This window comes from Deinococcus hopiensis KR-140, assembly GCF_900176165.1.
Lineage (GTDB): Bacteria > Deinococcota > Deinococci > Deinococcales > Deinococcaceae > Deinococcus > Deinococcus hopiensis.
Map to the genome: position 1 here is coordinate 837,784 of NZ_FWWU01000009.1, position 55,230 is coordinate 893,013.

Genomic DNA, 55,230 nt, shown 5'->3' on the forward strand with positions numbered 1-55,230 from the left:
AGTCTTGCTCGGAACGGACGCCCGCGCCGCGCTGCGAACGCTGGCCGAGGGCCTCAAGGTGGCCGAACTCACCGGGCAGGAGGCTGACGCACACCTGATGGCCGTTCTCGCCCACGCTCAGGGCCTGGTGGGCAGCGGCCAGAAGGCCGCGCGAACCGCCGAGAAAGCCCTTTGGCGCAGCCTGCCGCGCAGTCCAGCCCGGGTGGTGGCCCTCCTCGCCCTGGGGAGAGGCGACGAGGCCTGCGCCGAGGCGGAAGCGGGCGAACTGGGGCGCGCGTGGCTGGAGCCGTTTGCTGAGCTTCAGTCCAGGTCCAACCCGGCCCACACCACCCCGAAGGGCACGTAGGGCGGCGGCCGGATAAAAGCGCGCGGCCCGGGGTCGCCCTCCAGGGACACGCCCTCGTAGGTCCAGACATTGTGGGCCTGGGTGGCGGCGTACAAGGCGGCTCCATCTGCCAGCTCCTCCGCTGCAAGGGAAAGGCGGGCGCGGCAGCCGCCGCAGGAGGGCCGCGCACAGCCCCTGGTCCAGCCGCAGGCTGAGGGCCAGGCGGCGCACGGTTTCCCGCGCCCGGGGGGCGAGGCGGGTTTGTTCCCAGTCGATCAGGGCGGCGGGTCGTCCATCCTGAAAAAACACGTTTCCGTCGTGGTGGTCGCCGTGCAGAAAGCGGTCGGGAAAGGCCGGGGTGTGCGGGGCGGGCGGCGAGGCGCGCAAATACGTCAGCCTCCGCCGTGTTCGTGTGAGGGCCTCGCCGTCCACGGCGTTTGCCGTGGCCAGGACGGCGGCCTCGATACGCTCCAACCGCTTTACCGCCCGTTCCGGCGGGCAGGCGGTCATGCACCTCGGCCAGAGAGTGACCCAGCTCCTCCGCGCATTCGGGCGTGAGGCTGTTGCGGGGCGGGGGAGCACCCGGCGCGGTGGGAAACAGGGCGGCTGGGGCAATCGCTCCGTGTTCGCGCTTCACCCGCGCCTGAACGGGGCTGCGGACCCGCAGGCAAAGCTCTCTCCCCGCTCTGCCCTCACCCGGTAGGCCCCGTTGATGCTGCCGCCCTTCAGGGGCCGAAGGGTCCGCACCTGCCCCACCTCCCACACGGCTGCGAGGTCCTCCGGCTTCACCCCGGAACCACGTCCAGCCGTCGCAGGCCCCGGATCACGAAACCACCCATGTATTCGGCCTCCGCATCCGGCTCTTGGAGGCGCAGGCCCGGAAAGGCGCGCACGAGGGCCCGCAGGCTCAGCGCCAGTTCCAGCCGCGCCAGGGGTGCGCCCAGGCAGTAGTGGACGCCCAGCCCGAAGGTGAGGTGCGGGCCCTCGTCGCGGGTGAGGTCCAGTTCGTCGGGCCGTGAAAAGCGCCGCACGTCGCGGTTGCCGCTGGCGTACAGCAGGCCGACGTTCTCGCCGGGGCGCAGCTCTTCGCCCTCCAGGGTCAGGTCTTCAAGCACATAGCGCTCGAACAGGGGCAGCGGCGTGTCGTAGCGCAGCAGCTCCTCCACCGCCGTGCGGAAGGTGGGCAGACTGCCTTCCCAAGGAGCAGCCCGCACGAGCGTGTCCCAGTGTCTGCGCTCCCGCATAAGGGCCAGCACGCCCGCCGCCAGCCCGTTCACCGACGCCTCGTGCCCGGCGTTGAGCAGCAGGATGCAGGTGTCGATCAGCTCCTGCTCGGTCAGGCGGTCCCCGGCGTCTTCCGCCTGCACGAGTGCGGTAATCAGGTCATCTCGCGGTTCGCTCCGCCGGGAGAGCGCCAGACCGCGCAGCAAGGCGCTGAACTCCAGCACGGCGCGTTCGGCCTCGGCCTGTTCCTGGGGCGTGTACGTTGGCTCATACAGCCGCACGATGGCGGCGGACCAGGGGCGCAGCTGATGGCGCTCTTCCGGCGGCACGCCCAGCAGTTCGGCAATGACGGTGACGGGCAGCGGCTCCGCATAGTCGGCCACCAGGTCAAAGCCCCCCTCGCGGCTCAACCCCTGAAGCTGCGCGGCCAGAATCCCCTCGATCCGCTTCGAGAGGCCCTCCACGCGCCGGGGGGTAAAGGCCAGGCCCACCAGCGACCGCAGCCGGGTGTGCTTGGGCGGCTCGGAGTCGAGGAGGTGGTTGCCGTTGAAGGCGTCGAATTGGGCCTGGCGGGGGTCGGGCAGCGGCCAGCCCAGCTCGTCGCGCGAGTAGCGGTGCAGCACGCTGCGCCCAAAGCGGCGGTCCCGCAGCACGGCCGAGATGTCCGCATGCCGGGTCAGAAAGACGCGGTCCAGCGCCGGGTCGCGGAAGGCGGCCGTTTCCTCGCGCAGCTCGGCCAGCAGGGGGTAGGGATCGCGCACGAAGGCCGGGTCATGCAGCGGCAGCGTGAAGGTGGGCAACCCGGAAGAGGAGCGGGCGGAGGGCGGCATAAGCCCAGGCTACGGCAAGATTGCCGTTGCCCGGCGTGGTGCTGGCCTTCTGGGTGCTGGCCAATCTGCCCGTCCGCTCCATGCAGTGGGGCGAGGGCCGCTTCTCGCTGCTGCTCCACCGTCCGCTGTACGCCGCCTCCGGCGACCGGGCGGCGGGCGCTCGCCTGGTCCGGGGCCATCCTGATGGTCAGGACCCTGTGCGCCTGGGTCCTGTTGGCGTGGCTGGGCTGGACGCTGGTGTTCTGGTCCGGGAGCCACTGTGGGCGCGTCGAGGAAGACCGCCGCCGATCCTGGGGACGTGGTGTTGGTGGGCTACACCACCGGCGCCCTGGGCGGTCTCAAGCCCACCGGCAACGGCTGGCCTTGACTTTTTTCTCACTGGCTTCACCATCTCGTCCGTGGTGCCGGTGGCGCAGGCGGGGCGGCACGTCCTCGCTGCAGCGCTGCCGCCAGGACCTGACCGTGACGGGCTGGCACGGCCACCCGGGCGGGTGACAAGGGCGGCTGAACGACGTGGTGAGAGACCTGAACGTCCTCGGCGCCCAGCACAAGAACCCCTCCTCCCTGCACCGCTTTCATGACCGCCACCCCGAGGAACCAGTCCCTTGAACTCGCCCTCTCGCCGAGCGCCTGCTGCGCGCGGACGGCTGACGTGACCGGAGGTGGGGCAGGCGCAGAGGGCGCGCTTCGTCACTCCCTACGCGAAGCTCTGTTCCTCCAGCCGCAGCCCTTCACCCAGCGCGTTATCGAGCGCCTCGTTCAGCACCAGCGCGTCGGGCAGGGGAGAGGCGGGCAGGGGAGAGGCGGGCAGGGGCAGGTCGTCTCCCAGCGGCAGGTGGCGGGCACTGAGTTCGGCGAAGGACTGCACGAGGGCGCGGTACTGACTGACAAACTGGGTGTACTCGGTCCGCACGGCGCTGAGGCGGCTGCTGAGTTCGGTGTGGCGCTCGTTGAAGGTTCGCTCCAGATACACCGTCCGCTCGGCGTGGGCGCGGTCGCGCTCCAGCGTCAACTGGTGGTGGTCGCGCTCCAGGTCCGCGAAGCGGCCCCGGAAGGCGGCTTCCAGCTCAGCCATGCGCGACTGCTGGGTGTGCTCCAGTTCCTGCAGTCGCAGCTGGTAGGTGCTCTCCAGCTCGCCCATCCGCACCTGGTGGGTGCTTTCCAGCTCCTGGGAGCGCACCTGGTAGGCCGCTTCCAGTTCGGCGGCGCGGGCGTCGGTCTCGCGCTCCACCGCGTCGCGCCGGGCCTGCGCCTGCTCCAGCATCAGTTCGCACTGCCGCGTGGAGTTCTCGCGCAGGTCGTGGCCGATGCGCTCGGCGGCCACCACGGCGCGGCGAATCTCGTCTTCCGCCTGGCGGCGCTCTTCCAGCTCGCGCTCCAGGTTGTTGAGGCGGCCGCGCAGGGCCTGGCGTTCATGCAGCAGGCCTTCGAGCTGGTCCGCGATCTGTCCCAGAAAGGCGCGCACGCTGGCGCGGTCGTAGCCGCCGGGCCGCCCTGGAAACTGCCGGTGCCCGATGTCGAGGGGGGTCAGCGCCCCCTGCGCGTGGGTGCGGTTGGGGTGCGGGTTCACGTCCTGGTTCAGGTCTCGGTCCGTAAGGTCTTGGCTTATGTGGTGCTGGCTCATAGAAAGAGGCTCCTTCCGACGCGCACCAGGGTCGCGCCCGCTTCCACGGCCACTTCATAGTCGCCGCTCATGCCCATGCTGATTTCAGGCAGGCCGAGGTCGTGCGCCCGCCGCGCCGTATCGGTAAAGACGCGCCGCGACGCTTCGGCGTCGCCCTCGGGGGCCATCACCATCAGCCCGCGCACGTTCAGTCCGGTCTGCACCACCTCAGCGTAGACCCTGGCGAGCTCTGGCGGGTGAACGCCGTGCTTCTGCGCCTCACCGTTGTGCAGTTGCAGCAGCACGTCCGGCGCGTGCCCCCACTTGCGCCCCGCCTCGGCCAGGGCCTGCGCCTGACGCACGTCCTCCAGCGCGTGGATGAGCGAGACGGGCCGCATGTACTTCACCTTGTTCAGCTGCAGCGGCCCGATGTAGTGCCACTCCAGGGAAGAGCCCTCCGGGCTAGACAGCTCGGCGGTTCCCATCTCGGTGGCCTTGTCCCGCAGTTCCTGGGCCCGGCCCTCGCCCAGCGGGAAGCCACCAGGTTGCAGGGCCGTGTGGGCCAGGACAGAGGCGCGGATGGCCTCCGGGGTCTGCCCCTTGGTCACGGCCACCAGGCGGGCGCTGCCGGGTGGCCGGCCCACGCGCGCCTCGGCGGCGCGGATTCGCCCGAGCACTTCGGGCAGGCTCAAGGGCCGCGCCCCGGCCTTGACTGCAGTCTCATCTCACTCGGCTGCCGCAGGAAAGTCACGTCCGGCATTGTGGCGGCTTTGGAAGTCCGGCTCAAGTCGGGACCGGCGAAAAGGAAACCGAACGCCGCAGCTACAGGCTCCGTCAACATTCCTTCACCCTTCTCAGGAGCACAGCGGGAAAGGTGACACAGAAACAGGTTGCGGTGTGGCTTCAAAAAAGGTTTCTGCCCGCCTGTGCCAGACTAGGAGACGAATGCGACACCCCCATACCCTCGCCCTCACCGTGCTTCTCGCCGCTCCGGCTGCCCTTGCGCAGCAGGTCGGAACGGTTCAGGACGTCGTTGTCAACGGCACGAGCGATCTGCTCGCCAACTACGTCAAGGCGACCCTCAACGTTCAGGAAGGCGCGGCCCTCTCGGCCGTCAACCCGCGTCAGGTCGAGCAAGACGTGCTGGCCACCGGCTACTTCAAGACGGCCACGGCGGCCCTGCAGACCGTCGGGGGACGCGACACGCTGGTCATTAACGTGACGCCCAACCCCACCATCTCGGCGGTGAACGCCACCGGCCTGACCTTCCTGCCGAGCGACGCCTTTAAGGCGAGCATCGCCGAGCGGCTCAACGTCGCGCCCGGAGCCACGCTGAATACCCAGCGCCTCGACCAGGCCAAGGAGGCCCTGGCGCAGAACTACCGCTCGGAAGGCTTTCCCTTCACCCCCAGCATCAGCGCGACCGCCAGCACCAACAAGGACGGCACCGTCAACGTGAGCTTTGTGGTCGACGAGACCGCCAAGCTCAGCCGGGTGGAGGTCGAGGGCGTGACCCTGCTGTCCGCCAAGACGGTCACGGACATCTTTAAGCCCTTGTACGACGCCAAGAAGTTCACGGTGGAGGGGTACTACGGTGCGGTGCAGCAGCTGCAGGCGGCCTACGACGCCGCCGGGTACGCCCAGAGCGGCGTGAACCTGCAGGCCAGCACCCTGGAAAACGGCGTGCTGAAGGTGCGCGTCGTCGAAGGCCGCGTGGCCAGCGTCACGCTCGACGGCATCGAGGCGGGGAGCGCTGCCCTGCAGACCCGCGAGGGCCAACCCCTCAACCTGGAGCGGCTGCGCGCCGACGTGCGCACCCTGTCGAACCTGACGGGCAAGCCGGTGGGCTTCGCGCTGCAGCCCGACGAGCAAAACCCTGGTCAGGTGGCGGTGTTTTTCGGTACGGCGGACGTGGCGAGCGGACCGGTCAAGCAGATTGCCTTTGTGGGCAACACCCAGGTGCCCAGCGCCACCCTGGCGGCGGTCATCAAGACCAAGGCCGGCGACGTCTATTCCCCGCAGCTCGCGCAGGAAGACTTCCTGGCGGTGCGCGACGCCTACCGCAAGGCGGGGTATGAAATCAGCACCCGCGACGCCATCAAGTTCGAGAACGGCACGCTGACCTTCAACGTCCGGGAAGTGCGACTGGCCGACTACCAGCTGCAGTGGCAGGGCAAGCACACCACCAAAGACCACGTCGTGCTGCGCGAACTGCCCGAAACCGGCAGGCTGTTCAACGCCAACGACGTGCGCGGTGGGCTCGCGCGGGTCAGCCGCCTGGGCTTCGTCCAGATCGTGGGCGCCGAGACCCGCAGCGATCCGAAAAATCCCGAGGACATCACCTACGTCCTGACGTTGGCGGAAGCCAACCAGGGCATTCCGATCAGCCTGGGCCTGGAGTACAGCAGCCTGACCGGCTTTCTGGGCGACGCGAAATACACCAATTCCAACGTGTTTGGGCTGGGGCACAACCTGGACGTCAGCGTGGGCGCGCAGCAAAACGACGTGGGGCAGAACTTTGTCGGCAACGTGTCCTACACCGTCCCCTGGCTGGATCTGAACTTCCTGGACTTCCAGAAGACGCGCACGAGCCTGACGGCCAACGTCGGCACCAACGTGGCGGGGAACCTCTCCCTGGTGGACAAGAGTGGCGGCACCACCGTGGACACCGGGCGGCAATACACGGCGCGGACCACCGGCTTCGGCGTGCAGGCCGGACGCCAGATCCTCCCCAACCTGACGGGCTCGGTGGGCGTGGGATACAGCTACCGCACCTACTTCCTCGAACCCGTCAAGGGCGATGAGAAGAGCACCTATACCGACGAGAAGGCGCTGGGGCTCGTTTCAGCCACCAGCCGCACGACCAGCGTGACCGGGGCCCTTGCCTACGACACCACCGACAACCCTGATTTTCCCAGCCGCGGTGTGCGCGCCAACACCAACGTCTCGTACAACTTCGGAGCGGCCGGGGCCACGCCGGTCGCCTGGACCAGCGCCGAGGCGGGGGCCAGCACGTACTTCGGCCTGGGCCGCACCCTGGACAAGGGCGCGGGCATCCAGACCCGGCAGCAGGCCTTCGCGGGGCGTGCCAACGCCGGCACCACCCTGGGCAACCCGCCTGCCGGAACGGTCTTCAGCGTGGGCGGCGGCAACTCGCCCGCCGCGCAGTATCAGTTGCGCGGCATCGACAACAACGCGCTGTCCGGCACCAACTACGTGACCGCCAGCGCCGAGTACCGCTATGACCTCAACCTCACGACTTCCTTTACCCAGGGGGTGTACGGGGTGCTGTTCGCGGATGCGGGGGACGCCTGGAACAGCGGCGAGTCGGTCGACCTGAAGTACGGCGTCGGCGCGGGCGTGCAGGTCAACCTGGGGCTGGGGGGCTCTCGCCTCGCCAACCTGCGCTTCGACTACGGCTACAGCCCGCAGACGAACAGCGGCAAGTTCTATTTCCGCATCGGCAACTTCTTCTAACCCGGTTTCATGCCGTGAGGCAGGCCCCGCGTTGGGCCTGCCCTTTTTTTGCTGGGAGGGGTAGGCCAAGCGGCCAGGGTCTGGCCCAACCCGCTACCATGCCCCGATGAACGCGTCTTCCCGTCCCATCCCGGAGGCCCCCACATGGAAGGGCTGATGCTCGCGCGGGTGCTGCGTGACCTCGGACCGCGCCTCCCCGCCCGCAACCTGGGCTGGGTCTTTCCCGACGAGACGACGGCGGCGCTGTTGCTCGACGGCGTGGGCAACCTGGTGCTCTCGTACCGTCCGCCGCAGCCTGTGGTCTTCGCGTCGCGCGAGCGGCTGCGGGGCGAGGCGCGTAGTCCGTTCCAGCGCTTTTTGTCGAACCGGGTACGCGGTGACCTGCTGCGTGCCGAACAGCTCAAGCTCGACCGGGTGTTCGCCCTGCACTTCGCGGGCGAAACGGGCTTTGTGGATCAGCCCCCCGCCCGGCTGGTGTTCGAGGTCACGGGCCGCAACGCCAACCTGCTCGTGCTGGAAGCGGGCGAGGGCTTTTCCGGGCGCATCCTGCAAGCGGCGCGCGAGATCACCGGCAGCCGCAACCGCTTCCGCACCGTGCGCACGGGCGGCACCTACACGCCCCCACCTCCCTATGAAAAGCTCGATCCCCGCACGCTGACCGGGGGCGACGCCCGTTCCCTGGCCGACCTGCCACTGGGGAAATGGCGCGAGCGGCTCGACGGGCTGGGACCGCTGCTGAGCGCCGAACTGGTGCGCCGCTCGGGTCTGGCGGCTTCGGACGTGCCTGGCGAACGTTGGCCGCAGGTGCTGTCGGCCCTGCAGTCTCTGGTGGCCGATCCCTCGGTCAGCGAGGGCGTGATGCATGGGGGCGCGCGGGAGGCGGCGCGGACCGAGAAGGCGGCGGGGCTGCGCAAGGCCCTGCGTGAGCCGCTGGAAAAGCGGCTGACCCTGCTGCAAAACCAGCTCGCAGACGTGACCCGCGCCGAGGAGGGCGTGGAGGTGGCGGCGCGCGACCGTGCCGAGGCAGACCTGCTGATGGCCTATGCCCAGACTGCCGAGCCCGGCCTGGCCTCCATCACCCTGCCCGCCTTCGACGGCAGCGGGGAGGTGGAGGTCAGCCTCGATCCGCAACTCAGCGCCGTGCAGAACGCCGAGAAGCGCTATGCCCGCGCCCGCCGCCGCGAGGACGTGTACGAACGCCTGGCCGAACGTGAGCCGGCCCTGCGGGAGGAGTGGCGCGGGGCGCAGGGCCGGCTGGCCGAACTCGACGCTGCTGAACTCGAAGCCCTCGAAGCCCTGGCGGCCACCCTGCAGGCCGAGCGGCCCGAGAAGAGTCCCTACGGGATGCGCTTTACCACCCCTGGCGGCTTCGAGGTGATCGTGGGGCGCAACAACAAGGAAAACGCCACCCTGACGCACCGACTTGGGCGCAGCATGGATCACTGGTTTCACGCCCAGGGATATCCAGGCAGCCACGTCCTCGTGCGCTCGGGAGGAAAAGACCTCGACCTGCCCGATATCCTGTACGCCGCGCGCCTCGCGGCCGCCCACTCCAAGGCGCGCGGCAGCAGTGGCGTGCCTGTGGACTACACCCGCATCAAGCACGTCTGGCGGCCCCGGGGGGCCTCGGCCGGGCAGGTGCATTACACGGACCAGAAGACAGTGTTCGTGGACGGAACGCTGCCGGAGAGCTAGGCGCCGGCAACCAGTCGCCAGCAACTTCCGCTTTTGCCGCCGCCCGTTCTCGCTGGCAACTGTTGCTGGCGGCCCCCACTCAATCCCACCCCCCTCACCTCCCGCCGCGTCCGGCAGGCGTACAATCCCGGGTTGTGGAACGCATCATGTTCAGGGCCAAAATTCACCGCGCGACCGTGACGCAGGCGGACCTCGATTATGTTGGGAGCGTGACCATCGACCAGGACCTGCTGGACGCGGCGGACATCCTGGCCCACGAGCGGGTGGACATCTACAACATTACCAACGGCAACCGGCTGAGCACCTACGCCCTCTCGGGGCCGCGGGGCAGCGGCGTGATCGGCATCAACGGGGCAGCCGCGCACCTGATGCGCCCCGGCGACATGGTGATTATCGCCGCCTATGGCAACTTCACCGAGGAAGAGGCCCGTACACTGGAGCCGCGCGTGGTGCTCGTGGACGCCCGCAACCGCCGGCTGGAGCTGCAGCCGGCCTGAGCTCCTCTGCCTGGGGCAGCCCCGCCCGGGTCGGTGCCGGAATGCAGTGTGGCTCGCGGCCTGCGCCTCTCCGCGCCGCGAGCATTAAGGCGTCTGGCCGGGGCAGGCTTTTGTTTGATGCTAGGCTTTCCTCCGTGAGTCGCCACCGTCCCCTGGTTGCCATGCTGATCGTGCTGGGGCTAGGCGCACTGGGATACGCCGCCCGCACCGATCAGCAGGCGCTGCTGGTGGGCGCGGCGCTGCTGCTGGCCCTCGTCACCGCCCCGCTGTCCGGACTGCCGCGCTGGACGGCGCTCGTCGCCTATCCGGTCGCCTTTATCGTCTCCATGCTGCCGCCCGGCCTTCCGCTGCGGCCCATCGACTTGGCGGTGGCCCTGCTGGTGCTGACCGGACTGGGCATCTTGGTGCTGCGCGAGGGAGAGCTGAATGAGGAGCTGCGCTGGCGGCGCAAGACGGTACAGGCGCTGCAGACGGCCAGCCTGGGCCTGGTGGGGGCGAGCGACGCGTTTGGCATCAGCCGCGCCGCCGTGGATATTCTGGACGACCTGCACGTCGCGCCGAACGTCGCCTTCGTGGCCTACCGGCAGGGCACCCCCTACATCCTGACGGCGCGCGGCGCGTTCTCGCGCTATGTGGGCCAACCCATCCACCCCAGCAACAACGACAGCGCCAGCGTGCAGGCCGACAACTGGGTGGCCGAGGAAGTGCTGGCGCTGCTGCTGCGCGAGGAGCGGCGCTTTTTTACGGTGCTGCCGGTGGAAGACCGTCTGGAACAGCACCTGGGCCTGCTGGTGCTGACGAGTCCCCTCCAGCCCCTGACGGGCGAGGAGCGGGCCGTGGTGTCGTCCTTCGCGCAGCTGCTGGCCTCGCAGCTGGGGCAGTTGCAGGTGATCGACGAGCTGAACGAGGCCAATGACCTGACCCTGCGCTCCCTGAGTTCAGCGCTGGAATACCGCGACGATGACACCGGCGGGCACACCACCCGCGTCGTCAGCCTGAGCGTTCGCCTCGGCCACACCCTGGGCTGGGCCGAGGAGCGGGTGCGGGCGCTGCGCTGGGGTGCGTACCTGCACGATCTGGGCAAGCTCGCCATCCCCGACCGCATTCTGCACAAACGCGGTGGCCTGGACTCCGAGGAGCGGCAGATCATCCAGGGCCACGCCCTGCTGGGATACGACCTGCTGCAAGACCTGCACTTCCTGCCCGCTGAGACGCTGGACCTGGTGCGCTACCACCACGAGCGCTGGGACGGCACGGGCTATCCCACCGGGCTGCGCGGCCACAATATCCCCGAGCCCGCCCGCCTGTTTGCCATCGTGGACGTGTATGACGCGCTCACCAATGCCCGTCCCTACAAGGGCGCCTGGACCCAGGAAAGGGCCCTGGAAGAGATCCGCCTGCAGGCGGGCCGCCACTTCGATCCCCATTACGTGGAGGTGTTCGTCCGGATGATGTCGGAACAGGACGACGCGAGCCTGGTGCAGTAGACTCCACAGCCACCGGAAGGTGTCCGCGCCTGCGGCCCTACCGAGCACAGACGCGCGAGACTGCGCGGGTGAGCGCTTCCGCTGCGGTCCTCTCCTCTCTGGCGTCCCACCCCTTCCGCGCCTATACGCCCGCTGCCTACACCTTTGAGCTGCCCGAAGGCCACCGCTTTCCGGCCTACAAGTACGCCGGGGTGGCTGAGCGGCTGCGTGGGTTGCTGCCCGTACTCGACACCCCGGCCCTGCGCTGGGCCGACGCGGCGCGCGTTCACGACGCCCTGTGGCTGCGGCGCTGGCGGCGCGGTGAGGTGACGGCCAGTGAGGAACGTGCCTTCGGCCTGCCCTGGAGCCCGGGGGTGGTAGAGCGGGCCCGCCGTGCGGCCGGGGGCAGCCTGGCCGCCCTGCACGACGCCCTGGGCGTGGGCTGGGGCGCGAACCTGGCGGGCGGCACCCACCACGCCTTCCGAGACCGTGCCGAGGGTTTTTGCCTGGTCAACGACGCGGCGATCCTCACGCACGTCGCGCTGGACGACGGCCTGGCGCGGCGGGTGGCCGTGCTGGACCTGGACGTCCATCAGGGCAACGGCACGGCGGCGCTGCTGGCAGGGGAGGAGCGGGCTTTTACGCTGTCCATTCACGGCGAGCGCAACTACCCCTTTCGCAAGGAGCGCAGCAGTCTGGACCTCGGCCTGGGTGATGGGGTGACGGACGCCGAATACTTGGAGGTGCTGCGTGGGACGGCCCTCCCGGCGCTTGACGCCTTTCGCCCCGATCTGCTGCTGTACCTCGCCGGGGCGGATGTGCTCGCCGGGGACCGCTTCGGCCGCTTCGCCCTGACGCTCGAAGGGGTGCGCGAGCGCAACCGTACCGTGCTCACCTGGGCGCGCAACGCCGACCTCCCCGTCGTGACCATGATGGCGGGCGGCTACAACCGGGACCATGCCCTCACTGTCGAGGCCCATGCCAGCGTCGTGCTGGACGGACTCGACGTGTTCGGTTGAGTGTGGCGATTGATGTGACCTTCACAAAGTACCTCCCGAACGCTTTAATCTTAAAAGGAGTTTGTAGATTGACGGGGTAGTCCTGTGCCTTTCCGTCCTCTTGCCCCAGGAGCATCCCATGACCCTGCACACCGCCACGCCTGCCCTGAACGATCCGCACCGCCGTCCCCTGCGCCGGGGGGACACACTGTACTACGCGGGTGATACCGCGCCGAGCCTCTACCGACTGGAAAGTGGTCTCCTGCGCGCGGTGCGCCTGACGCCGCAGGGCCGCACCCTGACGGTGCGCCACATTCATCCGGGGGACGTGTTTGGCGAGGAGAGCCTGCACGGCACCGCACGTGGGCACCAGGTGGTGGCGCTCACCGACGCGGCCGTGACGGCCCTGCACCCGCAGCACCTCAGTGGCAATGAGCTGTGGGAGGTCACGCGCAGCCTCAGCACCCAGCTGCAGCGCGTGATGACCGACGGCGTGCATATCCAGGACGGCGAACTGCGCGAACGCATCGCCCGCTACCTCCTGCACCTGGCGGACAGCAGTCTGGGTGGACGGCACGGTGACGGCACCCGCTTTGTGCGCGCGACCCACGAGTTGATCGCCGAGGGTACCGGGGCCACCCGCGAGAGCGTCAGTAAACTGATCGGCGAGATGCGCGACGACGGCCTGCTGACCCCCGCCTACCGCTGCCTGACCCTGACGGATGAGGCCAGCCTGCGGGTGCTGAGCGGCTACCACGGGGAATAGAGGCGGTCGCCCGTCGGGCGTGGGGTGCGGGAAAAGTCCTTCCCGCACCCCACGCCGCTTGCCGCGCCCCCTAGAATGCCTCCCATGCGGATTCGTCTGGACCCCTGGCCCGTGGATATCGAGGGCGGGCAACTCAGCTTGCAGAGGTTCGACGGTGAACTGATCGATCTGGAAACGCCGCGCTGGGCGGCCATTCCACCCCGGCCTCTGCCCCCGCGGCTGCACACGGTGCATGTGGTGGACGGCAAGCGGCGCATGGAGTCGCGGGTGTTTGTGGAGGACGAGCGGGGTGGCTCGGGCATCGGCGGCTTCGGGGCTTACGTGGTGGGCGCGGTAAACCTCTGCCCGCACGGCTCGCGCCCGGCAACGCTGACGGACGTGAAGGCGCGGCGCCTGCTTGCGCACGCGCCGGACCTGCGCGTTGACCCCTACCGCCTCTCCCCGCGTGATCCGCATACGGGACGGCTGGAGTATCAACCCATCCGTGCCGACAGCGCCGATCCGCTCGCGCCGCTGCACAAGTTGCAGAGCGTGATGCTGCAAGAGGAGCAGGAACTCTCGCATGGGCTCGCCTCCGCTGTGCCGTTCGACGAGATGGACACCCGCGAAGCGCTGACGGCGCTGACGCTTCAAGACGGCCCCCTGCGGCGCAGAAGCAATCTGGGCGGTGCAGTCGTGGGTTACGTGAAGACGATGCAGACCCAGTACCTGCCGCCCGACCGCGTGGGCCTGCTCTCGGAGCTGAAGCCCGGCGAGCGGACGCCGATCATGCACCTGACCTCCCAGACGGGCAAGACCACGCGCTTTATCTGGTACGTGCGGCTGTGCGAGGCCGCCTTTTATCAGCACCCCATGTCCGGCGTGATGCGGCTGGAGATGTACGCGCCCGAGGAGCCCGACTTTCTGCCGCCTATCGTGCGCGAGGTGGCGGGCTTGAGTGGCACGCTGCTCTGCCGCCTGGCGAGCCAGGCCCACAAGGACCCCCGCGCTCCCCAGAACCTGATTCCCACCGCTGCGCTGGAGCAGGCCATGACCCGCGCGATGGGCAGCGCGGACCTGGTAAGTCGCCGCCTGCGCGCCCACATCGCCCGCGAACTGGGCGTGGCCTCTTGAGCGGGAATTTACGGCTGGGTGGGCCGGAGCAACCCGAACAGGCGGAGCGCATCGGCATGGTGCTGGGCACAGAGGACGCCACGCCCGTCACCTTCTGGTTCGCCGTTTCGCCCGGCGCGAGCGTGCAGATGGACGACCTCATCACCGTGCAGACGCGTAAGCCGGACGGCAGCCTGGTTCATTTCTACGGCACGGTAGACCATGTGCGGACCCGGCACGAGGGCGTCTCCTTCGACAGCGACGTGGCCGATGTGGTGGCGGGATTGTTACCGGCGTCGGTCAGTTACGCGGCGCGCGTTCTCGTCACGCGGGTGGACCCGGAGGACTTCATTCCCCCCCAGCCCGGCGACGAGGTGCGGCACGCCCGGGGTGAGGACCTGCGGCTGGCCCTCAGCGCCGACAAGATGGACTATTCCTTTCCGGGAGGGCTCCTCGCCGACGGTCAGGTGCTGCCCCTGAACTACCAGTTCGTGAACGGCGAGAGTGGCGGCCACATCAATATCAGCGGCATCTCCGGCGTAGCGACGAAGACGAGTTACGCCCTGTTCCTGCTGCATTCCATCTTCCGCAGTTCGCTGCTGCAAGACCGCAACGAGGGCCACAACACCCGGGCGGTGATCTTCAACGTCAAGGGTGAGGACCTGCTGTTTCTGGACCAGCCCAACCGCCGCGTATCCGAGAAAGAAGGTGTGGTGCAGGGCCGCAAGGGCTGGGTGGAGGGACGCTACGCCCGCCTGGGTCTGCCCGTCGAGCCGTTCCGGGACGTGCAGTTCCTTGCCCCTCCGAAGGGCGGCCCCGGTGACGTGATCGTGCCCGATGTAGAGCAGCGCGGTGAGGGCGTCACGCCGTTTGTCTTTTCCCTGCGCGAGTTCTGTCAGCGCCGGATGCTGCCCTACGTTTTTCCCGACGGCAGCAGCAGCCTCAACCTCGGCTTCGTGATCGGCAACATCGAGGAGAAGCTGGCGCGGCTGGCGGCGAGCGACGACGCGCCGTACCTCACGGTGGAGGACTGGCAGCCGGAGACGGAAGCGCTGCTCTCGGAGGACGTGCGGTTCGACGAACTGGGCGCGACGCGGCTCCAGACCTTCTCGCAGTTGATCTCCTACCTCGAGTACAAACTGCTGGAGCAAAACGACGGCGAGGGCGATCCCAAGTGGGTGCTGAAGCAGAACCAGGGAACGCTGCGGGCCTTTGTGCGCCGCTTGAGAGGCGTGCAAAAGCACCTCGCGCCCCTGATTCGCGGGGACCTCACGCCCGCGCAGGCGGCCCGTTTTCGACCGGACCTGCTGCAACCGGGCATCCAGACGAGCGTGGTGGATATCCACAAACTCGGCTCCCACGCGCAGGGCTTCGTGGTGGGCGTGCTGCTGCGGGACCTCTTCGAGCACAAGGAGCGGTTTGGGCGGCAGGACACCGTGTTCGTGGTGCTTGACGAGCTGAACAAGTACGCGCCGCGCGAGGGCGACAGTCCCATCAAGGACGTGCTGCTCGATATTGCCGAGCGAGGACGTTCCCTGGGAATTATCCTGATTGGCGCGCAGCAGACCGCCAGCGAGGTGGAGCGCCGCATCGTGTCCAACGCGGCCATTCGCGTCGTCGGGCGGTTGGACCTCGCGGAGGCCGAGCGGCCCGAGTACCGCTTTCTGCCGCAGAGCTTCCGGGCCCGCGCGGGCATCCTGCAACCCGGCACCATGCTGGTGTCGCAGCCCGACGTGCCCAATCCGGTGCTCGTCAATTATCCCTTTCCCGCCTGGGCCACCCGGCGCGACGAGGTGGGCGAGGCCCTGGGCCGGGCGGTGGAGGACGTGGGGAGCGACTGGCTGGGGCTCTGAATGGAACTTCTCCAGCGCTGGCGGCCGTAAAGCCTGACGTCAAGTTCTGAAAGGGGACGGTGTGCAGGGCGCGGACCCAGCCCGTACGCCCGCCAGGCTCAAGATCGCCATGCGGCGGAGGGGTGCAGCGGCCTGAAGTCCGCCTCGTTAACAACCCCCCCCAGAGCGCCGGTGTGCCGGGCGTGGCCCCAGGGGCGGAGGGCCGCACCCCTTGCTCCAGCGGTAAGGATTGCGGTTCGTCCGTGATGGGATCACGGGCCAACTCCTGCGGACGTGCAACGCTGCGCCGCAGAGCGAGCGGGAAAACGGTGACACAGCGGCGTGGAATCACCGGAGCGGACGGAACGGATGATCCCGCAAACCGTATGACCCAGGTGTACACCCTCATGGCTCCACGCCCGGGACCCGGGTTGCTCCTTCTCCCCTGTGGCGCTGTACCCGTCTGCTTGACAGCTCTACGGGTCGCGTGCGTTTGCAGGTCGAACTTGAAGCACTTCGTAAAGGATGAGGCAGGCGTCCGTATGAAGTCTGCCAGAAATGGGCCGTCAAGCGCCGGTCCCGGCGGCCACCTGTTTACGAAGAGGTGTTTTCAGGAGGCCAAGGTGCTCGGCTTTCCCTGTGCGCCGAAATAGACCCTGGTGGAGACAGCTCTCCGCCGCAATGCGGGCAGTGGGCCGGGTCCCCCCGTTCTTGTGGGAAAGCGGTCGGTGCGGCCAGTTGCCTCAGCCGGGCGAGCTCCTCGGCGAACCCGCTGGCGATCATGCCTGCCGGAAGCGCCACCATGCCAACGCCAAACAGCATAATGGTGCCCGCCAAGACCTTGCCCAGAGGGGTGGCCGGATACACGTCGCCGTAGCCGGTGGTGGTCAGGGTCACCACCGCCCACCACAGGGCATGGGGAATGCTCTCGAAGCCCTTGGTCCCTGCCCCCGACTCGACCTGGTAGAGCAAGCTGGCGGCGATAAACACGAGCACCAGCACAATCAGCCCGGTGCTGATCAGTTCCCCGGCCCGCTGCTGAATCACCCGCCCGATCAGCAGCAGCGAGTTGGAGTAATGGCCCAGCCGCAGCAGCGAGAGCAGCTTGAGCAGCCGCAGTCCCCGGAGGCTCGCCAGCGCCGTCGTGCCCGGGGTTAGCAGCACCACGATCACCAGCAGGTCGATGAGCGGCAGCGGGGAGAGGGCGTAGCGCAGGTGCCCCTGCTGACGCGGCGTAAAGCCCGGGCGCAGCGGCACCACATACAGCCGGGCGAGGTATTCGAGCGTGAACACCAGGCCGCTGAACAACTCAAACAGGCGCATCTCGTGCCGGTACAGCGCCAAGACCTCCGGTACGGTGGAGAGCACTGTCACGGTAACGTTGAGCAGAATCAGCAGGACGAGCAGGGTATTGAAGGCGCGCTCACCGGGCCCGGCGCCGTCGCCCGGGTCGAGAAAGGTGTAGAGCCGGGCCTGAAAGGTCGGGGCGGAAGGACGCACCCTTTACTTTCCCACACCGGACTTTTCCAGGTGGGAGGCAGGCAACACCACGTGCGGCGCGAAGGTGGCCCGGTTGTCCGTCACGCGGCCCCGCCCCTCCCGGATACCCAGGCCGCACACCTCGTCGCCCGCCACCCACACGCCCAGCACCGGATACCGGGGGCCGTCCGCCGCCTCAAAGGTAGGCAGTTCGGTATACGCCTGCTCCACCATGGGCAGGTCACCGTAGGCCCCCGGTGTGGGAACCTCGCCCGGCAGCGTTACGTTCTGGCCCTCGCGCGAGTACAGCGGCTTGCGGACCACCCGCTCGCCCAACCGCCCGGGCGTCAGTGAGGCGGGCAGGACCAACCCCGAGTCGGGGTAGCGCTCGTGTAGGTGGGCGAGCAGCCCCTTGCTGCCCGTGACCGCCTTCCACAGCGGTTCGATCAAGCGCGTCTCGGTGGTGGCGAGGAAGGCGGCATCCCTGGATTCCCAGGCGTACTCGAAGGGCCACAGCCACATCAGGTGCCGAATGGACAGGCTCCAGGTGTCGAGCAGGTGGGGAAACTCGGGGCTGGTGCCGATCTCGTCCGCCATCAGGAAGCTGCCGCGTACCCCCGCCGCCTGCGCCAGGTCGCGCAGGTAGGTCACCGTGGCGATGTCCTCCTCACTGTGCCCGGCGCTGAAGTGGGCTTCGCGCACGCCACACTTGGCAAAGAGGTGCGTCCACTGCTCGCTCAGGCCCTCATGAATGGTGTTCCACTGCGTCCCGTGCCCCGGCAGTTCGCCCGCCTCCTGCTGGTCCTCCAACCACTGCCACTGACAGACCGCCGCCTCAATCAGGGAGGTGGGGGTCTGGGCGTTCACCTCCAGCAGCCGCGCGTGGCCCTGGCCGTCATAGGCGAGGTCCAGGCGCATATAGACGGTGGGATCGTCGCGCTCCCAGGAGTCGCGCACCGCCGCGCGGAGAAAGGTGGGGATGCCCAGCTCATTCAGTCGCCCGCCCTCGATGGCGGCGCCCGTCGCTTCCAGCACCATGTTCGTCAGGTCCTGGCTGTCGCGGCGCAGCTTCTCAACCTCGCCGGGGGTGAACACGTAGGCCACGTCCTCGCCCCAGTAGGGCACGGGGTGTTCGGGGGTGGGCGCGTACCAGGTCATGCCCACGTCTCGCAGCCGCTTTTCCCAGCCGGGACGTGGCGTCAAGCTGCGGCGCTGCATCAGCCGCCGAAGCTTCCCCGGGAACGCCCGCTGCTCGTCAGGCCGCCCCGGCTGATACTCACTCCGCGCGCCTTGAACGAACCGTAGGCGCCTTTGCGGGCGTCGTAGCTCATGCCGCGCTCGTCGATGCCCCCGCTGGGGGTGTAGCCCAGGTAGCGGGTGGTGCTGCCGCTGCTGTAGAAGTAGGGGCCGTAGTAGAAAAAGCTGCTCCCGCTGCTGCTGCGGTAACAGGGGTTGCGCAGACCCTGGGCGATCTGGGCCGCGTAGGCCCTGCGGCAGTCCTCGTAGGAGTTGTAGGACACGCGGCTGTAGCGGCTGTAGTCGTCGTGGGCACAGCTCGCCAGCAGGGCGGGCAGGGCCGCCAGCAGCGGCAGATGGAAGGTCTTTCTCATACGTCCTCATACGTGGCAGCGGGAGCAGGAGTTCCCAGCCGGGGCGCGAGAACCCGCACGATCTCCCGCGCGCCCCGCTCCACCTGCGCCGCCGTGAGGCCGCCGTAGCCCAGCAGCAGGGCATTGGGAACGGCACCCGCGAAGGTGTAGCTGTGCAGGGTGGAGACGAAGACCCCGCGTTGTGCCAGAGCCGCCGCCACCTCCGCGCCCGGAATGTGGGCAGGCAGGTGGAGGCAGGCGTGCAGCCCAGCCTCGATACCGCCCAGCCGGGCGTGAGGCGAGAGGGGCGCGAGCGTGTGGGCGAGGGTGGCCTGCTGCCCGGCATGCCAGCGCCGCGCCCGGCGAACGTGCCGGTCCAGGTGTCCGCCGCCGATAAAGTGGATCAGGGCGGCTTGGGTAATGCGGCCGTGTCCCCCGTCGGCCAGTGTCCGCGCGCGGGTGAGGGCCGGAACGAGCACGGGCGGCGCGACGAGAAACCCGGTGCGAACGGCTGGGGTCAGCAGCTTGCTCAGGGTGCCCAGGTACAGCACCCGGCCCTCCGCGCCCTCCAGGCTGGCAAGCGGCGGCAGGGGCGTGGCCCCGTAGCGGAACTCGCCGTCGTAGTCGTCTTCCACGATCAGGGCGTCGTGTTCTTGCGCCCAGCGCAGCAGCGCCAGCCGCCTGGAGAGGGTCATCCGCACACCCAGCGGGTACTGGTGGCTGGGCGTGACCACGGCGAGGCGGGCGCGGGGCAGGTCGTCCGTCACCAGCCCCTCGTCGTCCACAGGGATGGGACGGATCTCCATCCCCGCGTCCAGCAGCACTTGGCGGGCCGCCCGGTAACCGGGATTCTCGAACAGCACGCGGCTGCCGGGCGGAAGGAGGCGGGCGATCAGCCCCAGGGCGCTGAGGCTGCCCGCCGTGACGACGGTTTGCTCTGGAGTGGCCCGCAAACCCCGTGCCCGGCCCACGAAGGCGGCCAGGGCAGCGCGCAACTCGCGCTCGCCCGCCGCGTCGCCGTAGTCGCCTTCGGGTGGGGTCCGGCCCGCCGCCGCCCAGGCCGCCCGCCAGGCCCGCAGGTCCAGCACCTGAGTGCCCGCCACGCCAGGCTGGAAGTGAATTCCAGGTGTCGTCACTCGGGCGTCTACCGGCGCGTCGTCAGGCAGCGTCAACCAGTGGGGGGAGCGGCCCCCACGCTCGCGTCCTCCGTAAACCGCCACCCCAGCCGCCACCCGCGTCCCGCTGCCCACCCGCGTGTCCAGGGTCCCGTCCAGCCGCAGCGCCTCGAAGGCCGCCGTGACCACGCCCCGGGTCACGCCCAGCTCGGCGGCCAGCGAGCGCGAGCCGGGCAGGGCCGTCCCCGCCGGCAGCGTTCCTGTCAGGGCCCCGGCGCGAATCTGGGCGGCCAGCTGGGCGTGCAGCGGTGTGGATGAGGCGCGGTCCAAGGCAATGGGCAGCGGGAACACGTCGAGTGGACCTCCCGTTTGCGCCATATCCGGCTCTGTTCTCGGGTCCAGCATGAACCCTAGTGTAAGGGCATGAACGGAACCCGCCTGCCCTACCAAACCCTGTTGCCCAGCGCCTTCCAGGCCTTGCTCGCCCTGGAGCGCCGCGTGCAGGGCCTGACCCTCGGCGTGCCCCTGCTCGAACCCGTCAAGGTGCGGGCCAGACAGCTCAACGGCTGTGGGTTTTGCCTGGACCGGCCCAGCAAGGACGCCCGAAAGGTGGGGGTGTCCCAGCGCCAGCTCTGCTGGTCCTCGCGGCGCGGCGCGGGAACGCTGTTTACTCCGCGCAGGCAGGCCGTGCTGAAATTCGAAGCGGTCACGCTGCAGGCCGGGGTGCCGGACGCGCCGCTGGGCCGGTTGCGCCCCCACTTCTGCGGCGCCGGGATCATCAAGTGGACGATGGCCGTCATCACGGTTAACGCCTGGAACCGCATGGGCGTGGTCAGTGGGCTGCACCCCGCGTGAGGTCCGGCGTTTCTCGCGCGAAGGCGCGCGCCGCTGCCCCCGTACCCGGCTTCACGGAGGTCTGCCGGCGCGGCCCGCTCAGCGTGGAGCTGTATCGTCCGTACGAACGTGATGGGCAGCGGCCCCACGGGCAAGGCGAGGTGTACGTCGGGCTGACGGACACGTACCGCTGCGGCTCCAACACCCGCGCCTTTGGACCGGGTGATCTGCTGCTCGCCCCCGCAGGCGCGGAACACCGCTCTCAGACGTTTAGCGGTAACCTGGAAGTCTGGGCGATCTTCTACGGCCCGCAGGGGGAGAACGCCCTGGCGAGCGCGTGGTGCTGGGGCAGCGCGTCACGGAGGCCCAGGGGTGAAGCCGGTGCTGCCACTCACGGCGCTGGCCCCGTTGATCTGGGGCAGCACGGACCTCGTCAAGGACACCTTCCTGCCGCACCTTCCGCTTCCATGCTGGCTGCGCTGCGGATTTTGCCTGCTGGACTGGTGCTCGGGCTGGTCCGCGTGTGGCCGCCGCGCGTGGTGGATCACGCGCGGGTCAACGGGCAGGTGACGGTGCAGCAGCGGGCGGACAGGCTGCCCCTCGGCGCGTCCGTGTGCACCGGGACGCCTTCGTACTGGCGCAGGCAGGGCTGCTCGCGGGCCGCACAGTCACCACCCACGGGGAGGACCAGGCCAAACTTGCCTGGCCGTTCCCAGACCTGCGCGTCGTTTCTGGTCAGCCCCGGGTGGAGGAGGACCACATCGTCACCTCCGGCGGCATCGGCGCGGGCATCGACATGAGTCTGCACCCCGTACTCCGTGTCCCGCCTGAACTCGCTGCCGACACCGCCCGTCACATGGAGTACCGCTGGGAGGGGAACCTTGCCTGAAATTCGACCCATTACTCCGGAGGACGCCGCCCTCGCCCTGCCCGCCCTGCGCGAGTTGCGCCCTGCTGCGCCGCAGACGGAGAGCGTGGAGGCCCTCACTGCCCACCTCCTCGCCGTGGAGAGAGAGGGTTACCGCCTCGCCGGTTCCTTTGAGGCAGGCCGGACCGGAGCCGCCGCCGTGACCGGTTACCGCACCTTCACAGTGCTCGCCTTCGGGCAGATGCTGTACGTGGACGACCTCTCCACCTTGCCGGATGCACGCGGAAAGGGACACGCCCGCGCGCTCCTGCGCTGGCTGGAGGGCGAGGCGCGGCGGATGGGGTGCCTGGGCCTGCACCTCGACTCCGGCGTCGGTTCCGCCCGCTTCACCGCCCACCGTCTCTACCTCTCGGCGGGAATGAACATCACCGCCCACCACTTCGAGAAGGAGCTGGAATGACCGACTTCTACGATCCCCGTACCCGTGACCTTTCGCTCAGCCGCCGCCCGCAAAACCGCCGCGACGACGTCTGGATTCGCGCCCTGCTCGCCCGCCTGACTGTGGGGCGCGTCGGGACCGTCTGGACCGGGGAGGACGGCGGGGCGTGGCCGTTTGTCACCCCGCTTGCCTTCGCCTACCGCCCGGAGACGCACGACATCGTGTACCACACGAACGTGGTGGGGCGTCTCCGGGCAAATACCGACCAGAACGCCCCTTCGCGCACCGTCTTCGAGGCTTCTGAGATCGGGCACCTGCTGCCCAGCAACGATCCGCTGGAACTCACCGTGCAGTACCGCAGCGTGATGGCGTTTGGCACCGCCCGCGTGCTGACGGACCGCGAGGAGGCGCGGGAGGCCCTGCGCGTGCTGTCTGAGCGGGCCTTTCCCGGCCTGCGGGTGGGGGAGAGCACGCGGCCGATCCGTGACGCGGACCTCATCCGCACCACGGTCTACTCGCTCGCGGTGGAGCGCTGGAGCGGCAAGGAGAACTGGGCAGAGGCGGCGGCGCAGACGGAGGCGTGGCCCGTACTGCCGCCCGACCTCGCCTCTCCCCGTTCCACCACCCTGGGCTGACCCGCCGGGCTGGACACGGGAAACTGTTTCCCCTTCCTTAACCCCTACACTGAAGTTCAGACTCTGAGGAGGTTTTGCATGACCGCAACGAATGTCAGCAAGTGGCTCGACGCCGAGGTCCGGTATGACTCGGGCGTGTACAACAAGCATCAGGTGGTGATGGTGCGCGGCCAGGGCGCAACCGTGTGGGACGAGACGGGCCGCGCGTACATCGACTGCGTGGCCGGGTACGGCGTGGCCAACATCGGCCACAGTCACCCAGATGTGGTGAAGGCCGTGCAGGAGCAGGCTGCGCGGCTCATGGTGATGCCCCAGACGCTCCCGAACGACAAGCGTGCCGAATTCCTGCAAGAACTCGTCGGCGTGCTGCCGCAGGGGCTGGAGCGCGTTTTCCTGTGCAATTCCGGCACCGAGGCGATGGAAGCCGCCAAGAAGTTCGCCATCACGGCGACGGGCGGGCGCACCAAGTTCGTGTCCATGAAGCGTGGCTTTTCCGGCCGCTCGCTGGGCGCGCTCGCCTTTACCTGGGAACCCAAGTACCGTGAGCCCTTCGGCGACGCGGTGGACGACAAGAACGTCACCTTCGTGACCTACGGCAACGTGGAGGAGCTGCGCGCGGCCATCACCGGGGACATCGCTGCCGTCATCATGGAACCCGTGCAGGGCGAGGGCGGCGTGCGCCCGGTCTCCGCAGAATTCATTCAGGAGGCCCGCCGCCTGACGAAGGAGCGCGGCGCGCTGCTGATCCTCGACGAGATCCAGACCGGCTTTTGCCGCACCGGCAAGATGTTCGCCTGCGAGCACTACGGGGTGGTGCCCGACGGCATGACCCTCGCCAAGGCGATGGCGGGTGGCGTGCCTGTGGGGGCCTTCGCGATGACGCAGGACGTGGCCACCCGGATGCCCAAGGGCGGCCACGGCACCACCTTCGGCGGCAATCCCCTCACCATGGCGGCCGGGGTGGCCGCCATCCGCGCCATGAAAAATGAAGGCATGGCCGAGCAGGCCCGCGAGAAGGGCGCGTACTTCATGGAGAAACTGCGCGCCATCCGCTCGCCCAAAATCCGCGAGGTGCGCGGCCTGGGCCTGATGATCGGCGTGGAACTGAAGGAAAAGAGTGCCCCCTACATCACGGCGCTGGAGCACGAGGAAGGCGTGCTGACCCTTCAGGCCACGCCGCTGGTGGTGCGTTTCCTGCCCCCCGTAACCATCAGCAAGGAGCAGATTGACCAGGCCGTTGCCGCCTTCGAACGCGTGCTGCAAACGGTCAATCCGCGCGAAGTGCCCACCGCCGAAGTGAAGGAAGAGAAGCAGACGGAGTAGGTGAGCTGTGGGGTGCGGGACGGGGCTTTCACCCCCGTCCCGCACCCCTTTTTCTCCCTCCCTGTGTCTAGCCCTCCGCCATTCGGCAGACTCGCCGCTGAAGCTGGGCCTGTAGCCTGACACGGTATGTCTGCGATTACGGCTTCTCCTTCTGAATCGATTCAAGTCCGATCTCCAGGTCGGGAAATCGCGGCCATCGCCGTCCCGGTCAGCCTGGAGATGGTGCTGCAACTCGTGCTTACCTTCGTGAACCAGATTATCGTCGGCACGCTGGGGGCGGCGGCGGTGGCCGCTGTGGGATTGGCGGGCAGCGTGAGCTTCATGTTCTTCGTGGGGCTGGGAGCGCTGGGATCGGGGACCAGCATCCTGGTGGCTCGCCGTGCTGGAGCGAATGACCAGGCGGGGGTCAACGGCACCCTGACCGTGGCCCTGGGGGTAAGCCTGCTGCTGGCCGGGGTGCTGACGGCCCCCGTGGTGCTGGGGGCCGGGGGCGTGCTGGCACTGGCGGGCGCGGCGGCCGACGTGACGGCCCGCGCGGTGCCCTATATGCAGGTCATCATGCTGGCCCTGGTGCCCGGGGTGTACGGCTGGATCCTCAGCGGGGCGCTCCGGTCGTTGGGCCACGCCCGCACGCCGATGGTCGCCACCATGCTCACCGTCGTCATCGAGAGCCTGCTCGCCTGGGGACTGGTCTTCGGGGCCGGACCACTGCCCGAACTGGGTGTGGTGGGGGCCGCGTGGGCGGTGGTGATCGCCCAGATCCTCAAGGCCGCGCTGCTGACCTTCCAGATGTACGGACCGCGCCGCCTCGCTGCTGTGGCCCTGCCTGCCCCCGGAACGCGCCGCGCGGTGGCCGGACCGCTGCTGACCCTGTCGGCCCCCATCGCCCTGACTGAGATGCTGTGGAGCTTCGGTGGGTTTCTGTACGCTGCCGTGTTTGCCCGGGTGGGCACGGAGGCGCTGGCCGCCAGCCAGATCGTCGGGACGCTGGAGGGCATTTTCGTCGTGGGCAGCTTCGGCCTGATGAGCGCGGCCACCGTGCTGATTGGCCGGGCACTGGGAGCGGGCGACGGCTCCGGCGCGCAGGCTTGGTTCGGCCGGGTGTCACGCGCAGGGCTGGTCAGTGGCCTGGGTTTCGGTCTGCTGTTCGCCCTCTCGGCCCTGCTGTTGCCCCTGCTGTTTCCTGCGGTCGGTGAGGCTGTGCGCAGCATGGCGATGGGGGGCGTGCTCCTCATGGCCGCCTCGCAGGCCGTCAAGGTCCGCAACATGATCCTGGGTGGCGGCGTTCTGCCCGGTACGGGGGACGGCAAGGGCGTGATCCTGGGGGACGTGGTGGGCTCCTTCGTCGTCGGCCTGCCCCTCGCCATCCTGCTGGGGCTGCATACCCCACTGGGCGTGTGGGGCGTGTTTCTCGCCCGCGTGCTGGATGAGGTGGCCAAGGTCGTGATCTTCGAGTGGCGTCGCCGCCGACTGAACTGGGACGCGCTGGCCGAGGCGCAGCGGGGGCGGGAGACCACGGCCGCCCACTGAGGTCAGCCCCCGCAAAGGCAAGGACGCTGAAGCTGCTCTGCTTCAGCGTCCTTTCTCTCTTAGAGCACTTGTCATAATGAGAGCATGAAAGCTGTTGGGGGGCGAGGGTACAGTCTGGATCTGCGGGAACGGGTGGTCGCGGCGGTCGAAGGCGGTCAGACTCGGAAAGAGGTCGCCCGGTTGTACCGAATGCGCATCGAAACCGTAGATACCTACCTGGAAAAGCAGCGCCTGGGAACGTTGCACGAGGTGGGTCGGTCTTCTGGTCGTCCCCCACGGGTCACACCCCTACACGAAGAGCAACTGCTGCAACAACTCAAGGCGCATGACGACGCGACATTGATCGAGCATGCTCGCATGCTCGAAGAAGCGACAGGGTTGAAGGTCAGCTTCAAAACTGTGGATCGAGTGTTCCGCAAGCATCACATCACCCGTAAAAAAACTTTGGTCGCGTTCGAGCGAAGTGAAGAAAGGCGACAGCAGTTTCTCAATGACTTAGCTCCGTATCTCACTCATCCAGAACAGCTGGTGTTCCTGGATGAGAGTGGCTTTCACACCGCCATGACACGAGGATACGCGCGTGCGCACAGGACTGAGCGAGCTCATGGCTATGTTCCCAGGAATCACGGACGCAACCAGACCTTGATTTGTGCTCTACAACTTACGGGACCGATGGTCCCGTTCGTTTTGACTGGTGCCGTCAACGGTCCATCGTTTGAATGGTACATCCGCCATTTGGTTTGTCCTATCCTGCAGCCAGGACAGGTCGTTGTCATGGACAACCTGTCGTCTCATCATCGAGCGTCTGTTCCAACACTTATTGAAGCACAGGGTTGTCGGATCCTGTTCCTTCCGCCTTATAGTCCAGACTTTAATCCTATCGAGCTGATGTTCTCTCAGGTCAAGGCGGCCGTCAGAGCGAAGGCTTGTCGAACAGTCGACGGCCTCATCTCTGCCATTGGAGCCGCTTTGCAGGCGGTTCGTGCACAGGACATCAACGCCTGGTTCCGACATGCTTATCCCTCCGTATCTTTATGACAAATGCTCTAGGTCTCTCTCTGGACCCTTACCCTTCCAGCGTTCCCCGCAATTTCGCCACATCCAGGTCCCGCGCCCGGTCGTCGAGCACCACCTCACCGCCGCGCAGGGCGACAACACGTTGCCCCAGGGCCAGGGCCTCGTCGAGGTTGTGGGTCACGAAGACCACCGTGACCTTCTGGGCCCACCAGATGCCCAGCAATTCGTCCGACAGCACCGTGCGCGTGCGGTCGTCCAGCGCGCTGAAGGGTTCGTCCAGCAGCAGCAGGCGGGGCTGCACGGCGAGCGCCCGCGCGAGACTGACGCGCTGGCGCTGCCCGCCCGACAACTCGTGAACGCGCCGGGGACCGTACCCTTCCAGCCCGACGAGCCGGAGCGTCTCGTTCGCGCGGGCGGCCCGTTCAGCGCGGGGAATGCGCTGGCGCTCCAGCCCAAAGGCCACGTTCCCGGCCACCGTTCGCCAGGGAAACAACGCCGCTTCCTGCTGCACCAGCGTCAGGCGGGGGTCTGGGCCGCGGACCGGCGTCTCGCCCAGCCGAATCTCGCCGCGTTGGGGACGCAAAAAGCCTGCCAGCAGCGACAACAACGTGCTCTTGCCGCTACCGGAGGGGCCCACCACGCACAGAAACTCGCCGGGCTGAACCTGCAGGTTGAGCGGCCCCACCCCGGCCTGCCCACGTCCATAGCGGTAGGTCACATCGTCCAGCGCGAGGGGCAGGCCCTGCACGGGGGTGGTGGCAGCGGCGGTGGCCGGGCGGGTCATTGTGACGGTCACTGTACACCTCTCGTGTGTGGGCCTCTCCGTGGCGCGATCACTGCTGAACCTCCAGGCCGTAGTCGCGCCGCACCCGGCCTTCGAGCGCGCGCAGCACGGCGTCAAACAGCCCGCCGATCACGCCGATGGTCAGGATGGTGGCGATCACCAGGGCCATGTTGGCCGTGTTGCGTCCGATTTCCAGCTGCGCGCCCAGGCTCGCGCTGGCGCTGACGAGCAGCTCGCCGCCCACCAACGCGCGCCAGGCAAAGCTCCAGGCGGTCCGCAGCCCAGTCAGGATGCTGGGCACGGCGGCGGGCAGCAGCACCCCGGCGGTCAACCACGGTCCCCGCGCGCCCAGCGTGCGCCCGGCCACCCGCAAGGAGGGCGGTACGTTCATCAGCGCGCCCGACACCGCCAGCGCCACCGGGATAAAGCCCTCCAGAATCACCACGAACAGCACCGCCCGTTCGTTCAGGCCGAAAAACAGGATGGCGAAGGGCACAAAGGCGATGGACGGCACGCTCTGGAGGCCGGTGAGGTACGCCCCCACCGTTTCGCGCAGGGGGCGCCACGCGCCGAGGAGCAGGCCCACCCCGCCCCCGAGCAGCACGGCCAGGCCGTAGCCGATCAGCACCCGGCGCAGGCTGTTCCCGATGCCGGAAAGCAGCTTGCCGTCTTGCGGCCCGTGGCCCCACAGCCCATAGCTGATCTCGGTCCACACCGCCTTCGGGCTGGGAAAGACGTAGGGCGGGTAGAGCTTGAGCACGTCCGTGACGAGCCACCACAGGGCCAGCAGGAGCGCCAGCCCCAGCAGTTGCCAGCCCAGCATCTGCCAGCGGGTGGCGGCGCGGTGGGTGCCCGGGGTGGAGTCGAGGGAAGTCGTCGTCACGCCGTTACTTCTTCAGCGCACTCTTGCTGACGAAGGTGCCCAGGTCCGGCACGCTGCGGGCGTACCCGGCCTCCACGTTCAGCGCGGCGTAGTCGTTCAGGGCGTCGAGATCCAGACCGGTGGTAAATCGGGTGCGGGTCAGGGCGCGCTGCAACACCCGCAGGTCCAGCTTCTGGCCGGTCGATTTTTCCAGCGCCCTGTTGACTGCCGTTTGCGCCGCCGCCGGAGACTTGTTCAGAAAGGCCACCGCGTCCCCATGCGCCTTCAGGAAGTTCGCCACCAGGTCCGGGTTGGCCTGCGCGAACTTGGTGTTGACGATCACGACGGTTGTAGGGTATTGCCCGCTGCGCCACACAGTTTTTTCGGTGCCGATCAGCGTGTGGCCCTGCGCCTGCAACGCTGCGCCCCACGGCTCAGGCACGAGGGTGGCGTCCACTCGCCCCGCGGCAAAGGCGGCGATCACGTCGGCGGGGGGCACGGGCGTCACAGTCACGTTGCCGCCGTCGTTCGCCGCCTTCAGGCCCTGCTCCTTGAGGATGTGGCGCAGGCTGATGTCCTGCGTGTTGCCCAGGCTGGGCACCGCCACGCGCTTCCCGGCGAGGTCCTTGTACGTCTTGATTCCGCTGCCCTTGCGGGCGATCAGCACCGCGCCCGCCTCACTCGCGCCCGCCACAAGCTGCAGGGGCATGCCGCGCGCCGCGCCGTTGATTGCCGGCCCCGGTCCCACGTAGGCGATATCAATCTGCCCTGCGGCGAACGCTTCCATCAGCGTGGTGCCCGAGACGAACTCCTTGGCGTCCAACTTCGCCTTTCCCAGCGCCTTCTGAAAGGTGCCGCGCTCCAGCCCCACGAGGGCGGGCGCGTGCGTAAGGTTGGGAAAGTACCCGAGGCGCACGGTGGAGGCCGTCTGTGCCGAGGCTGTGGAGAGCAGCAGGGCGGAAAGCAGAAGGGGGCGCGTGAAACTTCGGATCATGGGGTCCTCCGGAGCAGGGAATGGGGGGGGGGAGGGGAAGCGGAGTGGGGACACCGCCCCGAGTTGTGGGCTGATCTGGAAAAGCTTAAGCGAGTGAAGGCGGCCCCCGGTGAGGGGGGCAGGGAGGGGATCTGGGGGAGGCTTAACCTTCCCGCGCGTAGGCTTTTCGCAGCACTTCTGCCACCTCGGGCCGCGTGAATTCGCCCGGCAGGTTCTCGCCCGCGCGCAGCTTCTCGCGCACCTTGGTGCCGCTCAGCACGAGGTGATGCTCGGAGCCGTGGGGGCAGGTGCGGGGGCTGACCAACTGGCCGCAGGTCTTGCAGTAGAAGGTGTGCTCGAACTTGAGGATCTGGATGCCCAATTCTTCCTGCGTGAAGTTCCCGAAGATCTCCTGCGCGTCGTAGGTGCCGTAGTAGCTGCCCACCCCCGCGTGGTCCCGGCCCACGATGAAGTGCGTGACCCCGTAGTTGCGCCGCGACAGGGCGTGCAGGATCGCCTCGCGGGGTCCGGCGTAACGCATGGCGGCGGGGTACACGCTCAGCAGGGTGCGGGCCTGGGGGTAGTACCGGTCCAGCAGCACCTCATACGCCTGCACGCGCGTCGGGGCGGGCACGTCGTCGCCCTTGGTGGTGCCCACCAGTGGGTGCAGCAGCAGGCCGTCCACCAGTTCCAGCGTCACCTTGTGCAGGTACTCGTGCGCGCGGTGGATGGGGTTGCGCGTCTGGAAGGCCACCGTGGTGCGCCAGCCGCGCGCCTCGATCACCTCGCGGACTTCAGCGGGCGTGCGGTGGTGCAGGGGGAAGGCGCCCCGCGGCACCTCGAACAGCGTGACTGGCCCGGCCAGGTACACGTCTCCCTGGGCGTACAGCGCCGCGACCCCGGGGTGGGCGGGGTCCTCGGTGCGGTAGACCTCGCGCGCCTCCAGGGCCTTGCGGGCGTCGTAGCGCTCCTGCACGTCCAGCGTGCCCACGTCCTCGCCGCCGTGGGTCAGCACCACGCGGCCAGTGTACGTTTCTGCCTCGTCCCGGGCCACGGGCAGCGTGATGGGAACGCTCCAGGGCGTGCCGTCCGCCAACCGCATCCGCTCCACGACGCTGAGGTAGTCGGCCTCGCCGAGAAAGCCCGTCAGCGGCGAGTACGCGCCTGTGGCCAGCATTTCCAGATCGGCGTAGGAGCGGTCGCCCAGCGCCAGGCGCGGCAGACCGCGCAACTCGGCCGGGTCGAAGTCGTGCCCGGCGCGGCGCACGCGGTGAACGAGGGTACCGCCCAGCGGCGCAGGCAGGAGGAAGGGGGAGGAGGGGTTGGGCAGGGTCGTCATCGTCGGGCCTCGGGAATCGGGAGAAGGGATCGAGAAAAAGGATCGTGGATGAAGTTGGTCAACTACTGGGGCAAAAAAAGGGGGGACGGAGACTTTAGAGCTTGCCCTCGCCCGCCCACAGCCCGCACTCGGTCTTGCCCTTGCCGGCCCAGCGGCCCGCACGGGCGTCCTCGCCCGGGCGCACGGCGCGGGTACAGGTCCAGCAGCCCACGCTGAGGAAGCCGTCGAAGTACAGCGGGTTGACGGGCAGATCGTGTTCTTTGGCGTAGGCTTCCAGCCGCTCGCGGCTCCAGTGGGCCAGCGGATTGACTTTCGCGCGGGCCGCGCCTTCCTCGACAAAGGGAATGTCCGCGCGGGTGCTCGCCTGGTCTCGGCTGCGGGCATTCAGCAGCGCGGACGGCGCTTTCTGCCGCAGGTACGCCTGGAGGGGAGCCACCTTGCGCACGGCGCAGCAGGCGTCGGCGTCCGAGGCGTACAGGTCCGGGGCAGTCTGCCCGTCCTCGGGATGTGCGCCTGCGTTCAGGGTCACGAAGGTCAGTTCGGGGTAGCGGGCGGCCAGCCGGTCGCGCGTCGCCAGCGTTTCAGGGAAGTGGAAGCCCGTGTCCACGAACACCACCTCGCCGCGGTAGCCCGCCTGCACGGCGAGGTCGATCAGCACCACGCCGTTGAGGTTGAAGGCGCTCGGCATCAGCACGTCTGGGTGGGCGGCGAGTGCCCAGCGAATCACGTCGCGTGGATCGGTGTCCGGCGTAAAATCCGGGGCCTGGACAGGCGGAATCTGCGTCTGGGGACGTTCGTTCAGCGCCGTCATACGTTCCCTCCCTCCAGGTGGGCGAGCAGCCGCGCCACGCCCTGTTCTACGCTGATCAAGTCTGTCCGCAGGTGCAGGTCCGGGCTCTCGGGGGCCTCGTAGGGGTCCGAGACCCCCGTGAAGTGGGCAATCTCCCCAGCCAGGGCCCTCAGGTACAGCCCCTTCACGTCGCGTTCGGTCACGACTTCGAGGGGCGCGTCGACAAAAACCTCGGTGGCATTGGGCAGCGCGGCGAGCACTTCCCGCCGCGTTTCCGCGTAGGGACTGATGGCGCTGACGAGCACCGTGACGCCGTGCTTGGCAAGCAGACCGGCCACAAAGGCGATGCGCCGGACATTGGTGTCCCGGTCCGCCTTGGTAAAGCCCAGACCCTTGCTCAGGTTCTCGCGCACGGCGTCGCCGTCGAGCAGTTCTGCCCGCTCGCCGCGTGCAGTCAGTTCGGTATACAGGGCCGAGGCCAGCGTGCTCTTGCCCGCACCGGACAGCCCGGTAAACCACACCACGCGGCCCGTGCCGACTTCGGGGCGGTTCAGGGTGGCGGTCATACGCCCACCACTTCGCGCACGGGATTGAGCACTGCGTCTGGGGCAAAGCGCCCGTGGCCCACCCGGTCGGCGTACTCCACGAAGCTCTCGCCGGGTTGCTTGCCTGCCTGGAAGTCACTCAGCACGGCGTCGGTGTACTCGTTCAGGCGCTCGGCGGGCACGGCTCCCTTGAGCTTGGTGCCCGTGCGCTGCGCCTGACCGATGCTGCCCGCGAGGTGCACGTTGTAGACCTCGTGGACGCTGCCGTCCTTGTCGGTGCGGTTGGCCCCCATAAAACCCAGGTCCGCCACCTGATAGCGGGTGCAGGCGTTGGAGCAGCCCGTCAGGTTGATGGTGAAGGGCACGTCCAGCCCGCTGAACTTGGCTTCCAGGTGGTCCACCAGATTCGCGGTGCGGGCCTTGGTCTCCGTCAGGGCCAGGCGGCAGAACTGGTTGCCCGTGCAGGCGATGGTGGTGCCGCGCAGCGTGGTCTTGGGGGCCAGGTCCAGCGCTTCGAGCTCGGCGCTGAGTTCGGCCACGTCTTCCGTCTTCACGTGCGGAATCACCATGTTCTGGAAGGCGGTGGTTCGCAACATGCCCTTGCCGTAGCGGTCTGCCAGATCGGCCAGGTGACGCGCCTTGCGGGGATCGATGCGTCCCACGGTCGTGGCGACCACCACGTAATTCAGGCCGTCACGCTGGGGCTGCACGCCCAGCACGTCGTTGCCGCCGAAACGGGCGACAGGGGCTTCGGGGCCGTCACTGAGCTTGCGGCCCAGGTACTCGGTTTCCACGATTTCCCGGAACTTCTCGACGCCCAGGTCCTTGATCAGGAACTTCAGGCGGCTCTTCTTGCGGTTGACCCGGTAGCCGTGGTCACGGTAGGCCCCGGCGATGGCGCGGCCCACCTCCACCACTTCCTCGGGGCGGACAAACACGCCCAACCGCTTGGCGAGGTGCGCCACCGCGCCGAGGCCGCCCCCCACCCACACGTCGAAGCCGACTTCTCCATTGACCCGGTGGGCGAGAAAGCCGATGTCGTTGATCATGTGGATGCCCTCAAGCTCGGGCGTGCCGGTAATCGAAATCTTGAACTTGCGGGGCAGGTCCTGAAAGTCGGGGTTGCCGCTCAGCGTGCCTTCCATCGCCGCGGCAAGGGGCCGCACGTCAATGACCTCGCGGGCGTCCAGCCCAGCCAGCGGTGAGGCGATCACGGCGCGGACCGTGTCGCCGCAGGCTCCCTTGGTGTGCAGGCCGACGGGTTCCAGGCGCTCGAAAATCTGGGGCACCATGTCGATGGTCAGCCAGTGAAACTGGAAGGCCTGGCGGTCGGTCACGTCCAGAAAGCCGCGCCCGAAGTCTTCGGAGATGCCCGCTACCACGCGCAGGGTGTCCGACGAGAACTCGGCGGTGGGCACCTTCACGCGCATCATCAGGAAGCCGTCCTCCTGGGGGCGCTGCGGGTACACGCCCGCCCACTTCAGCAGGTCGATTCTGGTGGGGTCGATATAACCCTGCGCCGCGTACTCGGTGATCAGGTCGAAAATCTGGAAGGGGGGCACTTCTTTTTTCAGGGCTTCAAGGTCGCTCATGGTGTTGGTCCTTTGACTCTGGGGCGCAGGTGGCTTCGGCGGTGCAGCAGGGGCGTGTTCTGAAGGCGGCGAAGGCGAAGGTACTGGAAATACATCAGGCAGCCCACACAGATTTTTCGAGAGAGGTTGAGCACGGCCAGGAGGATTACGCCCAGACCCAGCGCGGCTCCGGTGACGGGCGCACCCGCGAGGGTGGCCGAGCCTGAGGCGAGCAGGAACGTGCCGCCTACCCCCTGGGCAAAGTGGTGCGCGCGTGGGTCTTCCTCCACCACATCGGGGCGCAGACCCAGGCGCGCGCCCAGCATTCGGTACGCCGCCCGCAAGGGAGACTGTTGCGGGCGCAGGGCGCCCAGCAGCATCGCGCCGCCCAGCGTCAGCGGGAGCAGCGGGGCCTGAAGCGCGAGCCCCAGGGCCGTCACGCCCACCACGCTGAACTGGTTGAACCGCAGCGCGGACAGGTCCGTGTGCGTCTCAGCGGGATGGGGAGAGGACGGTGCCGTCATAAGATTCAGGATATCGCAAAAAAGACAAAACTACTCAACTTGTATTTATCTCTCTGCACCTCGCGGTCTGAACCTTTCGCCCCACCCCCTGCGTACCCCTTGCGGCGCGGTCACCCTGAGCCACCTTTACCCTGCGCCGCTCCTCCGGCCCGCATCGCCTCCGGGCAGAAGGGGCAAGTCGGCGCCAGCTTCGTGCTGCCCGGCGTCTCCAGATCCCTCACCGCCCCCTTGACCCTCACCCGGCAGGGAAAAACCGCCTGAACGTGCGCGCGCAGTTCAGGGTTCAGCCGCGCGAACACCGCGTGAACGTCAGGCGCGCGGACCCCGCCACTCCCGTGACGGCCACCTTTACCCTCATCACCTCGCCGCCCTCGGTCTCCTCGCGCCCAACCTGCACCTGTCGCTGTACGCGGACGCCACCGTGAAGGACAGCCTCGAGCCGAAAAAGGGCCACCACGTGGACCACGGCATGATCAAGACCACCCCCAGAGCCGCACCTGCGTGCTGCCCAGGGGCCTGAATCCCCAGGACTTCGGCAGCGTGGTGCGGTCAGTTCAGCGTGTATTCGCGGCGGCCAGCCTGGAGGAGGGGAAGGGTGGCGGGCCACTGAACCTCCCCGCCCCTTTCTTCCGTACCCGGGGTATGAAGCTCTCTCTCCGGGCCCACCCCCGCGTCCGTGCCGAGCGGCAAACTCCGGACCCAGCAACCGGGAACCCGAGGATGGAGCCGCAGGGTAAGCGCATGGACCAGAGTGCCTGCGGGTCACTCCGCCTCCGCCCAGCGGGGCTCCCGGGGAAGACGCCGCCCTCGCGGCGCGGCCACGGTGGCGGGACGAGAACGCGTTGGCCGAGGTCTACGGTGCCCAGGCCGGGGCCGTATACGGGGTGCTGACGCGGTTGCCCGGTGGAGCAAGGGGCCAAGAGGTGACCCAGGGCGTATTTCTGACCCTTTAGACTCGCCCAGACGTCTTCGGTCCAGCGTGGGCAGGCCTGCGGGCCTCCCTGCTGATGCTGGCCCGCTCGGGCGGCCTCGACCGCCTGCCTGCGGGCGCAGAAGGTCACGCTGCCGCTGCACGACGAAGAAGGTGCGGAATTGCCCCTTCCCGACGACCGGCAGCAGCCCGCCGCCCGCGCAGAAGGCCAGCACCGGCGCGGGCGGATCCGCGCGGCCCGTGGTGCGCGCCCACCGCGAGACGGTTACACGCGCCTTTTTGCAGGAGCAGACCCGGAAGGCGGTCGCAGCGGAGATGGGCGTTTCCGCCGGCACCGTCAAGAGCCGCCTCAAGTACGCCCTGAACCATCTGCGGCGCATTCCCGGCGCGGAGGAGGTGGGCACATGGCTGAACTGAATGGAAAAATCCACACGGCAGGCGGTCCGCCATGGCCGAGGTGCTGGAACGGCACGTCGCCCTGGGTGAGCCTCTCGGTCGCGAGGCACAGGCCCATCTGAGCGCTTGCGGGGCCTGCCAGGCCGAACTCGCCTTCCTGGAGGAGGTGCATCAGGCCCTGCTCGAAGACGTGCCCGAGGTGGCTCCACCGCCCAGCCTGCGCACCCCGTCGCTGGAGGTGGCGGGCCCGCACGTGCGGGCCCCGCCCTGTTCCCGGTGGGTCCTGCGGCCCTGGTGATTCGGGGTGGCGGCGCTGGCCTTGGGCGGCGTGGTGCTCTCGGGCGCCCCGCTGCGGGTTACGCACCACCTCAGGGTGAGGTCTGCGCGCTGGCCCCGCACACCCTGACCGTGCGGGGCCGTGACCCAGTGGGGGGTGCGCCCGTTGCCATCGCGGCGCTGCGGCACGGGCCGCTCGTCCTCGATCTACGCGGATGGTTGCTGCACCTTGACCCGCCGGGGCAGGTGCTCCGGCGGTGGCCCCTCCCCGGCACGCCGGACAAGCTCAACGGCTCCACAGCGCTGGTGGTGACCGGACGGGCCGCGTGACCGGGGTGAATCTGGACACGGCCCAGCTCAGGGCGCTCACGGCCCGTTCATCCCACGGACGTGGGGGCCATGCCCGACGTCCCATTCATGCTCGCGGAGGGCGGGTGGGGCGTGCGAATGCTGAACGCGGACCTGGGGACCCGGAACCGACTGGAGCACGGAGGGAGTCCCGTTGCCTGCAGGGCGAGGCGTGGAGCGGAACGCAAATGCGGCGCCGCTGCGCCTGCCGGTCCTGTACCGTGGGGAACGAAGGCCTGAAGTTCCTGCCCGTTCATAGGAGAACACCCCAGATGCTGCCTCCCCGAGTTCCTGCCCGCTCCCGCCGCCGTTCGCCCCTGCTCGCCCTGGGGCTCACCGTCCTGATCGGGGCCGGAGCTGCCGCCGGGGCCACCACCGTTTTTTCCTCGCGCGCCCAGGACGTGACGCGGGACTTTACCACCCGTTTCGAAGCCGGGCTGCGGGCCTCCAGGATGGCGCGCGTGGAGAACGTGACCTACCGCCGCGGTCTGACCGAGAGCACCCAGAGCATGACGGTGACGCTGCGGCCGGGCGCGGCCGAGCAGGCGGTGGTGCTGCTCGTAATGAACCACATTCAGCACGGCCCCTTTCCGGGCTTGCGCCACCTGGGGCAGGCCGTCGTGAACACCGAGGTCCGGCTGGCCGATTCGGCCGCGCAGGCGCAGCTGGACCGGGCGTTTGCGGGCCGGAAGCCGGTCATCCAGACCGTAATCGGCTTTGGTGGCGATACGAACACGCGCGTGGAGGTGCCCACCGGCCGCCTCACCGAGGACGGCAGCACCGTGACCTGGCAGCCCCTGGCCGGGAACATCCGCGTCAGCGGCACGCAATCGGACACCCGGCTGAACTGGCCCGGCCTGACCGTGCAGGGCCAAGACGGCCAGGCACAGCTCGCAGGCGTGACGCTGAGCAGCGGCAGCCGCCGTCAGGGCCCGGGCGACACGCTCGGTCTGGGACGGAGCAGCTTCACGGTGGACCGCCTGACCTTCAGAGGAAGCGGCGAGCGTGTCGACCTTTCCGGCCTGAAGGTGAGCAGCGAGAGCCGCGCCAGCGGACCGGACCACCTCGACGCCCTGGTGAGCTACGACGTAGGCGAGTTCAGCGCCACTGGAACAACGCTGCGGAACGTGGGACTGCACCTGGGGCTGCGCCACCTGGCCCGCGCGCCGCTGAACCGTCTGCTGAACACGCTCGGCGAGCCGCAGGCGGCGGACGGGGCCGCGCCCCAGTTCAGCGCTGCCCAGACCGCGCAGATGAAAACAGACCTGATGGCCCTGCTGCGCGGCAGCCCCCGCCTGACCCTCGACCGCCTCAGCCTGCGTCAATCCAGCGGCGACGTCACCCTGACCGGCGAGGTGGGCCTGGGCGGCGCGGCCGCGCTGTCCGAGCGTGAGCTGGAGATGCTGGGCCAGATGCCCCAGATGCTCGCCGGTATGCTGGACGTACGCCTGGACGCGCGGGCAAGTGAGAAAGCCCTGAACGGGCTACTGGCGCTGTTCGGTCAGGCGGGCGGGCAGGATCTGAGCGGCATGGTGAAACAACTGGCGGAGGCTGGGTATGTCGAGCGCAGGGGTGGGCAGCTCACCGCGCACTTCAGCATGCGAGGTGGCCAACCGCTGCTGAACGGTCAGGCGCTGGGGGAATAAACGGACGTAGCCGCGCCTGGGCCACCTCCTACGGAATACAGAGGAGTTCCGAATAAGAGGGCTGCTGCCCTGATTCCGAACCATACACCGTAAGAGCTTGAAGTTGCGCATCGCCAAGCCGAACGTCGTATTGGGCGCTCACATTGCCAAATCATTTGACTCATGAGCAAAGCGGAGCCATTTCAGAGCTCATTGACGCAACTGGGTCTTCGCGTACGGCGATCAGTACATTGATTGCTGCTTACAATGCCGGCGCTTTGCATACCGTCTGCTACAGTTTCCCGATCATCCGTCACATCCCCTCTGCTCCGGTGATTCCACGCCTTTCCGTCACCGTTTGTCCTGCTCGCTCCGCTCGGGTTGGCCCACTACTTCATAACGGATTGGCCGCAAACCATCTGAGATCTGGTCGGACGTGCCCGCGATAGGCCAGGCGCAACGGCTCTCCTGTGAAGCGGAGAGCGCCGCCATAGGTCCTGGCGATGCGGTGCCAGACGCGGATTTGCCCTGGGTGCAGTTTCCTGACTACGGCGGATACGGCTTGCCCGTACCGGCGCGGGCGGGAAGACGGATACAGGGGCACTCCCTCGCTGCTGCGGAGAAGTTGCACCCGTGCCTACCGATGAACGCTCGGTCCGCACCGCTCAGGACAAGTGGTGACGAAGCGCTTCTCCGGCCCGCCGTTCACTGGAGCGGGCGTGCGCAGGAAGGGTCTCACATCAGCGGCAGACTCAAGCCCCATTCCATACCGCTGACAGCAGAAGCGCGTTGACGTCACGCTGTCCGAATCTCCAGTTGGTTTGGTCGGGAATCAGGCCGAGTTCGCCCTCCGGGGGCAAGAACACGGCAAAGCGCGGGGACAGCGCTTCGGGCAACGAGAATGGCATGTTCTCAAGACGCTGGTACCGCGTTTTTCCACTTCCAGGCAGGGGAACGGCATACTTCAGCGGGTACAGGACCGCCGTCGGCGCCTGGGTCATCCCCAGCATCAGCGCCGGCGAAGACCGACTGGCGTCGGGCGCCCCCGGCTCCTGGGTGCTTTCATCGCAGATACACCCGACTGGGGCCGGCTTTTTCACGCCTCCCTGACGTTCTGAAGGGGGCGTCGGCGCTCACCCTTTTTCCCTGGATCAAGCATGTCCTGCGATCATCTCAGTCCCGTATCAGGCGTTCGGTTTGAGGAGGTGCCCCAGGCAGTGCCCGTAGCTTACCCCCTGCCGCGCGTCGGTCACGAGGTCTTCCACGCTGAATTCCTGCAGCACGGCCAGCATCGCGTCGCGCATGCGGGTGTAGACGGTGGCACGCACGTGGCAGCGGTTTTCCTCCACGCAGGGCTCGTGCCAGTTGAGGCTGATGCACGAGAGGGGCGCGACGGGTCCGTCGATGGCGCGAACCACCTCGCACAGGGAAATGAGCTTCGGCTTGCGCGCGAGGGCGTAGCCGCCGCCGATCCCCTTCTTGCTCTTGACCACGCCCTTGGCCGTCAGCGCCGCGAGAATCCGCACCAGGTAGGGCCGGTGAACGCCGGTCGCCTCGCTGATCTCCTCGCTGGCTACCCAGCGCGTGAGGTCCTGGGACCCCAGGTAGCCGAGGGCCTGAAACGCATAGACATCGGTGGCGGACAGGCGCATACCGGGAGGCTACCAGCTTCCAGCGGCCAGCCGCCAGCGGGAGACTGCTTTTGCTGTTTGCTGGCGACTTATTCCCCCAACTTCTCCCGCAGGTACGCCAGCGCCACCGGATCGAAGCGCCCACGCGGCACCCAGCGTTCCTCCAGGTTCTCGGTGCCGAACAGCGCCCACGCCGCCGCCTCCGTCTCCGGGTCCCAGGGTCCAGCGGGCAGCGAGGTGGCGTAGTCCTCGACGATCAGGCGGGCGCGCAGCCATTCGAGTTCTTCTTCCGTCAGTTCCCGGGTGGTCTCCGGGCGTCCAAACAGGAGGTCATGGATGCCCAGCAGGCGCTCCAGCTCGGCGCAGGGGTCAGCGTGATCATCGGCGCGCAGGTTTACCCAGTCGTCGGTCAGTCCGCCGTAGCCGCGTCCCGGTCCCACGCACAGCAGCGCCGCCGACTGCCGCCCGCGCCGGTCCCCACCCGCTGCGTCCCCGGCCCTCAAGGCTGCCAGCAAGCGGCGTGGGAGGGGTTGCCCCTCGCCCGCCTCCCACGCCGCCAGCATGGCCTCCACCACCTCGGGCCCGGTCAAGATGTTGCCCTGAACCGCCACATCCGGCCTCGTCACGCCGCCCGCCCAGGCGTGGCAGCCGTCTCCGGTAAAGGTGACGCTCGCTCCATCCGCCCCGACAATCCCAAACTGCCGCTGCACGATGTCGGCGTCCTTCTCCTGAAACTCCGTGGAGATTTTCCCCGGCGTGTGACCTTCGGAAAGCAGCCGCAGCCCATCTGGCCCGTAATTGGGATTCACGTAGCTCTGGGTGGCGACGGCCCCCACTCCAGCACGCGCGAAGGGCACCAGCGCCCCCACCGCCAGAAACTTGCTCGCCACGGCGACGCCGAGGTCACCCGTGGCGACGTCACGGCCCACGATGGAAAAGGTCATGGAGGGAGGCTAGCAGGCGGGGGCGGTCACTGCGGGTAGGCTGCCTCCATGTTCCTGAAGTGTTGCCTCAACGGTCCCCGGTCCCGGGACAGTCATCCGGCCCTGCCCGTGATGCCTGAGGACCTGGCCTGGGAAGCGCGGGCGGGCGTGGCGGCGGGGGCACAGGCGCTGCACCTGCATCCCCGGGATGGGGGCAGGGCCGGGAATTGCTGGAGACCAGGGTGGCGGCCGCGGCCCTGACTGCCGTTCGCGCCGTCTGTCCGGGCATTCCCGTGGGCATCTCCAGCAGCTTCTGGATTCTCCCCGAGGTGGAGGGTCAACAGGAAGTGGCCCGCGCCTGGACTGTCTGTCCGGATTGTTGTATTGGTCAACTGGCACGGGCCGCACGCCGCCGCTCCGGCCCAAACGCCGGACACGTACGGAGCATTGGCGTCGAGGCGGAGTTGTGAACCGTGGAGGCGGCGCAGGTGTTTCTGCAGTGGCCCGGAAGGGAAGCGGTGCTGCGGGTGCCGATCGAGGGGCAGGACCGGGAGGCGGAGGAAACCCTGGCAGAGGCGGCGGAAATCCTGTCCCTGCTGAACGCCGCCCACCGCGCCGTGCAGCAGGGGGGGCGCGGCGCGGAGCGCCTGCCCCCTGCTGCACGAGGCCGCACGCCGGGGACTTGCCACCCGCATCGGGCTGGAAGACACCTCCGTTCTGCCGGACGGGACTTCCGCTTGCGACAATGCCGCCCTCGTGGAGGCCGCGCGGCGCGTGTTAGCCTCGCCCCGATGACTCCCGCTGCTCCCCCCAGCTTTGCCCAGGCCGTCACCGAACGCACCCGCCGCCTTCAGACCCGGCTGTGCGTGGGCCTTGATCCCCGGAGCGGCACGTACCGGGACGCGGCGCACTTGCGCTCGCACACGCTGGACGTCCTGGAGGCCACCGCCCCCTACGCCGCCTGCGTCAAGCCGCAGCTCGCCTTTTTCGAGGCGTTGGGTCTGCCCGGCTTCACGCTGCTCGAGGAGGTTTGCGCGGCGGCCCGGACCCTGGGCCTGCCCGTCATTCTGGACGGCAAGCGGGGCGATATCGGCTCCACCGCCGAAGCCTACGCGCAGGGCTGGTTGTCGGGGCCGCACGCGGGTGACGCGCTGACGGTCAATCCCTTCTTGGGCTTCGAGACGCTGACGCCGTTTGTGGGCGCAGCCCGGGCAAATGGCGGCGCGATCTTTGTCCTCGTCAAGACGAGCAACCCCGATCAGGCCGATCTTCAGGGAAGCGGGATCAGCGAGCGGGTGGCAGCGGAAGTGGCCCGGTTGGGCGAAACGGAGGGGGGCGAGTATGCCAGCGTCGGCGCGGTGGTGGGCGCGACGCATCCGGCGGACCTGGGCCACTTCCGCGCGCTGATGCCCCGGGCGCTGCTGCTCCTGCCCGGCCTGGGCGCGCAGGGGGCCACGCCCGACGACCTCGCCGCCGCCTTCCATCCCGGTGGAACGGGAGCGCTGGCCAGCGCTTCACGGGCCGTTCAGTACGCCCTGGGCCTGGACGTGACGGCCAGCCGGGAAGCGGCGCGGAGGCTGCGCGACGGGCTCAACGGCGCGCTGCGCTGATCCCCCCCGGTCTCCCGACGCTCTTCCCGTCACCCCCTTGACCTGGAGTTCACTCCAGCACGTAGGGTACGTGCTGTGGACAGCCTCGGCATCGGACAGGTGGCGGCGCAGACGGGCCTGAGTCCCGATACGCTGCGGTATTACGAACGGCTCGGACTGCTGCGGCCTGCGCGTGACCCGGGCGGACGGCGGCGGTATTCGGAAACCGACGTGGTGTGGCTGACCTTCGTGGTGCGGCTGCGCGCCACCGGCATGCCCCTGGCCGATCTCCAGACCTACGCGGCCCTTGCCCTGGAGGGTGCGTCCACTCTCCGTGCCCGGCGCGAGATCGTCGAGGCCCACGCCGCGCGCCTTCAGGCGCAGATGCAGCTCCTGGACGAGGCCTTCAGGGCCGTGCAGGACAAGCTCACGTTCTACGACAGGCTGGAACGAATGGCCCAGCGGGAGACAACATGACGCGAAATTCACCCCCAACCGCCCTCATTACGGGAACCTCCACGGGCATTGGCCTGGCAGCGGCAGTGGGACTCGCGCAGGCCGGGTTTCGGGTCACGGCCACCATGCGGGACCTCACCAGGGCGGATACCCTGCGTAGAGCAGCGGAGGCGGAGGGCGTAACCCTGGATATCGCGCCCCTTGACGTGACGGACGGCGCCTCCGTGGAAGCTGGGATCAGGCGGATGATCGACCGATATGGCCGCCTGGACGTGCTCGTCAACAATGCCGGGGCCGGATTCGTGGGCACCACCGAGCAGATGACGGTGGAGGAGGCCCGGCGCGTGTTCGAGGTCAACTTCTTCGGTGTCTGGCGGGTCACGCAAGTGGCGCTGCCCCACATGCGCGCCGCCGGAAGGGGCCGCATCATCAGCGTATCGAGCATCGGCGGGCTGGTGGGCCGCCCCTTCAACGACGCCTACTGCGGAGCCAAGTTTGCGCTGGAGGGCATGATGGAAAGCCTCGCGCCCGTGGCCGCCGCGTTCGGCGTCTCGGTGTCGCTGATTGAGCCGGGGGCGGTGGCCACGCCGTTCGTCACCAATGCGGTTGGCCTGGACCGGGCGCAGGACCCTTCCGACCCTTATGCCCCCCTGCTGGGAACCTATCTGGAGACGCTGCGTTCGGCGTTCGCTGGGCAGGCCAGCCAGCGCCCGGAGGAGGTGGCCCAGGTGATCATCCAGGCGGCGACGGAGGCCCACCCGGCCCCGAGATACCAGACCTCCGCGCACGTCCGTGCCCAGGTGGTGCAGAAGTGGGCCGATCCCTCCGGCCGGGCGCTGCTGAGCGATTCGCAGCGGCTTCTGGGGGTTGTGCCCGCACAGGGCTGAGTGCGGCTGGACGGGACGGGCCCTTCACGCGCCTTCGCCCCCTGTGCTTCGCGCACCTTCACCCAACTCGGGACAAACCCGCCTCCTCACCCCCCACACTCGGCGGCATGAAGCTCAAACCGCTGTCCGAACAGGTCATCGTCATCACCGGAGCGTCCAGCGGCATCGGCCTGAGCACCGCCCGGATGGCCGCGAAACAGGGCGCGCGTCTGGTGCTGGCAGCCCGCAGTGAGAACGCCCTGCGCCAGCTGACGCAGGAGATCACGGACGCGGGCGGGCACGCGGTGTTCGCGGTCGCTGACGTAAGCGTGGGCGAGGACGTGCGCCGGGTGGCGGACATCGCGCAGGCCGCGTTCGGCGGCTTCGATACCTGGGTCAACAATGCGGGCGTGGGCATGTACGGCAAGCTGCTGGAACTGGAGGAGACCGACATGCGACGTCTCTTTGATGTGAACTTCTGGGGATTGGTGTCCGGCTCGCGCGTGGCGGTGGAGCATCTGCGGGAAAAGGGCGGCGCGCTGATCAATGTGGGCAGCGTGGCCTCCGAGCAGGCCATTCCCCTCCAGGCGCTGTATTCGGCGTCCAAGCACGCGGTCAAGGCGTTCACCGATGGGCTGCGGATGGAGCTGGAGCATGACCACGCGCCTGTGGTGGTCGCGCTCATCAAACCGGGGCCCATCGACACGCCCTTTCCGCACAACGCCCGCTCGTACCTGGACACCGAGCCCAAGCACGTGCCGCCCGTCTATGCGCCCGAGGCGGTCGCGGAAGCCATTTTGCACGCCGCTGCGCACCCGGTGCGCGAGGTATTCGTTGGGGGTGGGGGCAAGGGCATGGCGGCCTCGGGGCAGGTCGCGCCAGGCCTGACCGAGCGGGCAATGGCGGGGGCCGTCATTCCGGGGACCGGGAGTGACCGTCCCCCGCTGCCCCGCCAAGCGAACATTCTGTACCACCCCTCTGAGCGGCTGGAGGAACGCGGGGACTATCCCGGCCTGGTTCAGAAGACGAGCTTCTATACCCGGGCGGCCCTGCACCGGGGCTTGATCGGCGCGGGGCTGGTGGGGGCCGGGTTGGCGGCGGCGGTGCTCAGCCGGGCGCGGCGGGCGTAGGGACATTCTCCCGAAGGGCACCACCGCCATGGAGACGAGCGCAGCAGGACCTGAAGCGGACTACGTGAACGGCCCACGCCCGCGGGGGCGGCGCTGGAACTGGGTCAGCGGGTATCTCGGCTCGCCTGAGGGCTTCTCCCTCACACGCTGGCTGTTCCTGCGCGGCCTGGGCCTGGTCTACCTCGCCGCTTTCCTGTCGCTGAGCACGCAGATCACCGGCCTGGTGGGAAGCCGGGGCCTGCTGCCCGTCCGGAAATTCACGTCGGAGTTGACGGAGCAGTTCGGCGGGCACGCTTTTTTTCGGGTGCCCACCCTGCTTTGGCTGAATCAGGGCGACGGCTTTCTGCACCTGCTGTGCGGAGCAGGTGCGGTCCTGGCCGTTCTGGTTCTGCTGGATTTCCTCACACTTCCAGCCCTCGCCGGAATGTGGGCGCTATACCTGTCGCTGTTTTACGCCGGGCAGGACTTTCTGGGGTTCCAATGGGACCTGTTGCTGCTCGAAACGGGATTTGCGGCGGTCCTCTTCGCGCCGCTTCATCTCTGGCCCCGGCGACAGACGCCCGTTTCCCTGCCCGTGCTGTGGCTGCTGCGCCTGCTGCTCTTTCGCCTGATGTTGGGCGCGGGGGTGGTCAAGCTCGCCAGCGGGGACCCCACCTGGCGGGACCTGACCGCCACCACCTACCACTACCAGACCCAGCCGCTGCCCAGTCTGCTGGGCTGGTGGATGCACCACCTTCCCCTGGGCTTTCACCGGGTGGAGGTGGTCTTTACCTTCTTTGCCGAGTTGATTGTGCCCTGGCTGATTTTCGCGCCGCGCGTGCCCCGGATGGTGAGCGGCCTGATGATGATCGCGCTGCAGCTTCTGATCATCCTGACCGGGAACTACAGCTTCTTTAACTGGCTGACCATCCTGCTGTGCCTGACGCTGTTTGACGACGCTTTCCTGCGGAGACTCGTTCCGGCTGGGGGTAGACGCCGGATGGTCCAGTCCGTTCAGGGCGACGTCTCAGGGCCGCGCCGCATTGTGCCCGGGCTGATCGCCGCAGTTCTCCTCGCGCTCAATGGGGTGCAGTTGTCGCGCCAGATGCTGCCGGGCGTCGCGGTCCCCGGACCGCTGCTGCGGTTGCAGGAGGGGCTGGAGCCGTATTTCCTCGTGAACACCTATGGCCTCTTTGCCACCATGACAACGCAGCGGCACGAGATCGTGCTGGAGGGCAGCCGTGACGGCACCCACTGGCTCTCCTACGAATTTCGCTACAAGCCGGGTGATCCTCACCGCGCGCCCGTGTGGGTCGCCCCGCACCAGCCCCGACTGGACTGGCAGATGTGGTTTGCCGCGTTGCAGGGCGATCCGGGGCAGACGCCGTGGATGGGCCCCCTCGCGCTGCGCCTGCTCCAGGGAGAGCCTGAGGTCTTGAGGCTGCTGGGTAAGAACCCCTTTCCGGCCGCCCCGCCCCGGTACGTTCGGGCCCAGCTGTACGGCTACGTGTACACCACCCCCCCCGAGCGGCGAGCGACGGGCGACTGGTGGAAGCGCCAGTTGCTGGGGCTGTACTTCCTGCCTGTGTCCCTCAAAGACCTGAACGCGGCTCCGGCCACCTCTCCCGGTGGTCCGCCCCAGGGGGGAACGGAAGTGGGGCCGAGGGCACAGGCGGCGGAGTAGGGCTGTAGGTCATCCGCCTTCTTCCTCCCCATGCGCTTCCTGCATGCCTGAACCTCATAGACCGCCCTTAACTCGTACCCCCCAGTCTTCTTCCAGCCGATCTCCACCATGCTCGGCAGAGCATGCGCCCAGGGAAGAATGACGTTCTCTACGCTTTTTCCAGTGGAGAGGATGAGATGGCCGTCCTTAAGGCGAATCCCTGAGGACTTCCAGGTAATTTTGCAGTACCACTTGCGACGCCGAGGATACTTGGCTTCCTTGTGCCCCTTCTTCTTGCGTTCGCTGGCACTCTTAATCGAGGAATAGAAGTTGCCGACAATAGCGTCGCAGGTGTGGGCATGCAGCAGGCCGTCAGGGTCTTTGGGTACAGCGCTTCCATACCGTATTGCAAAAGAAAGATGGGGCTACGGCTATTCTTTCCCGTCCCCGTCTTCCGGAGGATACGCCAGTAGGTGACAAGAACCTGCGTGTACAACTGACCCGAAGCGCGCGACAGCTTGTCCAGAAGATCGCTCTTGGGCAAGGCGGCCTTACGGACAAATCGCTGAACATCGCGCCGGGGCTTCTTAGACATACTTCTGGTTCTCCACGTACTGCTTATTGACCCCGGCGTAAGTTCGCACCAGTTCTACCCGACTTGAGGCATGAGGAACGTGGCCAGCCCACATGACGTCCCACCGTGATCCATACCGGTTTATGCCGTGATCAGTAATGACGCTGAGGGGTGCGCCTCCCACCGTCGAGACGAAATAGCTGTTGGTCCACAACGTTGGAAGTCGGGATTTGAGCCGCGGAAACCCGGAGCGCAGCAGTCGGCTGGAGCGGCCCTTTGCCACCTTCACGAAGGTGTGGATGCCGAATTGGGGATCTCCCTCCACCAGGAGGTGAACGTGGTCTGGCATGATCTCCACCGCCGGCAGCACGCACGGTTTCTCAGTGCAGAGTCCATTCAGGATGATCTTGAGCCGTTCGTCCATACCCCCGACCAAGACGCCTCTCCGGTACTCGGGCGTCCAGACAACATGGGACTTGCAGGAGTAGACCACGCTGCGATTGGCCTTGTACTGAAGAGGCAATTTTGCCAGAAGAGGATTATATGGCGCGCACCTGTCCAATGTAAGGGAGCCTCAAGCTTGCTGCCCCCTTCGGGGGTGAGCGGCTCTATCGGTCAAGAGCCTGCTGGACACAGGAGACGATCTGCTGAAGGCGTCATCCCGGGCCTGGTCTAACCCTGGCCTGTTCTCAAAAGACGTGGCGTGGGGCATGGCCAGGATTCAGCGGATGACGTACGTCATCCACGGCTCCCCTGAACCCAGCCCCTCGGCACGATGCACGGCTTCGCCCCGGAGCCGTTGTTTCATGACTGGGAGGAAGGCCCGCGAAAATCCCAGTGCCTCCGGCGGAGAAACCAGACCGTTCTATTGGTTTTGCCTTTCCCAGAAAACACCCGCATCTGGTCTATTCCACTGGACCGTGACAAAGGTATCCGAACGCACGGGGCCTTTGCGTTTGTAAAAGGCAGTCCACAAATAGAACCTCAGCCCTTTCCCTTCGCTCCCTCCCCAGGTGGGAAAGGAGGCCGGATGATACGACTGGGCTCAAGACAGCTTCATTCGTCTGGGGGCATAAAAAAAGAGATGAATGACGGGTGTATCGTTCTTTTACCCGGCGCTGAGTGAGGCTTGAGAAGGTGCGCTGAGGCAAGTTGAGGCCACGCGCAGCGAGCGAAGATACGTTCGTTCCCGACACCCTTCCTTTCCTTCACCCTCTCTCCTCAAGTACTGGAGGTAAGCCATGTCTTGGATCATCACCCTTCTCGTCGGCGCTCTGTGCGGTTGGCTCGCTTCGCTCGTTATGCGGACCGACGCACAGCAGGGTGCGGTGGCGAACATCCTGATTGGCATTGTGGGCAGCGTGCTCGCGCAGTTGCTGTTCGGCAACCTGCTGCACCTCGGGGGGGATATTGCGGGCAACGGCTTCAACATCATGAGCATCGTCTGGGGCGTGGTCGGCAGCGTCGTGCTGATCGCCCTGCTCAAGGCCCTGCGCGTCCTGCGCTGAAGGCCGCTGGGCATACTTGGGGAAATTGCGCGATCGACCTGTAGCGTTCGAGCACAAGAGAGAGCCGCGGCCCAGTGCCCGGCTCTCTTCCTTGCGCGGCCGTGTACTGGGCCGGCGCCCTTTACCGCTTCCCGAAGGCGGGCGCCAGTTCCGGCCGGTGGTGTTCGGCGTAGCCCCGGGTCAGCAGCCGAAGGCCGCTGGACGTCTTCACAATCAACACGTCGCGCAACTGGCCTCCGGCTGGGCGAAACCCATCCCCGTCCGGCGTCTGCACCTCCCGGGCCCCCCGGCCCGCCACCTCTTGGGCGGAAAAGCGGGGGGCCTCCACCTGCATCTCCCAGCCCAGGGGACGGGCGTCGCTGTCGTACACCACGGTGACGGTGTGGGCGTCAAGCGGCGGGCGGGTCTGCCACAGCACCCGGCGCAGGCCCCCGCCCTGGCGGTCCCGGGTATCGGCCTGGGCGTCGTAACTGCCATTGGCGGTAAACATCACCCGTGAGGTCAGGTCACTGCGCCCGCCGCCCTTCGGCCCGCAGGCCGCAGTGCCCAGGCACACGAGCAGGCTCAGCAGGGCAGCGGACGAACGCTTCATGGGGCCAAAGATACGCTCCTTTCTCCGGCCCACGTGTCCCGGCCCCGCTATGCGAGCATGGCTGCGTGGACGCCCACCGCCTCACGCTCCTCGTCACCGCTGCGCTGCTGGCTGCACTTCTGGCGCTGGGACTGCGGCTGCAACTGTGGAGGCGGAAAAATGCGTCCCGCTGGCTCCACCACACCCTGTTTTTCCTCGTCTGCCTGGGCGTCGCGCTGACCGCGCTGCTGACCTGGTGGGCTGAAGGTTGGAGGCTGGGGGGAAGGGGTACCGCCCTGCTTCCCGCGCTGGCCCTGCTGCTGCTGATGCCCCGCACCCAGCCAGGACGAGCGAACCACTGGAAGCTCGCGCTGTGCTGTGCGGTGGCCTTCGGTCTGGGGGCATGGGCCGCGTGGTAGGGGAAGAACCCCTTCCCCTCACTGGGCTTGGGCCGGAGAGGGGAAGCCTCGCCCGAGCTATTGATACTTGGGCTTCGTACCAGCAGACCTTCGCGGCTGCCACAGGGCAGATACGGAAATGTCCTGGGAGGCAGATCGGGTGCGCTGCTCCTGGGGTTGCGGATTCCGGCGGCCGTCATTCTCGTGCGCATTCACCGCGCTCTGGCCTGGATGCTCAGACGCCGGAAGTTATTTCTCCGGCGCACCGTCGGTCATGCTCACTTCCCCTAAGTTGTCCCGAACAAGAGAAAAAGAATAGGTTTTACCCAGGTAAAACTCAAAGGGCCCCGTCTTCTTCATCGGTGTTGCGGGAGGTCTGACTGTACCCATCAGGGTTCGTAAGAAGACCGTTGGGAGAGGCTCAGTATTGTGATTCAAATGAAAACAATCTCTGGGCCCCTTGCCAAGATGTTTTGCTCGACGACAGGATTTCCCGCGCTCCCGAATACCTCTGGTGTAAGGCCGACTGGTGCAGGTGCGCTCGCTTTCAGCCTTCTGGTTTCTGGCCTCTCCAGCGCTGCAGAAGTGAAGCTCGACGGTTTGCTGGCAGTTATCGATGCCCCGTCGCCCTGCATCACCGTACAAGTTCAGGTGTATGAATCTGGAGTCCTAAAGACTGTGGTGGCCCTGACCCCGACAGGTCAGGTAAATCCACTCGGCAAAAAAACGCCGATCCCTCATTTTCTCAAGGGCAAGGATTACAGGATACGGGGGGCCTGCGTAAGTACCAGTGGCATCTTTCAGAATACGGAATTGAGCTTCAAAGCTGACGGCCGTACCGTTATGGTGGTGTTTACCAAGTCGGGCTTTCAGCTCAAGCGTGGTGGGCTAGCCTATTAGGGCAAATGATCTGAAGATGCTTCCTGCCCAAGTCGGTTCAGGCCGGAGAAAAAGCACTCTTTTAACAGCACGAAGATGTCAAGTAGCGTGGAGGACCGTGGGTTGGAGTCGGGCCGAGCGGCAGCCCAGGCGCTGGGCCGTTTGACAGGCGCCAGGCCGGGTCGCTTCCAGGACCTGCCTCCCCGGGGTCCACCGCCAGCCGCACGGGCTTAAGGGCCACGAGGCGTTCATTTTCAGCCGTGGCCACTGGCCAGGCCAGCGTGGACAGGGATGGTGGGGCGGGGGACAGGTGCCGGGGGGTGAACGCGCTAGCCTGCCTGCCATGACCCGCCCGCCTGTCCCCAGGTCCCGCCCGGTCCTGCCGGACACCGACGCTGCTGCCGTGCCCCTCATCGAAGGGATGCTCCAGCGGCGCACCACCAACGGCCCCTTTCGCCCGGACCCAGTCAGCCGCGAGCACCAGCACCTGCTGATGCGGGTGGCGCAGGCGGCTCCCAGCCACTTCAACAGCCAGCCGTGGCGCTTTGTGCTTATCGAGGACCCCGCAACCATTGCGCACGTGGCCGGTATTTCCGGCCAGAGCATGACCGAGCTGATCGAGGCCGGGGCCTTTTTCGAGCGCTACCGCCGCTACTTCCGCTTCAGCGAGGCCGAGATGGAAGCGCGGCGCGACGGCATCCACATCGATCATCTGCCCGGTCCCCTGCGCCCCTTTACCCGGCAGGTGTTTTCGGACGCGGGCCTGAAGCTTATGCGGCAACTCGGCGTGCCCAAAAAACTGGGCGAGGACAACCGCAAGCTGGTGGCTGGAAGTCCGCTGCTGCTCGCCGCTCTGCTGGACCGCACCGAGTACCGCCCCGGCGAACTCAGCGGCTTTTATTCGGTGTTCGGCCTGGGCGCGGCGGTGGAAAACATCTGGAATGCGGTGGGGGCGCTGGGAATGGGCATCCAGTTCATCTCCACACCGATGGAAATCCCAAGGCAGTGGCAGCGGGTCCGTGCGCGCCTGCATGTGCCCGAAGACCTGGAACTTATGGCCGTCTACCGCCTGGGCTACCTGCCCGGTGGCGAGAGACGCCCCACCATCGACTGGAACAGCCGCCACCGCAAGCATCTGGGACAGTTTGTGAGCCGGGAGGTATGCGGGGTGGCGGAGGAGGAGTCGCCAGCGGTCAGCAGCCAGATGTCAGCAAAAAGCCCCCGCCGGTAGGGGGCCCGTACTGAATTCGGTGTGCCTCTAGCGCACGTCCACGAGTTCCACGTCGAAAATCAGGGTGGCGTTGGGTGGGATCACGCCGGGGATGCCCCGCGGTCCGTAGGCGAGGTGGCCGGGGATGGTGAGCTTGGCCTTATCGCCGACGCGCAGCTGCGCGATGCCCTGGTCCCAACCGGGGATGACGTGGCCGCGTCCCAGCGGAAACTCGATGGGCTCGCCCCGGTCACGGCTGGAATCGAACTTCTGACCGTTTTCCAGCGTGCCGGTGTAGTGGACGCGGACGGTTTTGCCCGCCTGGGCAGGGGTGCCTTGGCCCTCGTGGTACTTGTCGACGATCAGTTCCTGAGCGGTCATGGAAGTCAGCGTAAGCGCTGCGGGGCCACCCAGCGCAGGAGTGTGAAGCTCACCTGAAGCCTACAGCCGCCGAGGGGCCCGCCTGCTAGCATGCGCCGCGTGACGCCCGCGCCCTCACCGCCCAGCGACTCAGGCGGATTCCGCCACTTCTGGCGGGTATGGATTCTGGGGGCGCTGCTGCCCGTGTGGTTGGTCACCACCTTCGCCTGCACCTTCGCGCGGGTGGACGGCGACAGCATGAATCCCACCCTGCACAGCGGTGACCTGCTGCTGCTGCTCAAGTATCCACGCTGGCTGCGCGCCTGGGACCTGTCCACCGCCTACCCGCGCCGGGGAGACCTCCTGATCTTCAAGGCCCCGGCGAACAGTCCCTACAGCTACGAGACGTTGTGGGGTGTGCGTCACCGTCCCTACAACGTCAAGCGTGTGCTGGCGCTGCCCGGCGAGACGGTGGCGATCACCGGAGGCGAGGTGGTGGTCAACGGCCGGGCCATCACCGAGCGCTACGTGAACGGCGGCGTGCTGAGCGATCAACCCCCCCTGAAGGTGCCCTCCGGTCAGGTCTGGGTGCTGGGCGACAACCGCCTCCTTGGCGAGAGTCTGGATTCCCGCGCCTACGGTCCGGTGAGCCTGCAAGACGCCGCCGGAACCGCCGACTTCCGGTTGTGGCCGAAGCCGGAGCGGGTGGGGGGAGCGCCTTAGCAGCGGTGTGACCGTCAAAACGTCTGATCGCCGCCAGGAGTCCCCAGCGGTCAGACCATGGGGCCTTGCGGTGGTGATGCGGTTTGCGGATCATCCGTTCCGTCCCCTGCGCTCCAGGGCTTCCACGCCGCTCCATCACCGTCTTTCCTGCTCGCTCCGCCCGGGTTGGCTCTTTCATCACGGATTCACCGGGATCCTGATGAGACGGCGCGCAGCGCCCCTGCTCCTCAGTACGCCATGACCTGCCGGATCGCCTTTGCCACCCTCACCGGGTTGGGGCGGTAGCTGTCCTCGATGGAGGTAAAGGGCGGGTAGGGGGCGTCGAAGCCGGTCACGCGCACGATGGGGGCGCGGAGGTACTCGATGGCCTCCTCGGCGATGATGGCGCTGATCTCAGAATGGAAGCCGCCGGTACGCGGGGCCTCGGTGACGACGACCACGCGGCCCGTCTTGGCGACGCTCTCCAGTACTGTCTCGGTGTCCAGGGGCACCAGGGTCCGCAGGTCCACCACCTCTACGCCGATGCCGTGCGGGCGGGCGGCGGCGGCAGCCTTCTGGGCCACCTCCACCATTCCGCCGTAGCAAATTACGGTCACGTCGTCGCCCTGGGTGGCGAGGCGGGCCTGGCCCAGCGGCACCGTGTAGTGGCCCTGCACCACCTCCTCCTTCACGGAGCGGTAGAGCTTGATCGCCTCGAAAAAGAACACCGGGTCCGGGTCTGCAATGGCCGAGAGCAGTAGGCCCTTGGCGTCGCCCGGCGTGGAGGGAATCACCACCTTCACGCCGGGCGTGTGGGCCAGTATCGCCTCAGGCGAGTCGGCGTGCTGCTCGGGCGTATGCACCCCGCCGCCGTAAGGTGCGCGCACCACCATGGGCAGGTGGTAGCGGCTGCGCGTGCGGTGGCGGTAGCGGCCCAGGTGAGACAGCACCTGATCGAGCGCCGGGTACAGAAAGCCCGCGAACTGAATCTCCGCGATGGGCTTGAGTCCTGCCAGCCCCATGCCGATGCCCATGCCGACGATGCCCGCTTCAGCCAGGGGGGTGTCGAAGACGCGATCCGCGCCAAAACGGGCCTGGAGGCCGTCGGTGGCGCGGAATACGCCGCCCATCACGCCCACGTCCTCCCCGAAGATGTGAACGGTGGGGTCCGTCTCCAGCGCGAGGGCCAGGGCGTCGTTGATGGCGGACACCATCGTCATGGTGCGGGTTTTGGTAGTGGGAGAGGGAGCGGTCATGCGGAAACCTCAGGAGTGCGAATGGAGGCGAACGGCGAACGGCTCCGGGCCACAGGCGGCCTCCACCTCATCCGCGCTCCTCCTCGAGCAGTTGTGCCCGCTGGCGCACGAGGGCGGGCGTCGGCTCGGCGAACACGTGGTCCACGATCTCGGCGGGTGTGGGCTCGGGGAACTGGTCCGCCTCGGTCACCGCCGCCTCAAACTCGGCCTCAATTTCTCGCAGCAGCTCGGCCTCGCCCTGCTCGGTCAGGTGGCCCTCGCGCAGCAGGTGCGTCCGCAGGCGAACCACTGGATCTTTGGTGTCCCAGCCCGCCGTGTCCTCGGCGGAGCGGTAGCGGCTGGGATCGTCGGCCACGGTGTGGGGTTTGACGCGGTAGGTCACGGTCTCTATCAAGGTGGGGCCCTCGCCGTTTCGCGCCCGCTGGACGGCCTCGGCCGCTGCCACATACGTTGCCAGCACGTCGTTGCCGTCCACCCGGACGCCGGGAATGCCGTAGCCCTCGGCGCGGCGCGACAGATTGGTGGCCTTGGTCTGCGAGCGGGTGGGCACGCTGATCGCCCAGCCGTTGTTCTGGAGGACAAACACGCACGGGGCGTTCAGCGCTCCGGCGAAGTTCAGCGCCTCGTGAAAGTCGCCCTCACTGCTGCCGCCGTCCCCGATAAAGGCCATCGCCACGTTCTGCGTGCCCTTGCGCTTCTCGGCCAGCGCCGCCCCCACCGCGTGTGGATACTGGGTGGCGATGGGGATGTAGAAGGGCAGCACCTTGAGGTTTTCGGGCATGGCCCAGCCGTGCGGGCTGGTGCGCCAGTAGGCCACGGTTTGCGGAATGGGCAGGCCGTAGGTCAGTGCCGCGCCCGTGTCGCGGTAGGTGGGAAAGAGCCAGTCCTCATTCGTCAGGGCGGCGGCGGTGCCCACCTGGCTGGCCTCCATTCCGCCGAAGGGAGGAAAGACACCCATGCGGCCCGTGCGGTACAGCACCCAGGCCCGCTCGTCGAAGTGGCGGATGCGGCGCATGTGCCGGTAGAGGTGCAGCCGGGTTGCGGGACCGGGGAGGCGGGCCGCGTCGGTCACGCTGCCGTCGGGCGCGATCAGCTGGAACATCTCGCCCTGGGCGGCCTGATAGGCGGCCTCGCCGGGCTGGGCGGGACTGGCTTGAGGGGGGGTGGTCTGGGACCTGGGCATGGAGCCTCCACGAGAAGCAGGGAAAAGCGGGGGAAATCGGGCGACACCGGACACCGGGATGGAGACCAGGCGGGAAACGGTCGCCCGCGCGCCGCGTCCTCCTGATCACGCCCCTGCCGCTACGGTGCGCGGCGTTGGTTGAGCAGCCGGACAGGCCGGGGCCACCCCGGGACCGGGAACCCCGGCAGGGCGCGGACAAACTGCAGCGGCAAAATCGGCATCGGCAGGGAAGGCGGGGAGGCGCTGGGGCCCACGCGCAGGGGGAATGGACCCAGCGTAGCAGATGCCTTCCGGCCGGAGCCACAAGCGCGTGCCTCACGCTGCCCGCAGGGCTGGACGGTCCGCCGCGGCGAGGCCCGCTGGTACACTGGGTACACTGACGCATGAACCGCGCCCTGGCTTCCGGCTTTGCCCTCGTTGCGCTGCTCGCCCTGTCGGGCCTGGCCCTCGCGGATCACCAGCAGGGCAATCTGCGCGGCCTGACCGGCCCGGACCTGTGCCCACCCGTCTCCTACGTCTATTTTGAGGACGAGGAGCAAGACGACTTGGCCGCCGAGGTTGATGCCCAGCTCGCCCGCTACGCGCAGCTGTACTCGGTGCCCTACGGCGATCCCAAGACCTGCACCGTGGCGCAGGTGTTCACGGTAGCCGCCTTCCAGGCCCGCGACGGCCGGGTGCTGTATTCGGTGCAGCTCAGCGTCGAACTCGTCAAGGATGCCCGCGTCACGCTGGGCAGCCGGACGCTGAGCGCGGC

At 67.8% G+C, this 55,230-nt stretch carries 57 protein-coding genes and 2 pseudogenes (2 of these 59 cut by a window edge); 34 read left to right on the top strand and 25 right to left on the bottom strand.

Going from position 1 to position 55,230, the window contains the following annotated elements:
• Positions 1–346, top strand: the final stretch of a protein-coding gene (locus tag B9A95_RS17575; RefSeq protein ID WP_084048483.1) for a hypothetical protein. The gene continues 401 nt to the left of window position 1, outside the view; the window shows 346 of its 747 coding nt (coding positions 402–747); its start codon lies off the left edge, out of view; its stop codon occupies positions 344–346.
• On the opposite strand, the gene B9A95_RS33885 is transcribed toward B9A95_RS17575, so the two are convergent.
• From B9A95_RS33885 to B9A95_RS17595, 5 genes and pseudogenes are all read right to left on the bottom strand, one after another.
• On the bottom strand, positions 301–441 hold the full coding sequence (locus tag B9A95_RS33885; RefSeq protein ID WP_170928690.1) for a hypothetical protein: 141 nt from the start codon (positions 439–441) through the stop codon (positions 301–303). The genes B9A95_RS17575 and B9A95_RS33885 overlap by 46 nt on opposite strands.
• A 115-nt stretch (positions 442–556) precedes the next feature.
• A pseudogene (locus B9A95_RS37225) lies at positions 557–835 on the bottom strand (phosphotransferase); the annotation flags it as partial.
• 275 nt (positions 836–1,110) lie between these two features.
• A complete protein-coding gene (locus B9A95_RS17585) occupies positions 1,111–2,379 on the bottom strand; it encodes a cytochrome P450 (protein ID WP_084048484.1) in 1,269 nt (422 codons plus the stop codon).
• 697 nt (positions 2,380–3,076) lie between these two features.
• Positions 3,077–4,003 (bottom strand): DivIVA domain-containing protein, encoded by a 927-nt coding sequence (locus B9A95_RS17590; RefSeq protein WP_084048485.1) that lies wholly within the window; start codon positions 4,001–4,003, stop codon positions 3,077–3,079.
• Entirely contained in the window at positions 4,000–4,674 is a 675-nt protein-coding gene (locus tag B9A95_RS17595) for a YggS family pyridoxal phosphate enzyme (protein WP_084048486.1), read from the bottom strand. The genes B9A95_RS17590 and B9A95_RS17595 overlap by 4 nt, the downstream gene beginning before the upstream one ends.
• Before the next feature lie 253 nt (positions 4,675–4,927).
• Here B9A95_RS17595 and B9A95_RS17600 point away from each other — a divergent pair, with 253 nt between their 5' ends.
• From B9A95_RS17600 to B9A95_RS17635, 8 genes are all read left to right on the top strand, one after another.
• The gene (locus B9A95_RS17600; protein ID WP_084048487.1) at positions 4,928–7,459 is read left to right on the top strand and encodes a BamA/OMP85 family outer membrane protein; all 2,532 of its coding nucleotides are present in this window, start codon (positions 4,928–4,930) and stop codon (positions 7,457–7,459) included.
• 144 nt (positions 7,460–7,603) lie between these two features.
• Positions 7,604–9,154 (top strand): Rqc2 family fibronectin-binding protein, encoded by a 1,551-nt coding sequence (locus B9A95_RS17605; RefSeq protein ID WP_084048488.1) that lies wholly within the window; start codon positions 7,604–7,606, stop codon positions 9,152–9,154.
• A 134-nt stretch (positions 9,155–9,288) separates the two neighbouring features.
• On the top strand, positions 9,289–9,651 hold the full coding sequence (gene panD / locus B9A95_RS17610) for an aspartate 1-decarboxylase (RefSeq protein ID WP_139806854.1): 363 nt from the start codon (positions 9,289–9,291) through the stop codon (positions 9,649–9,651).
• 134 nt (positions 9,652–9,785) lie between these two features.
• Positions 9,786–11,138 carry an HD-GYP domain-containing protein gene (locus B9A95_RS17615; RefSeq protein ID WP_245808360.1) on the top strand — a complete coding sequence of 451 codons (1,353 nt, stop codon included), beginning with the start codon at positions 9,786–9,788 and terminating at the stop codon, positions 11,136–11,138.
• A 68-nt stretch (positions 11,139–11,206) separates the two neighbouring features.
• Complete coding sequence (locus B9A95_RS17620; protein WP_245808361.1) at positions 11,207–12,136, top strand: histone deacetylase family protein; 930 nt, start codon at positions 11,207–11,209, stop codon at positions 12,134–12,136.
• Between the two features lie 118 nt (positions 12,137–12,254).
• Complete coding sequence (locus B9A95_RS17625; RefSeq protein WP_084048491.1) at positions 12,255–12,881, top strand: Crp/Fnr family transcriptional regulator; 627 nt, start codon at positions 12,255–12,257, stop codon at positions 12,879–12,881.
• Positions 12,882–12,956: 75 nt separating this feature from the next.
• On the top strand, positions 12,957–13,994 hold the full coding sequence (locus tag B9A95_RS17630; RefSeq protein WP_139806855.1) for a DNA double-strand break repair nuclease NurA: 1,038 nt from the start codon (positions 12,957–12,959) through the stop codon (positions 13,992–13,994).
• 56 nt (positions 13,995–14,050) lie between these two features.
• Positions 14,051–15,826, top strand: a complete 1,776-nt coding sequence (locus B9A95_RS17635; RefSeq protein WP_084048493.1) for an ATP-binding protein — start codon at positions 14,051–14,053, stop codon at positions 15,824–15,826.
• Positions 15,827–16,399: 573 nt separating this feature from the next.
• Here the strand turns inward: B9A95_RS17635 and B9A95_RS17640 are convergent.
• The 4 genes from B9A95_RS17640 to pdxR are packed head-to-tail and all read right to left on the bottom strand — an operon-like array spanning position 16,400 to position 20,393.
• Positions 16,400–17,305: an ion transporter gene (locus B9A95_RS17640; RefSeq protein WP_084048494.1), complete on the bottom strand. Its 906-nt coding sequence runs from the start codon at positions 17,303–17,305 to the stop codon at positions 16,400–16,402.
• A 3-nt stretch (positions 17,306–17,308) separates the two neighbouring features.
• Positions 17,309–18,487: a glutathionylspermidine synthase family protein gene (locus tag B9A95_RS17645; protein WP_342744596.1), complete on the bottom strand. Its 1,179-nt coding sequence runs from the start codon at positions 18,485–18,487 to the stop codon at positions 17,309–17,311.
• A gap of 14 nt (positions 18,488–18,501) precedes the next feature.
• Positions 18,502–18,894: a hypothetical protein gene (locus B9A95_RS17650; RefSeq protein WP_084048496.1), complete on the bottom strand. Its 393-nt coding sequence runs from the start codon at positions 18,892–18,894 to the stop codon at positions 18,502–18,504.
• Complete coding sequence (gene pdxR / locus B9A95_RS17655) at positions 18,891–20,393, bottom strand: MocR-like pyridoxine biosynthesis transcription factor PdxR (protein ID WP_084048497.1); 1,503 nt, start codon at positions 20,391–20,393, stop codon at positions 18,891–18,893. The genes B9A95_RS17650 and pdxR overlap by 4 nt, the downstream gene beginning before the upstream one ends.
• Before the next feature lie 18 nt (positions 20,394–20,411).
• Here pdxR and B9A95_RS17660 point away from each other — a divergent pair, with 18 nt between their 5' ends.
• The 8 genes from B9A95_RS17660 (at position 20,412) to B9A95_RS17695 (ending at position 26,655) form a co-directional block, all read left to right on the top strand.
• Positions 20,412–20,843 carry a carboxymuconolactone decarboxylase family protein gene (locus B9A95_RS17660; RefSeq protein ID WP_084048498.1) on the top strand — a complete coding sequence of 144 codons (432 nt, stop codon included), beginning with the start codon at positions 20,412–20,414 and terminating at the stop codon, positions 20,841–20,843.
• A gap of 351 nt (positions 20,844–21,194) precedes the next feature.
• Positions 21,195–21,392 carry a hypothetical protein gene (locus tag B9A95_RS17665; RefSeq protein ID WP_084048499.1) on the top strand — a complete coding sequence of 66 codons (198 nt, stop codon included), beginning with the start codon at positions 21,195–21,197 and terminating at the stop codon, positions 21,390–21,392.
• A gap of 43 nt (positions 21,393–21,435) precedes the next feature.
• Positions 21,436–21,711 carry a type 1 glutamine amidotransferase family protein gene (locus tag B9A95_RS17670; RefSeq protein ID WP_084048500.1) on the top strand — a complete coding sequence of 92 codons (276 nt, stop codon included), beginning with the start codon at positions 21,436–21,438 and terminating at the stop codon, positions 21,709–21,711.
• On the top strand, positions 21,704–22,150 hold the full coding sequence (locus B9A95_RS17675; protein ID WP_084048501.1) for a GNAT family N-acetyltransferase: 447 nt from the start codon (positions 21,704–21,706) through the stop codon (positions 22,148–22,150). The genes B9A95_RS17670 and B9A95_RS17675 overlap by 8 nt, the downstream gene beginning before the upstream one ends.
• The gene (locus tag B9A95_RS17680; protein WP_084048502.1) at positions 22,147–22,764 is read left to right on the top strand and encodes a pyridoxamine 5'-phosphate oxidase family protein; all 618 of its coding nucleotides are present in this window, start codon (positions 22,147–22,149) and stop codon (positions 22,762–22,764) included. Before B9A95_RS17675 ends, B9A95_RS17680 begins: the two co-directional genes overlap by 4 nt.
• Positions 22,765–22,842: 78 nt before the next feature.
• On the top strand, positions 22,843–24,087 hold the full coding sequence (locus B9A95_RS17685) for an aspartate aminotransferase family protein (protein ID WP_084048503.1): 1,245 nt from the start codon (positions 22,843–22,845) through the stop codon (positions 24,085–24,087).
• 126 nt (positions 24,088–24,213) lie between these two features.
• Positions 24,214–25,617: an MATE family efflux transporter gene (locus B9A95_RS17690; protein WP_084048504.1), complete on the top strand. Its 1,404-nt coding sequence runs from the start codon at positions 24,214–24,216 to the stop codon at positions 25,615–25,617.
• Between the two features lie 84 nt (positions 25,618–25,701).
• Complete coding sequence (locus B9A95_RS17695; RefSeq protein ID WP_084048505.1) at positions 25,702–26,655, top strand: IS630 family transposase; 954 nt, start codon at positions 25,702–25,704, stop codon at positions 26,653–26,655.
• 28 nt (positions 26,656–26,683) lie between these two features.
• Here the strand turns inward: B9A95_RS17695 and B9A95_RS17700 are convergent, their stop codons facing one another.
• The 8 genes from B9A95_RS17700 to B9A95_RS17735 form a co-directional block, all read right to left on the bottom strand.
• Positions 26,684–27,418: an ABC transporter ATP-binding protein gene (locus tag B9A95_RS17700; protein WP_139806856.1), complete on the bottom strand. Its 735-nt coding sequence runs from the start codon at positions 27,416–27,418 to the stop codon at positions 26,684–26,686.
• Between the two features lie 49 nt (positions 27,419–27,467).
• Positions 27,468–28,241: an ABC transporter permease gene (locus tag B9A95_RS17705; protein ID WP_084050802.1), complete on the bottom strand. Its 774-nt coding sequence runs from the start codon at positions 28,239–28,241 to the stop codon at positions 27,468–27,470.
• Between the two features lie 64 nt (positions 28,242–28,305).
• Complete coding sequence (locus B9A95_RS17710; protein ID WP_084048507.1) at positions 28,306–29,274, bottom strand: ABC transporter substrate-binding protein; 969 nt, start codon at positions 29,272–29,274, stop codon at positions 28,306–28,308.
• Positions 29,275–29,416: 142 nt separating this feature from the next.
• Positions 29,417–30,592: a sulfate adenylyltransferase gene (gene sat, locus B9A95_RS17715; protein WP_084048508.1), complete on the bottom strand. Its 1,176-nt coding sequence runs from the start codon at positions 30,590–30,592 to the stop codon at positions 29,417–29,419.
• Between the two features lie 94 nt (positions 30,593–30,686).
• On the bottom strand, positions 30,687–31,403 hold the full coding sequence (locus B9A95_RS17720) for a phosphoadenylyl-sulfate reductase (protein ID WP_084048509.1): 717 nt from the start codon (positions 31,401–31,403) through the stop codon (positions 30,687–30,689).
• Positions 31,400–31,948, bottom strand: a complete 549-nt coding sequence (cysC, locus tag B9A95_RS17725; protein WP_084048510.1) for an adenylyl-sulfate kinase — start codon at positions 31,946–31,948, stop codon at positions 31,400–31,402. Before cysC ends, B9A95_RS17720 begins: the two co-directional genes overlap by 4 nt.
• Complete coding sequence (locus tag B9A95_RS17730) at positions 31,945–33,519, bottom strand: nitrite/sulfite reductase (protein ID WP_084048511.1); 1,575 nt, start codon at positions 33,517–33,519, stop codon at positions 31,945–31,947. The genes cysC and B9A95_RS17730 overlap by 4 nt, the downstream gene beginning before the upstream one ends.
• The gene (locus B9A95_RS17735; protein WP_084048512.1) at positions 33,516–34,022 is read right to left on the bottom strand and encodes a DUF4395 domain-containing protein; all 507 of its coding nucleotides are present in this window, start codon (positions 34,020–34,022) and stop codon (positions 33,516–33,518) included. Before B9A95_RS17735 ends, B9A95_RS17730 begins: the two co-directional genes overlap by 4 nt.
• A gap of 1,084 nt (positions 34,023–35,106) precedes the next feature.
• Here B9A95_RS17735 and B9A95_RS33890 point away from each other — a divergent pair.
• From B9A95_RS33890 to B9A95_RS17760, 4 genes are all read left to right on the top strand, one after another.
• Positions 35,107–35,370: a sigma factor-like helix-turn-helix DNA-binding protein gene (locus B9A95_RS33890; RefSeq protein WP_170928691.1), complete on the top strand. Its 264-nt coding sequence runs from the start codon at positions 35,107–35,109 to the stop codon at positions 35,368–35,370.
• A 31-nt stretch (positions 35,371–35,401) separates the two neighbouring features.
• A complete protein-coding gene (locus B9A95_RS17750) occupies positions 35,402–35,647 on the top strand; it encodes a cupin domain-containing protein (RefSeq protein WP_084048515.1) in 246 nt (81 codons plus the stop codon).
• Positions 35,626–35,955: a hypothetical protein gene (locus tag B9A95_RS17755; protein ID WP_084048516.1), complete on the top strand. Its 330-nt coding sequence runs from the start codon at positions 35,626–35,628 to the stop codon at positions 35,953–35,955. Before B9A95_RS17750 ends, B9A95_RS17755 begins: the two co-directional genes overlap by 22 nt.
• A 290-nt stretch (positions 35,956–36,245) precedes the next feature.
• The gene (locus B9A95_RS17760; RefSeq protein ID WP_170928692.1) at positions 36,246–37,619 is read left to right on the top strand and encodes a YdgA family protein; all 1,374 of its coding nucleotides are present in this window, start codon (positions 36,246–36,248) and stop codon (positions 37,617–37,619) included.
• A 731-nt stretch (positions 37,620–38,350) separates the two neighbouring features.
• On the opposite strand, the gene B9A95_RS17765 is transcribed toward B9A95_RS17760, so the two are convergent.
• The 3 genes from B9A95_RS17765 to B9A95_RS17775 form a co-directional block, all read right to left on the bottom strand.
• Positions 38,351–38,698: a hypothetical protein gene (locus tag B9A95_RS17765; RefSeq protein ID WP_139806857.1), complete on the bottom strand. Its 348-nt coding sequence runs from the start codon at positions 38,696–38,698 to the stop codon at positions 38,351–38,353.
• Between the two features lie 84 nt (positions 38,699–38,782).
• Positions 38,783–39,250, bottom strand: coding sequence for an Rrf2 family transcriptional regulator (locus tag B9A95_RS17770; RefSeq protein WP_084048519.1), 468 nt, complete (start codon positions 39,248–39,250; stop codon positions 38,783–38,785).
• Positions 39,251–39,318: 68 nt separating this feature from the next.
• Positions 39,319–40,173, bottom strand: coding sequence for a DUF1028 domain-containing protein (locus B9A95_RS17775; RefSeq protein ID WP_084048520.1), 855 nt, complete (start codon positions 40,171–40,173; stop codon positions 39,319–39,321).
• Positions 40,174–40,221: 48 nt separating this feature from the next.
• Between B9A95_RS17775 and B9A95_RS17780 the strand changes: the two genes are divergently transcribed.
• The 7 genes from B9A95_RS17780 (at position 40,222) to B9A95_RS17815 (ending at position 45,856) form a co-directional block, all read left to right on the top strand.
• On the top strand, positions 40,222–40,413 hold the full coding sequence (locus B9A95_RS17780; RefSeq protein ID WP_084048521.1) for a 3-keto-5-aminohexanoate cleavage protein: 192 nt from the start codon (positions 40,222–40,224) through the stop codon (positions 40,411–40,413).
• Positions 40,395–40,622, top strand: coding sequence for a hypothetical protein (locus tag B9A95_RS17785; RefSeq protein ID WP_084048522.1), 228 nt, complete (start codon positions 40,395–40,397; stop codon positions 40,620–40,622). The genes B9A95_RS17780 and B9A95_RS17785 overlap by 19 nt, the downstream gene beginning before the upstream one ends.
• A 321-nt stretch (positions 40,623–40,943) precedes the next feature.
• A complete protein-coding gene (gene pyrF, locus B9A95_RS17795; RefSeq protein ID WP_084050804.1) occupies positions 40,944–41,762 on the top strand; it encodes an orotidine-5'-phosphate decarboxylase in 819 nt (272 codons plus the stop codon).
• A gap of 75 nt (positions 41,763–41,837) precedes the next feature.
• A complete protein-coding gene (locus B9A95_RS17800; protein WP_170928693.1) occupies positions 41,838–42,218 on the top strand; it encodes a MerR family transcriptional regulator in 381 nt (126 codons plus the stop codon).
• Positions 42,215–43,084, top strand: a complete 870-nt coding sequence (locus tag B9A95_RS17805) for an SDR family oxidoreductase (RefSeq protein WP_084048524.1) — start codon at positions 42,215–42,217, stop codon at positions 43,082–43,084. Before B9A95_RS17800 ends, B9A95_RS17805 begins: the two co-directional genes overlap by 4 nt.
• Positions 43,085–43,191: 107 nt before the next feature.
• Positions 43,192–44,193 (top strand): SDR family oxidoreductase, encoded by a 1,002-nt coding sequence (locus B9A95_RS17810; protein WP_084048525.1) that lies wholly within the window; start codon positions 43,192–43,194, stop codon positions 44,191–44,193.
• A gap of 64 nt (positions 44,194–44,257) precedes the next feature.
• Complete coding sequence (locus B9A95_RS17815) at positions 44,258–45,856, top strand: lipase maturation factor family protein (protein ID WP_170928694.1); 1,599 nt, start codon at positions 44,258–44,260, stop codon at positions 45,854–45,856.
• A 710-nt stretch (positions 45,857–46,566) separates the two neighbouring features.
• Here B9A95_RS17815 and tnpA read toward each other — a convergent pair.
• A pseudogene (tnpA, locus tag B9A95_RS17820) lies at positions 46,567–46,941 on the bottom strand (IS200/IS605 family transposase); the annotation flags it as partial.
• 709 nt (positions 46,942–47,650) lie between these two features.
• Between tnpA and B9A95_RS17825 the strand changes: the two are divergent.
• Positions 47,651–47,917 (top strand): GlsB/YeaQ/YmgE family stress response membrane protein, encoded by a 267-nt coding sequence (locus B9A95_RS17825; RefSeq protein WP_084048527.1) that lies wholly within the window; start codon positions 47,651–47,653, stop codon positions 47,915–47,917.
• Between the two features lie 121 nt (positions 47,918–48,038).
• Here the strand turns inward: B9A95_RS17825 and B9A95_RS17830 are convergent, their stop codons facing one another.
• Positions 48,039–48,509, bottom strand: a complete 471-nt coding sequence (locus B9A95_RS17830) for a hypothetical protein (protein WP_084048528.1) — start codon at positions 48,507–48,509, stop codon at positions 48,039–48,041.
• A 65-nt stretch (positions 48,510–48,574) separates the two neighbouring features.
• Here B9A95_RS17830 and B9A95_RS17835 point away from each other — a divergent pair, with 65 nt between their 5' ends.
• From B9A95_RS17835 to B9A95_RS17845, 3 genes are all read left to right on the top strand, one after another.
• On the top strand, positions 48,575–48,907 hold the full coding sequence (locus B9A95_RS17835) for a hypothetical protein (protein ID WP_084048529.1): 333 nt from the start codon (positions 48,575–48,577) through the stop codon (positions 48,905–48,907).
• Positions 48,908–49,324: 417 nt separating this feature from the next.
• Positions 49,325–49,786, top strand: a complete 462-nt coding sequence (locus B9A95_RS17840) for a hypothetical protein (protein WP_245808362.1) — start codon at positions 49,325–49,327, stop codon at positions 49,784–49,786.
• Between the two features lie 400 nt (positions 49,787–50,186).
• Positions 50,187–50,996 carry a nitroreductase family protein gene (locus B9A95_RS17845; protein WP_170928799.1) on the top strand — a complete coding sequence of 270 codons (810 nt, stop codon included), beginning with the start codon at positions 50,187–50,189 and terminating at the stop codon, positions 50,994–50,996.
• A 27-nt stretch (positions 50,997–51,023) separates the two neighbouring features.
• On the opposite strand, the gene B9A95_RS17850 is transcribed toward B9A95_RS17845, so the two are convergent.
• Complete coding sequence (locus tag B9A95_RS17850) at positions 51,024–51,356, bottom strand: FKBP-type peptidyl-prolyl cis-trans isomerase (RefSeq protein ID WP_084048531.1); 333 nt, start codon at positions 51,354–51,356, stop codon at positions 51,024–51,026.
• Positions 51,357–51,446: 90 nt separating this feature from the next.
• On the opposite strand from B9A95_RS17850, the gene lepB reads away from it, so the two are divergent.
• The gene (gene lepB, locus B9A95_RS17855; RefSeq protein WP_084048532.1) at positions 51,447–52,058 is read left to right on the top strand and encodes a signal peptidase I; all 612 of its coding nucleotides are present in this window, start codon (positions 51,447–51,449) and stop codon (positions 52,056–52,058) included.
• Between the two features lie 227 nt (positions 52,059–52,285).
• Here lepB and B9A95_RS17860 read toward each other — a convergent pair whose 3' ends face one another.
• Both B9A95_RS17860 and pdhA read right to left on the bottom strand, forming a co-directional pair.
• Positions 52,286–53,293: an alpha-ketoacid dehydrogenase subunit beta gene (locus tag B9A95_RS17860; RefSeq protein WP_084048533.1), complete on the bottom strand. Its 1,008-nt coding sequence runs from the start codon at positions 53,291–53,293 to the stop codon at positions 52,286–52,288.
• A 67-nt stretch (positions 53,294–53,360) separates the two neighbouring features.
• Positions 53,361–54,476 (bottom strand): pyruvate dehydrogenase (acetyl-transferring) E1 component subunit alpha, encoded by a 1,116-nt coding sequence (pdhA, locus tag B9A95_RS17865; protein ID WP_084048534.1) that lies wholly within the window; start codon positions 54,474–54,476, stop codon positions 53,361–53,363.
• Between the two features lie 383 nt (positions 54,477–54,859).
• Here pdhA and B9A95_RS17870 point away from each other — a divergent pair, with 383 nt between their 5' ends.
• Positions 54,860–55,230, top strand: the 5' portion of a protein-coding gene (locus tag B9A95_RS17870; protein ID WP_084048535.1) for a hypothetical protein. The gene runs 136 nt beyond the window's last position; 371 of the gene's 507 nt are visible here — the first part of the coding sequence; its start codon is at positions 54,860–54,862; the stop codon falls past the right edge of the window.

What these genes read in the sequence shown, in the direction of transcription:
- B9A95_RS17585 (WP_084048484.1), bottom strand. Translation starts at nt 2,379, where the DNA reads ATGCCGCCCTCCGCCCGCTCCTCTTCCGGGTTGCCCACCTTCACGCTG.
- B9A95_RS17590 (WP_084048485.1), bottom strand. Translation starts at nt 4,003, where the DNA reads ATGAGCCAGCACCACATAAGCCAAGACCTTACGGACCGAGACCTGAAC.
- B9A95_RS17600 (WP_084048487.1), top strand. Translation starts at nt 4,928, where the DNA reads ATGCGACACCCCCATACCCTCGCCCTCACCGTGCTTCTCGCCGCTCCG.
- B9A95_RS17605 (WP_084048488.1), top strand. Translation starts at nt 7,604, where the DNA reads ATGGAAGGGCTGATGCTCGCGCGGGTGCTGCGTGACCTCGGACCGCGC.
- B9A95_RS17625 (WP_084048491.1), top strand. Translation starts at nt 12,255, where the DNA reads ATGACCCTGCACACCGCCACGCCTGCCCTGAACGATCCGCACCGCCGT.
- B9A95_RS17630 (WP_139806855.1), top strand. Translation starts at nt 12,957, where the DNA reads ATGCCTCCCATGCGGATTCGTCTGGACCCCTGGCCCGTGGATATCGAG.
- B9A95_RS17635 (WP_084048493.1), top strand. Translation starts at nt 14,051, where the DNA reads ATGGTGCTGGGCACAGAGGACGCCACGCCCGTCACCTTCTGGTTCGCC.
- B9A95_RS17650 (WP_084048496.1), bottom strand. Translation starts at nt 18,894, where the DNA reads ATGAGAAAGACCTTCCATCTGCCGCTGCTGGCGGCCCTGCCCGCCCTG.
- pdxR (WP_084048497.1), bottom strand. Translation starts at nt 20,393, where the DNA reads ATGCTGGACCCGAGAACAGAGCCGGATATGGCGCAAACGGGAGGTCCA.
- B9A95_RS17660 (WP_084048498.1), top strand. Translation starts at nt 20,412, where the DNA reads ATGAACGGAACCCGCCTGCCCTACCAAACCCTGTTGCCCAGCGCCTTC.
- B9A95_RS17680 (WP_084048502.1), top strand. Translation starts at nt 22,147, where the DNA reads ATGACCGACTTCTACGATCCCCGTACCCGTGACCTTTCGCTCAGCCGC.
- B9A95_RS17685 (WP_084048503.1), top strand. Translation starts at nt 22,843, where the DNA reads ATGACCGCAACGAATGTCAGCAAGTGGCTCGACGCCGAGGTCCGGTAT.
- B9A95_RS17690 (WP_084048504.1), top strand. Translation starts at nt 24,214, where the DNA reads ATGTCTGCGATTACGGCTTCTCCTTCTGAATCGATTCAAGTCCGATCT.
- B9A95_RS17695 (WP_084048505.1), top strand. Translation starts at nt 25,702, where the DNA reads ATGAAAGCTGTTGGGGGGCGAGGGTACAGTCTGGATCTGCGGGAACGG.
- B9A95_RS17700 (WP_139806856.1), bottom strand. Translation starts at nt 27,418, where the DNA reads ATGACCCGCCCGGCCACCGCCGCTGCCACCACCCCCGTGCAGGGCCTG.
- B9A95_RS17705 (WP_084050802.1), bottom strand. Translation starts at nt 28,241, where the DNA reads ATGCTGGGCTGGCAACTGCTGGGGCTGGCGCTCCTGCTGGCCCTGTGG.
- B9A95_RS17710 (WP_084048507.1), bottom strand. Translation starts at nt 29,274, where the DNA reads ATGATCCGAAGTTTCACGCGCCCCCTTCTGCTTTCCGCCCTGCTGCTC.
- sat (WP_084048508.1), bottom strand. Translation starts at nt 30,592, where the DNA reads ATGACGACCCTGCCCAACCCCTCCTCCCCCTTCCTCCTGCCTGCGCCG.
- B9A95_RS17720 (WP_084048509.1), bottom strand. Translation starts at nt 31,403, where the DNA reads ATGACGGCGCTGAACGAACGTCCCCAGACGCAGATTCCGCCTGTCCAG.
- cysC (WP_084048510.1), bottom strand. Translation starts at nt 31,948, where the DNA reads ATGACCGCCACCCTGAACCGCCCCGAAGTCGGCACGGGCCGCGTGGTG.
- B9A95_RS17730 (WP_084048511.1), bottom strand. Translation starts at nt 33,519, where the DNA reads ATGAGCGACCTTGAAGCCCTGAAAAAAGAAGTGCCCCCCTTCCAGATT.
- B9A95_RS17735 (WP_084048512.1), bottom strand. Translation starts at nt 34,022, where the DNA reads ATGACGGCACCGTCCTCTCCCCATCCCGCTGAGACGCACACGGACCTG.
- B9A95_RS17750 (WP_084048515.1), top strand. Translation starts at nt 35,402, where the DNA reads ATGGCCGAGGTGCTGGAACGGCACGTCGCCCTGGGTGAGCCTCTCGGT.
- B9A95_RS17760 (WP_170928692.1), top strand. Translation starts at nt 36,246, where the DNA reads ATGCTGCCTCCCCGAGTTCCTGCCCGCTCCCGCCGCCGTTCGCCCCTG.
- B9A95_RS17770 (WP_084048519.1), bottom strand. Translation starts at nt 39,250, where the DNA reads ATGCGCCTGTCCGCCACCGATGTCTATGCGTTTCAGGCCCTCGGCTAC.
- B9A95_RS17775 (WP_084048520.1), bottom strand. Translation starts at nt 40,173, where the DNA reads ATGACCTTTTCCATCGTGGGCCGTGACGTCGCCACGGGTGACCTCGGC.
- B9A95_RS17780 (WP_084048521.1), top strand. Translation starts at nt 40,222, where the DNA reads ATGTTCCTGAAGTGTTGCCTCAACGGTCCCCGGTCCCGGGACAGTCAT.
- pyrF (WP_084050804.1), top strand. Translation starts at nt 40,944, where the DNA reads ATGACTCCCGCTGCTCCCCCCAGCTTTGCCCAGGCCGTCACCGAACGC.
- B9A95_RS17805 (WP_084048524.1), top strand. Translation starts at nt 42,215, where the DNA reads ATGACGCGAAATTCACCCCCAACCGCCCTCATTACGGGAACCTCCACG.
- B9A95_RS17810 (WP_084048525.1), top strand. Translation starts at nt 43,192, where the DNA reads ATGAAGCTCAAACCGCTGTCCGAACAGGTCATCGTCATCACCGGAGCG.
- B9A95_RS17825 (WP_084048527.1), top strand. Translation starts at nt 47,651, where the DNA reads ATGTCTTGGATCATCACCCTTCTCGTCGGCGCTCTGTGCGGTTGGCTC.
- B9A95_RS17830 (WP_084048528.1), bottom strand. Translation starts at nt 48,509, where the DNA reads ATGAAGCGTTCGTCCGCTGCCCTGCTGAGCCTGCTCGTGTGCCTGGGC.
- B9A95_RS17840 (WP_245808362.1), top strand. Translation starts at nt 49,325, where the DNA reads ATGAAAACAATCTCTGGGCCCCTTGCCAAGATGTTTTGCTCGACGACA.
- B9A95_RS17845 (WP_170928799.1), top strand. Translation starts at nt 50,187, where the DNA reads ATGCTCCAGCGGCGCACCACCAACGGCCCCTTTCGCCCGGACCCAGTC.
- B9A95_RS17850 (WP_084048531.1), bottom strand. Translation starts at nt 51,356, where the DNA reads ATGACCGCTCAGGAACTGATCGTCGACAAGTACCACGAGGGCCAAGGC.
- lepB (WP_084048532.1), top strand. Translation starts at nt 51,447, where the DNA reads ATGCGCCGCGTGACGCCCGCGCCCTCACCGCCCAGCGACTCAGGCGGA.
- B9A95_RS17860 (WP_084048533.1), bottom strand. Translation starts at nt 53,293, where the DNA reads ATGACCGCTCCCTCTCCCACTACCAAAACCCGCACCATGACGATGGTG.
- pdhA (WP_084048534.1), bottom strand. Translation starts at nt 54,476, where the DNA reads ATGCCCAGGTCCCAGACCACCCCCCCTCAAGCCAGTCCCGCCCAGCCC.